The sequence below is a fragment of the Streptomyces krungchingensis genome, from assembly GCF_054729265.1.
In genome coordinates this window covers 7,193,812-7,251,482 of record NZ_JBPUKY010000001.1, presented here as the reverse complement: position 1 = coordinate 7,251,482, position 57,671 = coordinate 7,193,812, and the positions used below count along the sequence as shown (strand labels likewise).

Here is a 57,671-nt window from a genome sequence, read left to right as displayed (position 1 = left end):
TGCACGCCGGTCACGTCGTGGCCGGCTTCCGCCGCGCGGGCGGCGGCGACGGCGGAGTCCACACCGCCCGACATGGCGGCGAGTACGCGGAGGGGGCGCTGCGAGGTGTCAGTCATAACCCCTCCAGGGTACGGGGCCGCGGGAACCGGAGCCCCCGCATATGCGTTGAAGATCGCATGGGGGAGAAAAAGGCGAAGCCACGGGGCCGCGGGGCAGGGGACGCGGACCGTCGCGTCGGGCGCCGGGCGCTGCTCGTCGGCGGTGCGGCGGCCGCCCTGGGCACGGCGGCGCTGGCCCGGGAGGAGCTCGGGCACCTGTGGTGGCGGCTGCCCGGCGTGGACAAACCGCGGGTGGCGGGGGCGGTGGACTTCCGGGGCGCCCAGTGGGTGGCGGCGTCCCCGGCGAACTGGCGCCGCGCGGACCGGCCCGCCGACTACGCGATAGACCGGGTCGTCATCCATGTCACCCAGGGCAGTTTCCGGAGCGCGGTGAAGGTCTTCCAGGACCCGGGGCACGGCGCGGCGGCGCACTATGTCGTCCGCAGGGACGGGCACATCACCCAGATGATCCGCGAGCTGGACGTGGCGTTCCACGCGGGCAACCGCGAGTACAACGAACGGAGCGTCGGCATCGAGCACGAGGGCTTCGTCGAGCGCGCCTCCTCGTTCACCGACGCGATGTACGCCGCCTCCGCGCGGCTCACGGCCGGGATATGCGGGCGCTACGACATCCCCGTCGACCGGAAGCACATCATCGGGCACGTGGAGGTGCCGGGCACGGACCACACCGATCCCGGGCCGCACTGGGACTGGGACCGGTACATACGGCTCGTCCGGCAGGCCCGTACGGCCAAGGCCTGACCCCGCGCCGGTCCGCGCGGCCGGGGCGGGTCGCCGCCCGGGCCGGTCCCGACCGGGGCCAGGACCGGTCGTGGCCGGGCCAGGGGGCTTCCCCCCTAAATGAGACCCGCCGTGCGCGCGCGTTCCACCGCCGGACCGATCGCCTTCGACACCGCCTCGACGTCCGCCTCGGTGGAGGTGTGGCCGAGGGAGAAGCGCAGGGTGCCCCGGGCGAGGTCGGGGTCGGTTCCGGTGGCGAGGAGGACGTGGCTGGGCTGGGCGACGCCCGCGGTGCAGGCGGAACCCGTGGAGCACTCGATGCCCTGTGCGTCCAGCAGCAGCAGGAGCGAGTCGCCCTCGCAGCCGGGGAAGGTGAAGTGCGCGTTGGCCGGCAGGCGTCCGCCGGCCGCGGGGTCGCCGCCGAGGATCGCGTCGGGCACCGCCTTGCGCACCACCTCGACCAGTCGGTCGCGCAGGGCTCCGATCTCCCGGGCGAACCACTCGCGCTGCTCGGCCGCCAGCCGTCCGGCGACGGCGAAGGACGCGATCGCGGGCACGTCGAGGGTGCCGGAGCGGACGTGCCGTTCCTGGCCACCGCCGTGCAGCACCGGCACGGGGCTGTACTCACGGCCGAGGAGCAGCGCGCCGATGCCGTACGGTCCGCCGATCTTGTGGCCGGAGACGGTCATGGCGGCGAGCCCGGAGGTGCCGAAGTCGACGGGGACCTGACCGAAGGCCTGGACGGCGTCGGCGTGCAGCGGGACGCCGAACTCGGCGGCGACGTCGGCCAGTTCACGCACCGGCATCACGGTGCCGATCTCGTTGTTCGCCCACATGACGGTGGCGAGCGCGACGTCGTCGGGATTGCGGGCGAGCGCCTCGCGCAGCGCCTGCGGATGGACGCGACCGTGGGAGTCGACGGGCAGGTACTCGACGGTGGCGCCCTCGTGCTCGCCGAGCCAGTGCACGGCGTCGAGGACGGCGTGGTGCTCGACGGGGCTCGCCAGGACCCGGGTGCGGGCCGGGTCGGCGTCTCTGCGGGCCCAGTACAGACCCTTCACGGCGAGGTTGTCGGCCTCGGTGCCGCCGGAGGTGAAGACCACCTCGCTGGGGCGGGCGCCGAGGGACTCCGCCAGGGTCTCGCGGGCTTCCTCGACCGTGCGCCTGGCGCGGCGGCCGGCGGCGTGGAGGGAGGAGGCGTTGCCCGTGACGCTCAGCTGGGCGGTCAGTGCCTCTACCGCCTCGGGGAGCATCGGGGTGGTCGCGGCGTGGTCGAGGTAAGCCATGGTGGGCCCGATTCTACGGGCCCGCCGTACGCGGCTCGGCCCCCACCGGGGTGGCCGCCGGGCGGGCCGGCAGCCGGGGGTCGACGGGGCCTAGAAGTTCCAGGACACCGTCGAGTCGAACTGCATGAACGCCACGAGGACGAGCAGGTCGGCGACGCCGAGACCGAGGCCGAGGAAGGCGCGTCCGCGGCGGGCCGTGCTGCGCCACAGGGCGACGGAGGCCAGGGCGATGGCGATCGGGCCCAGGAAGACGTTGAGGACCAGCAGGCCGAGGAGGCCGAGGATGAAGGAGGCGACGGCCATGCCGTCGGCGTCCCGGGCGGCGCTGCTGCGGGTGGCCTGAGCGGTGAGTTCCATGAGGTGGTTCAGCTCCCAACGATCGGTTGGTCGAGGTGGTCACCAACGGTCGGTCGGCGCGGGTGGTGGGGCACCGACGGTCAGTTGGCGGAGGTGTGGCGGCGCCGGGCGTGGCGCTCGCGGACCGCGAAGACGGCCAGCCAGACGCCGATGACGGCGGCGGCGACGAGGGTGACGGGCAGCGGCGCGTGGGCCACGGAACCCATGACGACACCCAGCAGCAGGAGGGCGGCGACGAGGAACAACATGAGATGCCTCTCGTGGAAGTCTCGAAGTCCCGTCCCGGAGGCACGGGACCTCGACGGTGAGGCCCGAATGTTTCCGGGACTTGACGACTCAGTGAACGGTTGTAGTAACAGTTGTTCACTGACTCTTGAGTCTAGCGCGTCTCCCGGCTTTCCAATTACGGAGAACAGTTGTTAACTGCATGGCATGAGTCACACTCTCGGCATCCGCCAGGCCCAGAAGCAGAAGACCCGACAGGCGCTCCTCGACGCGGCGTTGGGTCTCCTGGAGGAGCAGAGTCTGAGCAGCCTGGGCCTGCGAGAGGTCACCCGCGCGGTCGGCGTCGCCCCGACCGCCTTCTACCGGCACTTCCGCTCGACGGCGGACCTCGGGGTGGCGCTCGTCGAGGAGGCACTGGGCAGTCTGCACCCGATGATCGAGGACACAGTCTCCGCGGCCGGCGACAGCGACGAACGCATCACGCGGGCCGTCGACCTGATCGCCCGTCATGTCGAGAGGTATCCGGCGCACGTCCGCTTCATCGCGCGGGAGCGGCACGGCGGCGTGCAGCCGGTGCGGGACGCGATCCGCGAGCAACTGGCCCGGTTCGCCGAGGAGGTGAAGGTCGCGCTGGCCGAACACCCCGAGTCGAAGGGGTGGAACGACGAGGACCTGCTGATGCTCGCGGGCCTGTACGTCGACCACATGCTGATGGCGGCGTCGGCCTTCCTGGAGGCGCTGGAGGCGCCCGAGGCGGAGCGGGAGCGCGTGGCCCGCACGGCGAGCCGGCAGATGCGGCTGATCAGCATCGGCCGCCACCACTGGCTGAGGTGACGCGGGACGCCGGCACTGGCTGAGGTGACGTGGGACGCCACTACTGGCTGAGGTGACGCGAGACGCCAGCACTGGCTGAGGTGACGCGTCATGCCACCACTGGCCGGCGGGACGCGGGACGCCCTCGCGGTCCGGGGGGCGACGCACAGGCGGGCGGCGCACCCGTTCACCGGGTGCGCCGCCCCTGCCGTACGACGGCCGTTCGCGCTCCCCGGGTCACGCCACCCCTCCGGAGCGGGCCGCCCAGGTCACGCCGGCCCGGCTCAGCCCTGCGCCCGCTGTCCCTGACCGCCTCCGGGGCCGCCGCAGCCACCCTGTCCGCCACCCGCGCCACCACCGGGCATCCCACTCGGCATCCCGGAGGGCGCTCCGGACGGCGCCTTGCCGGTGGGCATGGCCGACGGCGTCCCGGACGGCGTGGGCATTCCGGACGGCGCGCCGCCGGGACGTCCGGACGGACCCCCGCTCGGCATGCCGGACGGCCGCCGGCAGCTCTGCCCGCCGGAGTCGCCGTCGGACGACGACGAGGAATCGCCCGAGCCGCAGGCAGTCAGCAGCGGTGAGAGCACCAGCAGGGCGACGGCGGGGACGAGGGCACCGTGTCGTGCGCGACGGTTCATGAGGGCAACTCCCAGGCAGGTCAAGGGGACCGGTCGATGAGAACCGGATGAGCGGGGGCCAAGAGCACCAGATCCAGGTAGGCCCGCGCTGTGCCGGGGCTGTGTCTTGCTGTGGACGGGCGGCCCGCGCGCCGGCCTCAGTCCCCCTCGTACACCGCGCGGACGGCGGCGGCCGTCGCGGCGAGCTCCGCGCGGACCTCGGGCGGTGAGAGGACCTCCACCGCGTCCCCGAAGGCCAGCAGGGTGCGGGCCTCGCGGACCGCGCCACAGGACAGCCGGGCCACCACCCAGTCGCTCGTCCCGTCGTCCTCGGGCAGCTCCGCGAGCGTGGCCGCGTTCAGGCGCAGGAACAGATCGAGGCGGGAGCGCCGCACCCGGACCGTGACGTCGACACCGCCCGGACGCTCCTCCACCTGACGGCGCAACACCTCCCAGGCGTCGGCGAGTTCGACTCCCGGCCGGCGGCGCACCGGATCGGGCAGTACGGTCGCCGCGCGTACCCGGTCGGCACGGAACAATCGCGGCTTCGCGCGCCGGTCGGCGACCAGGTACCAGACACCGGCCTTGGACACGAGTCCGTACGGGTCGACGGTGTACGTGTGCGCCTCGGGGTCCCCGCTGTGCCGGTACCGCAGCCGCAGGCGCCGGTCGGAGAAGACGGCGTCCTGCAACACGTCCAGGTCCACGGCAGGTTGGGGCCCGCCCTTCCAGCGGGTCGCGTCGACCAGGACGCGCCGGCTGGTCACCTCGGCGGCGGGCCGGTGCGGTGCGGGCAGCGCCGCCATCACCTTGCGCAGCGCGGAGCCGAGCGCCGCGTCCAGACCGAGCGCGGCGTGCGCGCCCTGCGCGGCGAGGATGAACAGCGCGCGGGACTCGTCGGCGGTCAGGCCCGTGACGTCCGTACGGAATCCGGCGAGCAGCTCGATGCCGCCGTGCCGGCCGCGCTCGGCGTAGACCGGGACGCCGGAGGCCGACAGTGCCTCGACATCGCGGTAGATGGTGCGGACCGACACCTCCAGCCGGCCGGCGAGCTCGTGCGCCGGGACGCGGCCGCGGGTCTGCAGCAGCAGGAGGATCGAGAGCAGGCGGTCGGACTTCACGGGCCCCAGGATCGCGCCCGCCGGAAGCCCTTCGCAAATGTTGACGGAAACTGTCAGGTTATGGGCCGACGCTGGGGGCACACCGAGACACGGAAGAGGTCAGCGATGAACGTCGATCCCCGCCCCCTGTACACCCGCACCGCCGAGCAGATCGCCGCCCTGGTCGGGACGGTGCGGCCGGAGCAGCTCGCAGGCCCCACCCCGTGCGCGGAGTTCGACGTGCGCACGCTGCTGTCGCACATCGTCGGCGGCACCCGTCGTATCGCGGTGATCGGGGCGGGCGGCGACGGACTGGCCGTGCGGCCGTTCGTCGACGGGGTGCCGGACGACGCGTGGAGCGCCACGTACGACGGGGCCAGGACCGAGGTCGACAAGGCATGGGCGGACGACGCGCGGCTGGACGCCCTGGTCCGGGTCCCGTGGGGAGAGGCTCCCGGACGGCAGGCGCTGTCCGGCTACGTCATGGAGGCGGTCACGCACACCTGGGACCTCTCCGACGCGCTCGGCCGGCCGCTCGCACTGGACCCGGAGCTCGCCGAGTTCGCGTTCGCGGTCGCCCGGCAGGTGCTGCCCGACGCACAGCGGGAGGACCCGGAGCTGCCGTTCGGCTCGGCGGTGCCGGCCCCCGAGGGGGCCGACGCCTACGAACGGCTGGCGGCCTGGCTGGGGCGGACGCCGCTCAGCCGAGCCTGACCCGCGCGAGCTGCCGGGACTGTGCGACCAGCCGGTCCTCGCTGTCCCAGACCTCCGCGTCCTCCTCCAGGAAGCCGCCGGCCAGGTTGCGGGTGGTGATCGAGACCCGCAGCGGGCCGGGCGCGGGACGGGAGCGCACGTGCACGGTCAGCTCGACCGTCGGCACCCAGCCGGAGAGACCGATCTCGAAGGCCGTCGGCGGCAGTGCGTCGACCGCGAGGAGCAGCGAGAGCGGGTCCGCGTCGCGGCCGTCGGAGAGGCCGAACCAGGCTCGCATCTCGCCCTTCCCGGACGGCGCGCCGAGCGCCCAGCCCAGGGTCGAGGGATCGAGCTTCAGGAACAGCCGGTCGGTGATCGCGGAGCTGCCGGGGACCGGTGCGGGGGCGTCCTGCGGGCCGAAGCACTGGTCCATCGGCGGGAACGCGGGCGGTCGCGCGGTCGTACGGACGTCGTCGGGCAGGGCGTCGAGGTCGCCGTACGAGGCGAGCACGCGGATGCGCTCGACCTCGCGGCCCTCGTCGTCGTACTGGAAGAGGGACGCCTGGCCGGTCGACAGGGTCCGGCCGGTGCGGACGACGTCCGTGCGGACCACCGCCGGCCCCGGCTGGGACGCGGTCAGGTAGTGCGCGGAGATGGTGAACGGGTCGGCGTGCGGCAGGGCGTCCGCGAGCGCGCGCCCCAGGACGGCGAGCAGGTAGCCGCCGTTGACGGCGTTGATGATCGTCCATCCGGCGGAGAGGTCGATGTCGTAGACGCCGGGTTCGCGCAGGGTGACCGCGGTGTCGCGGTCGAACTCGCTGTCGCCGATCGTGGCCCGTACGGCCTGTACCGAAGCTGCTTCTGCCATGCGTGAACAGTACAACAGGTAATTACTAAGCGGTAGCTTTCCATGGTGCGCTCGTGTGACATCGTCACCTCCGGCGCCCTCGGCCCGTCCTACGGGGTCTCCTCCTCGGTCACCGTCGAACGACGGTTCCACGCGCGCGGCGCCCGCCAGTGGTACCGCATCGCCAGCAGTCGCAGGACGAAGGCCGTGACGACCGCGAGGCCGCTGGTGAACGGGGTCAGCACGTCGTAGTAGATGCACAGCACGACCATCGTGGCGCCGACCATCGCGGGCACCGCGTACAGATCGCGGTCCCAGCGCAGCAGCGAGGGCACCTCGTTGGCCAGCACGTCGCGCAGCACACCGCCGCCGACCGCGGTGGCCAGGCCGAGCGCGGCGGACTGCGGCAGACCGAGCCCGTACTCGTACGCCTTCGTGGTGCCCGCGACGCAGAACAGGCCGAGACCGGCCGCGTCGAAGACGTTGACGCCGACCTGGATGCGCTCGACATGGGGGTGGAGGAAGAAGACCAGCAGGGCGGCGAGCAGCGGGGTGCTGAAGTAGCCGAGGTCGGTGAACGCGGCCGGCGGCACGGCGCCGATCATCAGGTCCCGGAACAGCCCTCCGCCCAGCGCGGTGACCTCGGCGAGCACGGCGATGCCGAAGACGTCGAAGTTCTTGCGGACGGCCAGCAGCGCGCCGGAGATCGCGAAGACGAAGATCCCCACGAGGTCGAGCACATGCTGGACGGAGGGGCTGAACAGTTCCTGAAGCACCCGAACATTCTCACCCGCCGACGGGCCTGAACCTTACAAAGCAAGGCCCGCGACAGGTGATACGGCCTACACCACCGGCTTGCCCGTCGTGTAGATCCACGTCTGGAAGAGATCGTCGAGCTGCTGTCCCGAGATCTTCTCGGCGAGCCGGACGAAGTCGGCGGTGTTCGCGTTGCCGTAGCGGTGCAGCTTCGTCCAGGCGGGCAGCAGCTTGAAGAACGCCTGGTCGCCGATGCGCTCGCGCAGCATCTGGAGCGTCATCGCACCACGCTGGTAGACCGCCGAGGCGAACATCGTGTCGCGCTGCGGGTCGGCGACCGTGATCTGCCAGAAGGAGGAGTCCGCCGGCCGCGCGTTGTATCCGGCGAGGAACGAGTCGTGCGCCGAGCGGATGCCCTTGTGCTCGGACCACAGCCACTGGGCGTAGGTGGCGAATCCCTCGTTGAGCCAGATGTCCTTCCAGCGCTCCACCGAGACCGAGTCGCCGAACCACTGGTGGGCCAGCTCGTGGACGATGGTCGACTCGGAGCGCACGGCGGAGTACGCGGGCTTGGACTGGACCTCCAGGGAGAACCCGGCCTGCGGCATGTCGTCGACGATGGCGCCGGTCTCCTCGAAGGGGTAGGGACCGAAGACCTGCGACCAGTAGTCGGTGGCCTCGGCCGTGACGCCGTACACGTCGACGCTGTTGCTGTTGGCCAGCACCGGGTCGATGGCGACGTAGACGGGTGTCCCGGCCGGCGTCTTCCCGGTCTTCACGTCGAACTTGCCGATGGTCGCGGTCGCGAGATAGGTGGCCATGGGCCGGCTCTCGCGCCAGTGCGCGACGGTCTGGCCGCCCTTGTCGTACGTCGAGACGAGACGGCCGTTCGAGACCCCGGTCAGGCCCTGGGGAGCCTTGATCCTGATGTCGTACGTCGCCTTGTCGGAGGGATGGTCGCTGGACGGGAACCAGGTGGAGGCGGCGTTGGGTTCACAGGCGACGAAGACGCCGTCCGTGGTCTTCATCCACCCGTAGTCGGAGCCGAAGACGATGGGGCCGTTGAGGGCTTCGGGGACGCCTCCGTAGGTGACGGTCACCGTGAAGTTCTTGCCCTTGGGCAGAGTGCCGCGCGGGGTGATGTGGATCTCGTCGCCCGCGCGTGTGAAGTCGGCGCGTCTGCCGTTCACCTCGACCTTCGTGACATCCAGCTTCTGGAGGTCCAGGTCGAAGGCGGACAGGCTCTGGGTGGCGCGGGCGGTGATGGTCGTCCGGCCGTCGAGGCGGTCGGTGTCCGGGTTGTAGGCCACGTCGAGGTCGTAGTGGCGGGCGTCGAAGCCGCCGTTGCCCAGTTGCGGGAAGTACGGGTCACCGATGCCGTCGGCGCCCGGGGTCGGGGCGGAGGAGGCGGCGATGACGAGGAAGGAGGCCGCCGCGGTGGCGAGGGCCCCTAAACGTGCCGAACGGGAGAGTGCCATGAGCGTCCCTTTCGAACGTGTTCCGAACTAACGGACACGCGAGACTCTGCACTCTCCCGTTCAGGCGTGTTCATGACTTTGCCAAGTCGTCATGGCCTACTTGCCGGTTGACTCCTGACGATCGGATTCCGCGGCCTCGGGCTTCGCCTCGGCGTCGGCCTCCGACCCGGAGCCGGACGCGGACTCGGACTCGGCCTCACCGGAGGACTCGCCCTCGGTCTCGTCCCCGGCCTCGGACTCGGCCTCGGACTCGGACTCGGCGGCGTCGGCGGGAGCCTCCGCGGCCTCGTCGCCGGCGGCCTCGGCCACCGTCTCCGCCTCGGCAGAAGCCTCCGCTTCCGCGGTCTCGGCGTCGGCGTCGGCGTCGGCGTCGGCGGAAGCCTCAGCCTCGACGGGAGCCTTCTCCTCGGCGGCGGTGTCCGCGACAGCCGCGGTCTCCTCCGCGTCGGCCTCGGCCGTCGCCTCGGCAGCACCCTCGCCGCTCTCGGCCGGCGTCTCGGCGGCGGCCGGAACCACCAGCTCCACCGCCTCCTTCGCCACCGACAGCAGCACCGTGTCCTGCGGCGCCTGGTCCTCGGCGTTCTCCGGGTGGTGGCAGGCGACCCGCTGACCGGGCCTCAGCTCCAGCAGCGGCGGCTCGGTCGTCCTGCAGACCTCCGTGGCCTTCCAGCACCGGGTGTGGAAACGGCAGCCGGTCGGCGGGGAGATCGGCGAGGGAACGTCGCCGCGCAGCAGGATGCGCTCGCTCTTCGCGCCCCGGCGCTTGGGGTCCGGCACCGGCACGGCCGACATCAGGGCCTTGGTGTACGGGTGCATCGGCGCCTCGTACAGCGAGGTGCGGTCGGCGAGCTCGACGATCTTGCCGAGGTACATCACGGCGATGCGGTCCGAGACATGGCGGACGACGGACAGGTCGTGCGCGATGATCACGTACGTGAGGCCGAGCTCCGACTGGAGGTCGTCCATCAGGTTGACGACCTGCGCCTGGATCGACACGTCCAGCGCGGACACCGGCTCGTCCGCGACGACCAGCTTCGGCTTCAGGGCGAGCGCGCGGGCGATGCCGATGCGCTGCCGCTGACCGCCGGAGAACTCGTGCGGGTAGCGGTTGAAGTGCTCGGGGCTCAGACCCACCAGCTCCAGGAGCCGCTGGACCTCCTTCTTCACCCCGCCCTCGGGCTCCACGCCCTGGAGCCGGAAGGGCGCCGAGACGATCGAGCCGATGGTGTGCCGGGGGTTCAGCGACCCGTACGGGTCCTGGAAGATCATCTGGATGTCCCGGCGCAGCGGGCGCATCCCTCCCGCGCTGAGCCGGGTGATGTCCTTGCCCTCGAACTCGATGGTGCCGCCGGTCGGGTCCTGGAGGCGGGTGATGACCCGTCCCATGGTCGACTTGCCGCAGCCGGACTCGCCGACGACGCCGAGGGTCTCGCCCTTGCGGACCTCGAAGTCGATGCCGTCGACGGCCTTGACCGCGGCGACCTGGCGCTGGAGGACTCCCTTGCGGATCGGGAAGTGCTTCTGAAGCCCCCGGACCCGGAGCAGGACCTCACGGTCGTCCGAGCCCTCCGCGGACTTCGCGCGGTCCTCGGTGGCCGTTGCCTGCTGCGGGATCACCGCGTCGGCGGCGTCCGTCTTCTTCGTTTCGCTCACAGCTTCGGCGCAATCTCTTCGGTCCAGATCCGCGTCCGGTCCTCCTGCGAGAGGTGGCAGGCGGTGTAGTGACCGCTGCCGACCAGCTGGAGGTCGGGGCGCACGGTGCGGGTGACGTCACCCTTGGGCAGGTCCGCGTACGGGCAGCGCGGGTGGAAGGCACAGCCCGAGGGGACGTTGATGAGGCTCGGCGGCTGACCCTTGACCGGGATGAGCCGGTCGGACGTCTCCCGGTCGATACGCGGCATCGAGCCGAGCAGACCCCAGGTGTAGGGGTGCTGCGGGCGCTCGAAGATCGTGTCGACGGGACCGCGCTCCACGCACCGGCCGCCGTACATCACGAGGACGTCGTCGGCGATCTCGGCGACCACACCCAGGTCGTGGGTGATGATGACGACCGCGGAACCGAACTCCTTCTGCAGATCACGGATGAGGTCGAGGATCTGCGCCTGGACGGTCACGTCCAGGGCGGTCGTCGGCTCGTCCGCGATGAGCAGCTCGGGGTTGTTGACCAGCGCCATCGCGATCATCGCGCGCTGGCGCATACCGCCGGAGAACTCGTGCGGGTAGCTGTCGACCCGCTTGCCGGGCTCGGGGATGCCCACGCGGTCGAGCATCTCGACGGCACGCTTGCGCGCCGTCTTCTTGTCGACCTTGTGGTGGACCCGGTACGCCTCGACGATCTGGCTGCCGACCGTGTAGTACGGGTGCATCGCCGAGAGCGGGTCCTGGAAGATCATCGCCATCTCGCGGCCGCGGAGCTTGCGCACCTCGTCCGGGTCGGCGTTGACCAGTTCCTTGCCGTCCAGCCAGATCTCGCCGGACATCTGGACGTTCTTGCCCCGCGCGCCGAGCCGGTGCAGACCCATGATGGCCAGCGAGGTGACGGACTTGCCGGAGCCCGACTCACCCACGATGGAGAGGGTCTTGCCCTTCTCCAGCGCGAAGCTGAGCCCGTCGACGGACTTGACCAGGCCGTCGTCGGTCGGGAAGTGCACCTTGAGGTCACGCACTTCGAGGAACGCGCTCGGCGCGTCCGAGGGGGCGTTGACGGGCTCGCCCACCGCGGCGCCGGTCTTGGAGAGTTCGGTCACGAGAGCCTCACCCGCGGGTCGGCGGCCGCGTAGAGCAGGTCCACCAGAAGATTTGCGATCACGACGAAGAAGGCGGCGAGCAGGGTCACGCCCAGGATCGGGGGCAGGTCGTTGTCCTCGATGGCCTGCACCGCGTACTGGCCGACACCGTGCAGGGAGAACACGGTCTCGGTGATCAGCGCACCGCCGAGCAGCAGACCGAGGTCCATGCCGAAGACGGTGATGATCGGGGTGAGGGCAGCGCGCAGTCCGTGCCGGACCACGACGTTGCGCTCGCGCAGGCCCTTGGCGCGGGCCGTGCGGATGAAGTCCTCGTTCATCGTCTCCAGCATGCCCGAGCGGGTGAGCCGCGCGTAGATGGCGGAGTACAGGAGCGCCAGTGAACACCAGGCGGGGAAGAGGGTGTTGGCCCACTGCGCCGGGTTCTCGGTGAACGGGACGTACGTGCGGCCGAAGATCGGCCACTGGTAGGTGAAGAGGAGGATCGCCAGGTTGCCCGTGAAGAACATGGGCAGCGAGACGCCCGCGAGCGCGACACCCATGAAGGCGCGGTCGAAGAACGAGCGCGGCTTCAGCGCGGAGATCACACCGACCGCCACGCCCGAGATCAGCCACAGGACGGCGGCACCCGCTGCGAGCGAGATGGTCACCGGAAGGCGGGAGGTCAGCTGGGGCCACACCGCGACGTGGGTCTTGAACGAGTACCCGAAGCACGGCGCGTTGCAGTGCACCGTGGTGGGGCCCAGGTCATAGGTGGCGCCGGCCACGATCCCCTTGATGAAGTGCCAGTACTGGACGTACAGGGGTTGGTCCAGACCGAGGTTGTGCTTGACCGCGGCGATGTCGGCCTTCGACGGGCTCTTACCGATGTACTGCTGCGCCAGCTGGTCCGCGGACTGGCCGGCGAGCCGTGGCAGCAGGAAGAAGATGGCGAAGGTGACCGCGGAGACGACCAGCAGCAGGATCACTGCCGCTACCGTCCGACGGAGGATGTACGAGATCACGGGGATCGGCGCTGGTGCCCGCGGGCTGAGCCCGCGGGCACCAATGCCTTCACCTGCCTTCCGGGGCTGCTACTTCTTGGTGGTGCCGATGTTGAGGTAGTCGTACTGACCGCTGAAGGCCGCCGTGGACACCAGGTTGGTGTAGCCCTGCGGGCGGGCCAGCAGGACCTTGAAGTAGGTCAGCGGGACGAGAACCGCGTCGTCCATGGTCTGCTTGTCGATCTGCGTGTACAGCGTGTTGCGCGCCGCGTCGTCCTGGGTGCCGATCGCCTTCTCGAGGAGGGCGTTGACGTCCTTGTTGTCGTACTGCGACAGGTTGGTGTTACCGGAGTCGCCGATCGCGGAGCCGTTCAGGATCTGCTGCAGGAAGCCGTAGCCGGACGGCCAGTCGGCGCCCCACTGCATCATGATCAGGCCGATGTTCTGCTTCTCGGTGAACTTCGGCACACCCGCGTAGTCGGTGAAGTACTTGCCCGACGGGTACTGCTTCAGGCTGGCGTCGATGCCGACCTTCTTCAGCGAGTTGATGATCGCGGTGGCGGCGTCGATCTCCTGCGGGCGGTCGCTGCGCGCGGAGATGTTCGTCTTGATGCTCGACTTGCCGCAGGCCTTCAGCTGCTCCTTGGCCTTGGCCTCGTCGCCCTTGTTGCCGGCGGACGCGTAGACGTCCGACTTCTCGTAGCCCGGGATGTCCGGCGGGAGAACGGTGGAGGCCACGTCACCACGGATCGGGCCGCCCTCGGCGGTCTGCACCGAGACCTTGTCGATCGCGAACTGCACGGCCTTGCGGCACTCGACCTTGTCGAACGGCTTCACCTTGGTGTTGATCGCCATGTAGACGAGACGGCCACCGTAGGTGTTGTCCGTGCCGGCCTTCTTCTCGGCGGAGCTGAGCAGCTGCGCCTGGGTCGCGGCCTGGACACCCGTACCACCGAGGTCGATCGCGTCGCCCGCGAGGACGTCCTTGTCGATCGTCTCGGCGTTGACCTTCAGGTTGACGACGATCTTGTCCGGGTACTGCTTGCGCAGCGGGTCGGTCTTCGCGTCCCAGTTCTCGTTGCGCACGAGGACGGCCTGCTTGCCCTCGGAGTAGCTCTGGAACTTGTAGGAGCCCGAGGAGACGATGCTCTTGACGTAGTCGACGCCCTTGTCCTTGGCCTGGGGCACCGGAGCAGTCTGCGGGGCGGCGACCAGGTAGTCGAACTCCTGGAAGGCCGTCTTCAGGTGGAAGACGATCGTGGTGTCGTCGGGGGTCTCGATCGACGACAGGCCCTTGGCGCTCTTGTCCTTGTAGGGGCCCTTGTACTTGTCGCCGCCGGCCAGGAACTGCTGGAAGTAGTTCGGGCCGAGGGAGAGCACGTCACGCGCGAAGTTCGAGCGCTCGACGGCGTACTTGACGTCCTTCGAGGTGATCGCGGAGCCGTCCTGGTACTTCAGGCCCGAACGCAGCTTGTACGTCCAGGTCTTGCCGCCGTCGCTCGGGACGCCCTTGCTCTCGGCGAGGTCCGGGACGAGGGTGTTGCCCTTCTCGCCGGCGCCGGGCTGGAACGTCATCAGCGGGCGGGCGTACAGCCGGCTGAGGTTGTACATGTACGCGTAGTACGTGTTGCCGGGGTCGAAGGAGTCCGGGACGTCGGACAGCTCGTAGGTGACCGTCCCGCCCTTCTTCGTGGAGGCGTTGACGACATCCTTGGTCGCGGCGTTGGCCCCAGCCGATTTGTTGCCGTTGTCGTTCTTGTTGTCATCGGCCTTGCTGCAGCCTGCAACGAGCAGGCTCGCGGAGCCGATGGCCGCGATAGCGGCCAGCGCTGACCTTCGCATGATGGTCGGGTTCCCCTCCATTGTCGGAAACTTGATGGACTCTCGTTGTCGGCAGGCGTCAGCGACTGCGCGGGTCGAGAGCGTCGCGGAGACCGTCGCCCAGCAGGTTGAACGCCAGGACGGTCACGAAGATGGCGAGACCAGGCACGATCATGAACTGCGGGTCCACCTCGTAGAAGGTGACCGCCTCCCTGAGCATGCCGCCCCACGACGCCTGCGGGGGCTGGATGCCGACCCCGAGGAAGCTCAGGGACGCCTCGAAGAGGATGTTGGTCGGGATGAGCAGCGTCGAGTAGACGATGATCGGGCCGACCAGGTTGGGCAGCAGCTCCCGGAAGAGGATGTACGGGCCCTTGGCGCCCATGCCCCGGGAGGCGTCCACGAATTCCCGCTCGCGCAGGGCAAGCGTCTGACCGCGGACGATACGGCCCAGGTAGGGCCAGTTGAAGAAGCCGATGACGAAGATCAGCACGCTCAGGTGGAGCGGCAGCCCTTCGAGCCCGAACGCGCCGCCCTGGAGGGTGGCGGAGATGGCGATGGCGAAGAGCAGGAGGGGGAAGGCGAGGAAGGTGTCCATCAGGCGACTGATGATCGAGTCGACCCGCCCGCCGTAGTAGCCGGCGACGACGCCCAGGATCGCGCCGATCACGTTGGACAGGATGGTGGCGCCGAAGGCGACCACCAGCGACACCCAGGAGCCCTCCAGGATGCGGGTGGCGATGTCGCGGCCGAACTTCGGGTCCACGCCCAGCGGGTGGTCCGCGCTCATGCCGCCGAGGCCGCCCTTGGGCAGCGAGGTGTTGGGGTCGATCAGATCCTGGTGGAAGGCGTTCGGGTCCAGCCCGAACATCGCCTGGATGGGCCGCGAGAGCACGGCCAGCAGGATGAGCAGCACGACGATGACACCGCCGGCAACCGCCACCTTGTCGCGCTTGAAGCGCGTCCAGGCGATCTGTCCCAGGGAACGGCCCTCGATCTGCCCCTTTTCGACACCGGCAAGCACAGCCTCCGGCTGCGCTTCCGGTCCCGCCCCGGTGGTCTCGATCGGTGCGGTCACAGTGACCCGACCCCTCTCGCCGGTGGTGACCGGCCTACGCCCGCCGCTGTCTGCGGCTTGGTTCACTTGCGTGCCGGGAGGTCGGCCGCAGATGGTGCGGCCTGGTGACCCGGCTGATCGTTCGACTTGCACTCGCTCACAGGATCGATGACCCCATGTCTGATGGGCGAGTCTTCAGTGCCGCCACGATCACGTGCCAGGTCTGATGGAGAAAGTATGCGCAACCGTGATGCTCTTAGGGGGATTCCGTTATCCGAACAGTGGGTAACGCGAGACGGACGGGGGGCAGTTGCGCCGGAAGGGGCCATGAGGCCCTCTTTCGGCACGCGTCCTCCCCAACCCGGACAAGCAGCCCTTACGCCGGTTCCCGTGCAGGTCAGGCGTGAGACACCGCCGCGGGGGACGCCTCCGCGACCGCCCTGCCACGGACGGCGGGCCGTCGGCGTGCGCCGTCAGTATCCGCCGCGGGCCGGCGGATAACCGTAGCCGCCCGCCATCGGCGCCTGGGCCGGGGCCGCGTGGGCCTCACGGTCGTAGAACGGCCGGGCGTTGGCCCGCAGCCACATGGCCACCGGGTCGTACTCGTCGGACATCGCCACGGTCGAGACGGGCAGCCCGTCGGGGACCGCGCCGATGGACTGCTGCATCATGGCGCGCACCGAGTCGACCGCGGGCGGCGAAGTGTCGTACACGTCAAGGCCGATGGCGAGATAGGGCGCCCCGAGCGCCGGCTGCACCCAGGCGCGGCGCAGCGACCGCACGGCGGAGGTGCGGTGCGCGTTCTGCGTGAGCAGGGCGTAGAACTGCGGGATCTCGATGCCCGGTTCGGACAGTCGCAGCGGTCCGGCGGGCTGCCGCTCCAGGCCCGCGGCGATGCGCCGCAGGTCCAGCCAGGGGATGCCCAGGCCGCCGCCGGGCGCGTGCGGATTGAGCCAGAGGCCGAAATGGTCGGGGTAGAGGGTGCGGGCGACGTCGAGGCCGTCGACCACCTCGTACGAGCGGTTCCAGCCGCTGGCCGAGAGCTCCTGGGCGGAGGTGACGCACGGCGCGTACCCGAAGCCGTCCACCTCCATGTTCCCGTACTGGGCGTCCGGGGACCCGGCCTGGCCGTGCCACAGGAGCATCCAGACCTGACCGGACGACGGGGTCGCGAGCGCGCGAAGGAGCGCCTCGTAGGCGTCGTAGCGCCCGGGGGTCACCTGGCGCAGCATGTGCTCGACCTGCCCGGCCGCGGCCGTGCCCGACGCGCTCACCCTCAACCGCCCCTTCGCGAACAATTCACGACGAACTCATCCAATACGCCCGAGCCACCGGTGACGAACCTGCGTCAACACCTCGACCGAGCCATGAAACCAGCTTAAGCGGCGATCCTGACAGCGACTTGACGCACGGCGTCACGGGTCTCCGTGGTGTCACCGCTCACGCGCGTGCCGGGGTCAGTGCTCGCGCTGGTAGAAGGGCCGCACCTGGGCGCGCATCCAGTCGCCCACCGGGTCCTGGGCGACGTCCAGGAGAACCAGGTTCACGGCGTGGCCGACCGGGACCCGGCCGAGGGCACGGCCCAGCGCGTCGAGCGGGAGGGTGCGGGCGTCGCCCTCCCACTGGGAGAGCTCGACGCCGATGAACATCACCGGGTCGCCGCCCTCGATGCTGGCCAGGCAGCGGCGGGCGCTGATCACGACGCCGGTCGCGGCGAACTCGGCCGACGCGGCGGACAGGAAGTCCACCGGGTCGTCCTGCCAGTCGGGCTCGAACAGCCGCACCCGGCCGCCGCTCGCCGGCCCGTCCAGCGGGGTCCGCCCCGCCCGGCACAGCTCGGCCACCGCGAGGGGCGGCAGCGGTACGCCGACCACGCCGTCCGGGTTGACCGCGATGCCGACCTGGGGCGGCAAGCCCCGGGCGAACTCGACGGCGGGCGCGATCGTGTACGAGAGACGGCCGCCGGTGACCTGGCGGAACTGCTCCTCGGAGCTGAACACGGGGACGTACGCCTGGCCCTCGATCTCCAGCGTCGGCAGGTCGAGGGGGCCGCTGTGCGGACCGCCGCCTTTCGGCAGGGGCACCCAGACGAAGCTGCGGCCGAGGACCTCGACGATGCGGGCACCGGCCGAGGGCACGCCGAGCGAGGCGGACAGCACCTCCTCCAGCTCGTTGCCGGGCCATCCGCCGTGCGGATGGGGGTGCGCCTGTGCCGGGAAGTCCATCTGTCTACCGCCTGCTTCGAACCACTGTTCCGGCTGGAAAGATTAGTGGGCGCCGGTGACGGCCCGGCCGTCGAAGTCGATCCGGCGCAGCACGTCCGCCGCCTCACGGTCGATGAGCACCGCCGAGCCGCACCCCTCGGGCAGGTCGCCCTTCTCCACGGCGCGCAGCAGCCGGGTCACGGCTCCGCGATGCCGCGCGAAGGCGTAGCGCGAGACACCGCGGCCCCGGTCGTGCTGGCCCCGGAGCGCCGTGCCGGGCGGGACGTCGAGCAGCAGCAGGTGCAGCGAGCCGCCCCGGCGCCGGGCCTCCCGGGCCAGCCAGCGGCGCACCCAGGCCTGCGTGCCGCAGTCGTGCACGACGACGCCGGCGCCGGAGCGCAGCGCGCGACGCAGCCCCGCGTAGTGCGCGAGGCGGACGAAGGGGCGGTAGACCGCGTACGGCAGCCATCGGGCCATCCCGGCGTCCCAGCGGTCACGGGTGTCCTGGGAGTCGATGCGCGGGCCCGTGACGGCACGGCGCATCAGGGTCGACTTGCCGCTGCCGGGCAGCCCCGTGACCACCACGACGTCGGACGCCCCGAAGAGCAGGCCGTGCGGGCTGTGCCCGGCGCGGGCCCTGAGGTCGCGGACGACGGCCGCCGGGAGCGGGCCGCAGGCCTCCCGGGCCGGGGCGCCGGGTTGCTTGGGCAGGGCAATTCCCGAGGTCGTCGCGTACGCCGTGGTCCTGTTCACCGTGATCGTCCTCCCCTTGGGTGTGGAGTCCCATCCCCGTCGAGTGTAAAGAGAAGGTAATGCGTCGTCTCTCTCGTTTCCGTACTCGGACTGCCACAGGCCGGTTACAGATGCGGACTGCCCCGATCGGACGGCGCGTGCAATGATGTGCGCGCCAACTGCATACCGGCCGCTTGAATCCGCGCGGGAGAGTCCTGGGGTACGAGTCCCCGGGCGCCGAAGGAGCAAGTCCCTCCCTTGAATCTCTCAGGCCCCGTTACCGCGCGGGCGAGGCACATCTGAAAAGCGGGCCGCTGACCAGTGGCTCCACCCAAGGTGCAAGTCATGACCACCGTTTCGTGGGGTCGTGGCGAACCTCTCAGGTTCCGATGACAGATGGGGAGGAACGACCTCGCCGTCATGCCTTGGGAGCCCCACCGATGAGCAGCAACGCACCCCGTCACACCGCGCTCGATGCCCTGCATCGCTCGCTCGGCGCGACGATGACCGACTTCGCAGGCTGGGACATGCCCCTGCGGTACGGCTCCGAGCGCGACGAGCACCTCGCCGTCCGCACGAATGCCGGTCTGTTCGACCTCTCGCACATGGGCGAGATCACCGTCACCGGGCCGCAGGCCGCCGCCCTGCTGAACTACGCCCTGGTCGGCAACATCGCCTCCGTCGGCGTCGGCCGCGCGCGCTACACGATGATCTGCCAGGAGGACGGCGGCATCCTCGACGACCTGATCGTCTACCGGCTCGCCGAGACCGAGTACATGGTCGTCGCCAACGCCTCCAACGCCCAGGTGGTCCTCGACGCGCTCACCGAGCGTGCGGACGGGTTCGACGCCGAGGTCCGCGACGACCGCGACGCGTACGCCCTGATCGCCGTGCAGGGCCCCGAGTCCCCCGGCATCCTCAAGTCGCTCACCGACGCGGACCTGGACGGCCTGAAGTACTACGCGGGCCTGCCGGGCACCGTGGCCGGCGTCCCGGCGCTCATCGCCCGCACCGGCTACACCGGTGAGGACGGCTTCGAGCTGTTCGTGGCGCCCGCGGACGCCGAGCGGCTGTGGCAGGCACTGACCGAGGCGGGCGCCCCCGTCGGCCTCGTCCCCTGCGGCCTGTCCTGCCGCGACACGCTGCGCCTGGAGGCCGGCATGCCGCTGTACGGGCACGAGCTGACCACCTCGCTGACGCCCTTCGACGCCGGGCTCGGGCGGGTCGTGAAGTTCGAGAAGGAGGGCGACTTCGTGGGGCGCAAGGCCCTGGAGGCCGCCGCCGAGCGGGCCGAGAAGAACCCTCCGCGGGTGCTCGTCGGCCTGATCGCCGAGGGCCGTCGTGTGCCGCGCGCCGGGTACACCGTCGTCGCCGGCGGCACGGTGATCGGCGAGGTCACCTCGGGCGCCCCCTCCCCGACGCTGGGCAAGCCGATCGCGATCGCGTACGTCGACGCCGCGCACGCGGCGCCCGGGTCCGCCGGGGTCGGCGTGGACATCCGGGGCAGCCACGAGCCGTACGAGGTCGTGGCCCTGCCGTTCTACAAGCGCCAGAAGTAGGCACCGGGCGCGCGACGGGCGCCATGGGCACCGGAAGGAAGCGGACCGAGGGAGCGCCGCGGGGGTACCCGCGCGCGTTGGTGCGTGACCTGTGCCCCGGCGTGCCGTCTCGTATCCCATGACCACCCCTCCCCCGTTCCCGGCTTCGTCCGGGCACGGGGTACCCCCGACATCAGCAGTCCCCCGCGTACAGGAGAATTCAGGCCATGAGCAACCCCCAGCAGCTGCGCTACAGCAAGGAGCACGAGTGGCTGTCGGTCGCCGAGGACGGCGTCTCGACGGTCGGCATCACCGAGTTCGCGGCCAACGCGCTCGGCGACGTCGTCTACGCCCAGCTTCCGGAGGTCGGTGACACGGTGACCGCGGGCGAGTCCTGCGGCGAGCTGGAGTCGACCAAGTCGGTCAGCGACCTCTACGCGCCGGTCACCGGCGAGGTCGTCGAGGCCAACCAGGACGTGGTGGACGACCCGTCGCTGGTGAACTCCGCCCCCTTCGAGGGCGGCTGGCTGTTCAAGGTACGCGTCACGGACGAGCCGGAGGACCTCATGTCCGCGGACGAGTACACCGCTTTCACCGCCGGCTGAGGAGTCACCGCATGTCGCTTCTGAACACGCCCCTTCACGAACTGGACCCGGACGTCGCCGCCGCCGTCGACGCCGAGCTGCACCGCCAGCAGTCCACCCTGGAGATGATCGCGTCGGAGAACTTCGCTCCGGTCGCGGTCATGGAGGCCCAGGGTTCGGTCCTCACCAACAAGTACGCCGAGGGCTACCCCGGCCGCCGCTACTACGGCGGCTGCGAGCACGTCGACGTGGTCGAGCAGATCGCCATCGACCGCATCAAGGCGCTCTTCGGTGCCGAGCACGCGAACGTGCAGCCGCACTCGGGCGCCCAGGCCAACGCGGCCGCGATGTTCGCGCTGCTCAAGCCGGGCGACACGATCATGGGTCTGAACCTCGCGCACGGCGGGCACCTGACCCACGGCATGAAGATCAACTTCTCCGGCAAGCTGTACGACGTGGTCGCCTACCACGTGGACGACGAGACCGGCCAGGTCGACATGGCCGAGGTCGAGCGCCTGGCCAAGGAGTCCCGGCCGAAGCTGATCGTGGCGGGCTGGTCGGCCTACCCGCGTCAGCTCGACTTCGCGGAGTTCCGCCGCATCGCCGACGAGGTCGGCGCGTACCTCATGGTGGACATGGCGCACTTCGCCGGCCTGGTCGCCGCGGGTCTGCACCCCAACCCGGTGCCGCACGCCCACGTCGTCACCACGACCACCCACAAGACGCTGGGCGGCCCGCGCGGCGGTGTGATCCTCTCGACGGCCGAGCTGGCCAAGAAGATCAACTCCGCGGTCTTCCCCGGTCAGCAGGGCGGCCCGCTGGAGCACGTGATCGCGGCCAAGGCCGTCTCGTTCAAGGTCGCCGCCTCGGACGAGTTCAAGGAGCGCCAGCAGCGCACGCTGGAGGGTGCCCGCATCCTGGCCGAGCGCCTCGTCCAGGACGACGTGAAGGCCGTGGGCGTGGACGTCCTGTCCGGCGGCACGGACGTGCACCTGGTCCTGGTGGACCTGCGCAACTCCGAGCTGGACGGGCAGCAGGCCGAGGACCGCCTCCACGAGGTCGGCATCACGGTCAACCGCAACGCCATCCCCAACGACCCGCGTCCGCCCATGGTCACCTCCGGCCTGCGCATCGGCACGCCCGCCCTCGCCACCCGCGGCTTCCAGGCCGAGGACTTCACCGAGGTCGCGGACATCATCGCCGAGGCGCTCAAGCCGTCCCACGACGCCGCGTCCCTGAAGGCCCGCGTGTCCGCTCTGGCGGACAAGCACCCGCTGTACCCCGGCCTGAAGTAATTTCGTACGCTTTCTGGCGTACGTTTTGGTTCGTACGGTCCCCTTCGTACGGACGTCCGGGGCACCGCGCACACTGGATACCGAGCGCGGTGCCCCGTTCCATGCAGTCCCCGCAGTCCCTGCACCACCTCCACCGGACAACGGCGTCCGGCGCGACCACCAAGGAGTTCCCGTGGCCATCTCGGTCTTCGACCTGTTCTCGATCGGCATCGGCCCGTCCAGCTCCCACACCGTGGGCCCGATGCGCGCGGCCCGCATGTTCGCCCGCCGCCTGCGCAACGAGGGACTGCTCGACCAGGTGACCTCCATACGCGCCGAGCTCTACGGCTCCCTCGGCGCGACCGGCCACGGCCACGGCACCCCCAAGGCGGTCCTGCTCGGCCTGGAGGGCGCCTCCCCGCGCACCGTGGACGTCGAGGGCGCCGACGAACGCGTCGAGGCGATCAAGTCCTCCGGGCGGATCAACCTGCTCGGCGAGCGGGAGATCGGCTTCGCCTTCGACGACGACCTGGTCCTGCACCGCCGCAAGGCCCTGCCGTACCACGCCAACGGCATGACCGTCTTCGCGTACGACGCCTCCGGCGATCTCGTGCTGGAGAAGACGTACTACTCCGTGGGCGGCGGCTTCGTCGTCGACGAGGACGCGGTCGGCGAGGACCGCATCAAGCTCGACGACACCGTCCTGAAGTACCCCTTCCGCACCGGCGACGAGCTGCTGCGGCTGACCCGCGAGACCGGTCTGTCGATCTCCGCGCTGATGCTGGAGAACGAGCGGGCCTGGCGCACCGAGGAGGAGATCCGCGAGGGGCTCCTCGGCATCTGGCGCGTCATGCAGGCGTGCGTCTCGCGCGGCATGAGCCGCGAGGGCATCCTGCCCGGCGGCCTGAAGGTGCGCAGGAGGGCCGCCGTCTCCGCCCGCCAGCTGCGCGCCGAGGGCGACCCGCTGGCCCACGCCATGGAGTGGATCACCCTCTACGCGATGGCCGTGAACGAGGAGAACGCGGCGGGCGGCCGCGTCGTCACCGCCCCCACCAACGGCGCCGCGGGCATCATCCCGGCGGTCCTGCACTACTACATCAACTTCGTGCCGGGCGCGGACGAGGACGGCGTCGTCCGCTTCCTGCTCGCCGCCGGCGCCATCGGCATGCTCTTCAAGGAGAACGCCTCCATCTCCGGCGCCGAGGTCGGCTGCCAGGGCGAGGTCGGCTCCGCCTGCTCGATGGCGGCGGGCGCCCTCGCCGAGGTCCTCGGCGGCAGCCCGGAGCAGGTCGAGAACGCCGCCGAGATCGGCATGGAGCACAACCTGGGCCTGACCTGCGACCCGGTCGGCGGCCTCGTCCAGATCCCGTGCATCGAGCGCAACGGCATGGCGTCCGTGAAGGCCGTGACCGCCGCGAAGATGGCGATGCGCGGCGACGGCTCCCACAAGGTCTCCCTCGACAAGGTCATCAAGACGATGAAGGACACCGGCGCGGACATGAGCGTCAAGTACAAGGAGACGGCGCGCGGCGGCCTGGCGGTCAACATCATCGAGTGCTGACCCGGGCCGACGGACTCCCCGGCACCCCGCACGGGGGTGGGACGACCCGACGGAGGGAAAGCGGAGGCTAGCGCACCCGCGCATCCCCTGTCCCCCCACGACCCCAGGGAGCCCCCATGCTGCGAGGCGTCGACGTCAGCGCCTATCAGTCGTCCGCGTACGGCACCGACGGTCTCTCCTTCGTCTTCGTCAAGGCGACGGAAGGCCGTTCCTACGTCAATCCGAAGCTGACCGCGCAGGTGAAGACGGCGCGCGACGCCGGATGCGTGGTCGGGTTCTACCACTTCCTGTGGCCGGGGAACATCACCGCGCAGGCCGAGTACTTCGTGGGCAAGGCCCCGGAGAAGGCCGGCGACCTGCTCGCCGTGGACTGGGAGACGACGGGCGACGGCACGCACGCGAGCAACGCGGAGAAGGACCGGTTCATCCGCAAGGTGAAGGAGCTGCGGCCCCAGCACCGGGTGGTGCTGTACACGAACCGCAACTACTGGCTGAACGTCGACACCACCTCGTACGCCGGGGACGGACTGTGGATCGCCGACTACGTGACCGCGGGCAAGCCCCGCATCAAGGCCTCGTGGCGTTTCCACCAGTACACCGACGACCCGCTGGACAAGGACGTCGCGAACTTCGCCGACAAGGCCGCGCTGCGCGCCTGGGCCCTGAAGCAGTGATCAGGCGCCGGTGGCGCGGCCCCGGCCTGCTCCCCTGACGAAGGCCAGGATCTCGGGTGCCGCCTCGTCGAGGCTCCCGAAGTGGCGGTGCACGCCGTCCACTTCGGGCCCGTTGACGCCCCAGACCGTCATCCCGGCCCGCAGCCCGGCCGTCACTCCGGACGGCGCGTCCTCCACCACCAGGCAGTCCGCCGGACGGGCACCGAGCAGCTCCGCCCCGAGCAGATAGGGCACGGGCGACGGCTTGCCCTCGGCGACGGAGGCGGCGTCCACGACGACCCCGGGCACGGGCAGGCCGGTCCGGGCGAACCGGCCGCGCACCCGGTGCGCGTAGTTCGACGTCACCAGGCCCCACCTGCCGGGCGGCAGGGCGGCGAGCAGGCCGGCGGCGCCCGCGAAGGCGGAGTAGGTGCCGGTGCGTACGTCCTCGTCCTCCAGGGCGTGCAGGGCGGCCAGACACTCCGCCGGATCGCGGTCCGGGGCGACGGTCCCGAACGTCTCCAGGGGGCGGGTGCGCAGCGCGACCCGGTGGACCTCCTCGGGGTCCAGCCCGTACCGCTCGGCCCAGGTGTGCCAGACCCGGCGCTGGTTGTCCACCGCGTCGATCAGGGTGCCGTCGACGTCGAACAGGACGTACGGTCCGGTGGCCGTGTCCGGGGCTTGCCTCACGCTCTCGCTGTTCACGTCATGATCATGCCGGAAGGGTGCGGCCCGAGGACAGGCCGGGCCGCACCGGTGCCCGCGTTCCGTCGGGTGGGTTCTCAGGCCCGGAAGTCGGCCGAGCGCTCCGGCGACGCCTCGGCCAGCGCCTTCGTCACCGCGTCGGTGCCTTCCTGGAGGCCGTAGACCGGGGTGCCGGGCTGCTGGCGCCAGGAGTCGGCCAGGCTCCCGGCGTCGACGGTGTCGAAGCCGAGCTCGTCGATGAGGGCGCGGACGACGCGCTTGGCCGCCTCGTCGTCCCCCGCCACCGGGAGGGCCATGCGGTCGGGTGCGCCGGCCGGCCGGGGGCGGTCGAGGATGTCCTGGGCGTAGGTGCCGTTGAAGGCCTTGACGACGGTGTGGCCGATCTGCCGGGCCGTCCAGCCGCTCTCCGTGAGCCCCTCGTCCTCGATGGCGGCGATCTTGCCGTCGCGCTGCTGCGGGTAGTAGTTGCCGGTGTCGATGACGGCCACACCGTCCGCGGCCCCGTCGAAGAGCCCGGCCGGCAGGTCCGGCACCGCCTTCAGCGGGACCGTGACCACGACGAGGTCGGCGTCGCGTGCCGCGTCCCGGACCTCGACGGGTGTCGCGCCGGTCTCCTCGGCGAGCGCGGTGAGCGTGTGGGGACCGCGGGAGTTGGCGACGGAGACGTCGTGGCCGAGGGTGGTGAGCCGTCGGGTGAGGTTGCCGCCGATGTTGCCCGCGCCGATGATGCCGATCTTCATGAGTGCAACGCCCTTCCAGGGTTGATGCTCCTGATGGGGATCACCAACCCCGGTTCCGGGCACGCTATTCCGTCGTGTACGGCATTCGGGCGGGGCCTCTCCGGGATCCCCCGGTGCGTTTCCGTGGGCCTACGGCCCGGCGGTCCCCCGCGCTGACCGAGATCGGCCTGAACGGCCTCGTCCTCAATCGCCGGACGGGCTGAGCGGTGTGGCCCTCGGCTTTCACGTGGACGCGGGGTGTATGTGCGCACGCCCCCTCACACGTGCAGCCGGCCGCCGGCCGGAGGGGCCGTGCCGGTGAATCAAATGCCCGTCGCGGACGGCGACACGGACACACCGAGGATCCACCAGCTCCCTCCGCACGACGGCTGCGACGGGCGGATCACCGGCACGGACCCGCCCCACCCACCGGACCGAACCCGCACACCACGGACCCCCACCACGGCCACGGCGGGCTGATCACCAGACCGGACCCGCGGACCCCGGACCCCCACCACGGCCACGGCGGCCCGACCACCGGACCGAACCCGCGGCGGTACCACAGAGGGCGCCCACCGCACCGGCGCCCGCGCAGACCCGCGGCAGCACGGCAGAGGGCGCCCACCGGAGACCCGGTGGGCGCCCTCTGCACGCGTCGCACGGGGCGGCGTCACTTGTTCAGGTGGGCCCAGAACTCGTCGAACGAGAGGACCTTGTCCCCGTTGAGGTCGCGGGTCTTGATGATCACCTCGGCGACCGACTCGGTGACGTTCCAGTCGCCCTCCTGGGCCAGGGCGGTCTTGAACTCGGCTGCGGTGATGAAACCGTCACCATCCGTATCGATCCGCTGGAACTGCTTGCGTGCTTCCTCGATGTCCGCCACCGATCCGCCCCTTCGTCGTGCATGACTGCATGTAGTACTGCCGTGTTTACGGACGTCAGATTAACGGGCCGCCCCGGCACGGAGTGCGGCGAGTACCCAGGCGAACTCCTCCCGGTGGGCCGACAGCGGCTCCGTCCCCCGCACCAGCGCGTTCAGTTCCCGGAAACGGGCCATCTCGACATGCGCGGCGGACTCCATGCGTTCCAGGACGGCGGCCCGGTCGGCGTCGCCGAGCAGCCCCCGCAGCACCTCCTCCGCCTCCGGCGACCCGGGCTCGACGCCCCGCTCCAGCGCCTCACCGGCGAGCTGCACCAGCCGGCTCATGAACCACACGGAGGTGCCGGCCGGCACCTCGGGCCCCCGGTCCGCCGCGTTGAACTCGATCATCTTCCGCATCCGCGCCCGGAAACCCCGGTCCTGGATCATCTCGGCCAGCTCCACCCAGGCGTCCACCTGCTCGGGCGTCGGCTCCTCCGGCAGATCCGCCAGGGTGAACCGCATCCGGGTGCGGATGTCGGGGTCCGCCGTGTCCAGGCCCCCGAACGTCTCCTCCATGAAGTCGTCGACGATGCGCTTGCGTTCCGCGGCCGAGAGCCGCGCCAGCTTGTTCATCAGTGTCATCTCCTCAGCGGTCGAGCCGCGTCGCGCCACGGTCGACAGCACCGCCCGGGTCACCTGCAGCGAGCGGATCTGCGCGTCCAGCGCCGCCACGTGCGCGGCGGCCACCTCCGCGACCGTCGTCTCGCCGGCCAGCACCTTGCGCACGTCGTCCAGCCCCAGGCCGAGTTCGCGCAGCGTGCGGATCAGCTCCAGCCGGGCCACGGACGCGGCGTCGAACAGCCGGTAGCCGCCCGGGGAACGGGTCACCGGGGGCAGCGCCCCCTCGTCCGACCAGTACCGGATCGTACGGACGGACAGGCCGGTGCTCCGGGACAGCTCTCCGATGGTGAAGAGACCGGTGCCGTCGTGCGGGGGGTCATGGGGGTGGCCCCCCGGGGAAGACTGCATGTCTGCGAGTCTGGGCCTTCCAGTGGGTGGAGACTCAAGGGAGCGCCATGGCGACGGAGAACCTGCGGGACATTCTGGACGCGGTCGCGCGGGGTGACTTCCCGCCCGCGGACGGCGGTACGACCGTCGTGCCCCAGCCCAGCCACCGCGACGCCGGGGTCCTCGCCCTCACCGCGCACTCCGTCGTCTTCACCGACGAGGACCCCGGGTGGGTGCGCGAGGCGATGCGCGCCGCGCGCTGCGACGCACTCGCGGCCAGCATGAACGCACGGTTCCTGACCGCGTTCCTGGACCGCACGGGCCGTACGACCGACACGATCGACCTGCTCGCCGTCGGCTCCCCGCTGCCGGGTGCGCCGCCGCTGCGGCTCACGGAGATCGAGGACCCCGGCCATCCACGCGTGGCCGGCGCCCGGAAACGACGCGACGCCGTACGGGTGTGGGCGGCCGACGGCGGCGTCCTGGTCCTCGGGCGCGGGGTCGCGGGACGTCTGGAGGTCGCGGTCGAGGTGGACGAGCACGCCCGGCAACGCGGGCTGGGGCGGCAGTTGGTGACGGCGGCCCGGCATCTGGGCGGGGGTGAGCCGGTGTGGGCCCAGATCTCGCCGGGGAACGCCCGCAGTCTGCGGGCATTCCAGGCGGCCGGGTACCTGCCGGTGGGGTCCGAGGCGTTGCTCGTCGCCGCGTGAACCGTGGCACTCGGCCGGGGCCCGGCTGCCGCCCGGCCCGCCCGGGCGGCAGCCGAGTTCAGGTCAGTGCCAGGGCTCGTAGTACGGGTTGCTCTCGCAGTCGCTCATGATCTCGGTCTTGGTCTTCTTGTCGACCGGACAGACACCGATGATGTACTGGCGCGCGATGCCACCCGGAAAGGCGACCTCGACCTGGTCGGCCCACTTGTGCGTGTCACCGATCGTCTTGTTGACGTCCACGCCGCCGGGCGCGTCGATGTAGTAGTTGAAGCCGGACTTGTACCAGGTCTTGTACAGGTCGTGGTCGTACGTCGTCGACACGTACGGCGAGGGCTGGTTGACCAGGACGTACTGCTCGATGTCGTACTGCCCGCCGACCGTGTCCTTCGGGTAGAAGCCCTGCTCGAAGACGGTCGCCGGGCCGCGGCTGTCACTGCGGTACAGCGTGCCGCAGGTCTTGCGCCAGACCGGGGCGGGGGTGATCCGGTCGACGTCCACCCGGCGGTCGGCGGCGGCCTTGACCGGATCCGCGAACTGCGGGCACGCGGGGGCCGCGGCCCCGGCCGCCGGGGCGGCGGAGGTCCCGGCGGGGGCCGCGGCAGACGTCGCGGCGGACGTCGCGAAGACGGCCGCGAAGGAGAGGACGACGGCAGCGGCCCTGCGCCGCAGGCGAGTTGTGATCATGGCAGCACGATCCCGGGTCCGCGGTGGCGGGCCCGGGACCGTCACCCGTACGGCGGCGTGTCAGGTCCTAGCGGAAGATGCCGGTGTGGCCCAGCGAGTAGCGGCCCGGCTGCGGATACACCGCGAGGCCGTGCGGGCCGCTCCCGACCGGGATGCGGGCCAGCTGCGTGCCCGTGCGGGTGTCGATGGCGTACACCTCGGAGTCGTAACGGCCCGACAGCCACAGGACCTTGCCGTCGGCCGAGACCCCGCCCATGTCCGGGCTGCCGCCGCCCGGCAGCGGCCACTTCTCCGTGAGCCGGTTCTTCGTGAAGTCGAAGATGGAGATGGTGCCTTCGCCGCGGTTGGAGATGTACATCCGGCGGGAGTCGCGGCTGACGTACAGGCCGTGCGTGCCCTTGCCGGTGCGCAGCAGGGTCGGCTTGGAGAACTTGTCGCCGTCCAGGACCCATACGCCGCCGGCCATCATGTCGGCGATGTAGAACCTCTTGCCGTCGGGCGAGATCTTCACGTCCTGCGGCATCGAGCCCGTGAACGGGATCTTCTCCTGAGCGACCACCTTCATCTTCTCGGTGTCGACCTTCAGCACCTCGCCGCTGAACTCGCAGGACGCGATGAAGTAGCGGCCGTCCAGGGAGAAGTCCGCGTGGTTCACGCCGTAGCAGCTCACCGGCTCCGTCTTCACCCGCTTCATGGTGTGCGCGTCGCGGAAGACGAGCTCGCGGTCGAGCGAGGCCATGACGATCGCGTACTTGCCGTTCGGGGTGAAGTACAGGTTGTACGGGTCGTGCACCGGGACCGGCTTGCCCGCCTTGCCGGTCTTCGGGTCGATGGGGGTGAGGGAGTTGCCCTTGTCGTTGTTGACCCACAGCGTCTTCATGTCCCACGACGGGACGACGTGCTGGGGCTGTGTGCCGACAGGGATCGTCTTGACGACCCGGTACGTCTTCGGGTCGATGACCGAGACGGTGTTGGAGTTGGTGTTGGGCACGTAGACGCGGGACGGGAAGTCCTTGACCACCGGGGAGAGCTTGTTCGGGCGGTCCGCGGCGTAGACGTCCTTGGGGTTCAGCACCGGGGGCATACCGGGCAGGACCCGCACCTGCGGCTTCTTCGACGGGGGCGGCGGCTGGACGGCCGGCTTGCTGCCCAGGGCCTCGGTCGCGTGGTCCGTCGAGTCGCTGCCGCAGCCCGTGAGTCCGGTGAGCGCGGCGAGGGCGGCGAGCGCGGTGAACGCGGTGACGGCGACGCCGGTGGTCCGTGCGCGCCCGGCGGCGGTGGGGTGCATCTGCATCAGCTCAGCAGCTCCGTGGTGGTGACCGCGCGCAGGCCGCGGCGGTCGAGTTCGTGCAGGAGGGAGGGGAGGGCCGTCACCGTGTCCGCGTAGCCGAAGTGCAGGCTCACCACGGAACCGTTGCGGACCTCGCCGATGACCTTGCGGGTGACGGCGGGGGCGCCCGGCGAGGTGTAGTCGAGCGAGTCGACGTCGTAGGAGAGGACGTGGGGGTAGCCCGCGCGGCGGGCCAGCCGGGCGACTTCCGGGGAGGCGCGGGCGGTGCGGGAGGGTCTGAACCAGGTGCCGATCGAGCCGGTGAGCCGTTTCAGGCGGTCCGCGCAGCCGCGGATCTCCGCGTCGGCGTCCGCCTCCGGCATGGAGTTGATGTCCAGGTGGTGGAGGGTGTGGTTGCCGAGGTCGTGGCCGCCGTCGAGGATGCGGCGGGCGATGTCGGGGTGCTCGTCGAGCCAGGTGCCGACGGCGAGCACCGTGACGCGGGCGCCGGCCTTCTCCGCCTCGCCGAGCACCGATGCGGCGATGGCCGGGTCGCCCTGGCCGTGGAAGGTGAGGGCGACCTGCGGGCGGGTGCGGGGGCCGTGGGTGATCTCGGCGGGCTGGGACGGGAAGGTGCGGGGGGTGGAGGCGGTGGGGGCGGTGGGGGCGGTGGGGCTCGCGGTGCCGGGGGTGGGGGTCGGGGTGGCCGGGTGGCTGTCGGCGGGTCGGGGGGACGTGGATGTGGGCGTCGGCGGGGGTGCGGCGGCTCCGGCGGTGGAGCAGCCTGCGGTCAGCGTTCCGGCGGCCAGCGCGGCCCCGGATCGCAGCGCCGTCCGCCGGTCCGGGGCGGGGGGTGCGGGCGGTGACTGCGGGGGGTGTGCGGGCGGCGTGGTCACCCGCACCATTTAAGGGCGAAACGCCCGTGAAACTGCTGATTGGCCCTAGTGGGGGATGTACGGGTCGCGTGTGCGGTCCGCGGTACCGCGCCGGGTCCGATCCGGTCCGCCCCGGGGCCGGGGCGGTGGGCGGCCTCTGTTGCAGCGCTCCGGGTCCGGTCTGGTGATCAGCCCGCCGTGGCCGTCGTGCGGGTCCGGGGTCCGCGGGTCCGGTCTGGTGATCAGCCCGCCGTGGCCGTGGTGGGGGTCCGTGGTGTGCGGGTTCGGTCCGGTGGGTGGGGCGGGTCCGTGCCGGTGATCCGCCCGTCGCAGCCGTCGTGCGGAGGGAGCTGGTGGATCCTCGGTGTGTCCGTGTCGCCGTCCGCGACGGGCATTTGATTCACCGGCACGGCCCCTCCGGCCGGCGGCCGGCTGCACGTGTGTGGGGGCGCGCGTCCCCCAAGAAGACCGACCCCCGGTCCCACCTGAGAGCGGAGGGCGCCACCACCCCGTCCACGTGAGAGCGGAGTGTGCCGCGGGCCCGTCCACTTGAGAGTCGGGGGCACCTTTCAGCCCGTCCGGCGATTGAGGACGAGGCCGTTCAGGCCGATCTCGAGGGGTGTCGGGGAGCGCGGGAGCTGGGGGCAGCCCTGGCCCCGTCCACGTGAAAGCCGAGGGCCCGCACCTTTCAGCCCGTCCGGCGATTGAGGACGAGGTCGTTCAGGCCGATCTCGAGGGGTGCCGGGGAGCGCGGGAGCGGGGGTGCCCGGGGGTATGTGGGGGCGTCGGCGCGGGAGTTGGGCGGGAGGTGAACGTGGGGTGCACAGCGGGCGTACAGGTTCGGCGGTGCTTTTGGATCAGTCGGGCCCGTCTGCGATAGTCAGCGGTGCGACCTCCACCCATTGACCCGGGCCATGGTTGTCGCCGGCGCCGCGGATCACACCCCAATTCGTTCCGCGGCGCCCTTGGACCCCGGCTGCACGGCGGCCGGGGTCCCGCAGATCAGCGGTCGGCCACCCGCATCTCGAACCAGGTGGTCTTGCCGCGGGGCAGGAGATCGACGCCCCAGCGGTCGGAGAGCTTGTCGACGAGGAAGAGGCCACGGCCGCTCAGGTCGAGTTCCTGGACGGGCATCAGACAGGGCAGCCCGCGCGAAGGATCGCGGACCTCGATGCGGATCCAGCCACGGCGGCGGCGCATCCGGAGCCCGAAGACGCGGGCGCCGGTGTGCCGCACGGCGTTTCCGACGAGTTCCGAGACGAGTAAGACCGTGTCCTCGGTCATCTTGGGCGACAGCCCCCAGTGACGCAGGACCACGACCTGGGTGAGCCGCCGCGCGGTGGCCGCGGACTCGGGGCGGGACGGCAGCGGCACTTCCGCCTCGGTCGGATTGCCGAACAACTCCAGGGCCTTGAGCGCCCGTTCGTCCTCGACCGCAGGCGTCCAGCGCGCCGCGGTCGCACTCCCGTGCCGCCGCGGCTGTTCGATACCCTCCAGCCCCGCCATGCCCCCATCATGGCCGCCCACAGCATCCTTCGGGGGCGTTCCGGAGGAATACGCCCCCCGGAACACCTCATTCCGCAACATCCGATCGGCATATGCCAGAGGCAGTTCAGGTCTTTCGAGAGCCCGGCTGACCTGGGCGGACACACCCCGTCGGGGCAATCGCCGACGACCCCCGACAAGGTCGGCTTAAGGCTGCGTTAAGGCAGCCATAAACCGTCCCTTCGGGGGATGCCGGATAAGACACCGCGTCAACTGCAAGTGGATCAGCGGAATTTGTAAAGTGACTTTCGCTGCATTGCGCGGTGGACGCTCAGAGGAACTTGGCCTTTCCGGGGCCCTCCTCGACGAAGCTGCGCATCCCCCGCTCCCGGTCCTCCGTGGCGAACAGGCCCGCGAACCAGTTCCGCTCGATGGCGAGCCCGGTCTCCAGGTCCGTCTCCAGACCCGCGTCGACCGACTCCTTGGCCGCGCGCAGCGCGATCGCGGGACCCTGCGCGAGCTTCGACGCCCAGGCGTGCGCGGCGGTGTACACCTCGTCGGCGGGGACGACCCGGTCCACCAGGCCGAGGGAGAGCGCCTCGTCGGCCTTGACCATCCGGCCGGTGAAGATGAGGTCCTTGGCCTTGGACGGGCCGATCAGACGGGACAGCCGCTGGGTGCCGCCGGCACCGGGGATCAGGCCGAGCAAGATCTCGGGCTGGCCCAGCTTGGCGTTCTCCGCGGCGATGCGGTAGTCGGCGCAGAGGGCCAGTTCGCAGCCGCCACCGAGCGCGTATCCGGTGACGGCGGCGACGACCGGCTTGGGGATGCGGGCGACGGCGGTGAAGGAGTCCTGCAGGGCCCGGGACCGCACGACCATCGCCGCATGGTCCATGGCCTGCATCTCCTTGATGTCCGCGCCCGCCGCGAACACCTTCTCCCCGCCGTACAGGACGACCGCGCGGACGTCCGCCCGGCGCGTGGCCTCCTCGGCGAGCTCCTTGAGCCGGTCCTGCGTGGCGACGTCCAGCGCGTTCATGGGCGGGCGGTCCAGGCGGATGGTGCCCACGCCTTCGGCTACTTCGAGATGCACAGTCATGGGAGCAGGTTAGTGGGCGTTAACGGCGACGGGCCGGGTGTGCTGAGTCACAGCACACCCGGCCCGTACCGGTGGAGCTTCTACTTGGTCCAGTCGGACCAGGACATGTTCCAGCCGTTGAGGCCGTTGTCCGGGGCGACCGTCTTGTCGTGGGAGTTCTTCACGACCACCACGTCGCCGATGATGGAGTTGTCGTAGAACCAGGCCGCCGCAACCTTGCTGTCGTAGCCTCCGCGCACGTCGCGCACGCCGATGCAGCCGTGGCTGGCGTTGTAGTTGCCGAAGGCGCCGCCGCCCCAGTAGTTGCCGTGGATGAACGTGCCGGAGTTGGTCAGGCGCTGGGCGTGCGGCACGTCCTTGATGTCGTACTCGCCGCCGTAACCGACCGTCTCGCCGTTCATGCGGGTCACCTTGAGGCGCTCGCTGATGACCATCTGGCCGTTCCAGGTGTCGTAGCCCGGCTTGCCCGTGGTGATGGGGATGGTCTTGAGGACCTTGCCGTCGCGCTTGACGACCATCTTGTGGGTCTTGGCGTCGACCGTGGTCACCTGGCTGCGGCCGATCGTGAACTTCACGGTCTTGGTCTGCTCGCCGTAGACGCCCGGACGGCCTTCGACACCGTCGAGGTCGAGGCTCACGGTCACCTCGGTGCCGGCCTTCCAGTACTCCTCGGGACGGAAGTCGAGGCGGTCGTTGCCGAACCAGTGGCCCTCGACGTCGACCGCGGGCTCGGTCTTGATCCGGATGGCCTTCTCGACGGCGTCCGGGTGCGTGATGCCCCGCGTGAAGTGGACGGAGAACGGCATCCCGACGCCGACCTTCGAGCCGTCCTCGGGCGTGTAGATGCCGACGAAGGTGTTCTTCGGGGTGAGGGTGGTGAAGGCGGACTCCTCGGCCGCCTCACGGCCCTCCGAGTCCTTGGCCACCGCGTGGACCTTGTACTTGGTGGCGGAGGCGAGGTGGGTGGAGGGCGTCCAGCTGGCGCCCCCGTCCGTGATGGTCCCCTCGACCGCCTTGCCCTTGGTGTCCTCGACCTTGACCTCGGTCAGCTTGCCCTTGGCCGCGGTCACCTTGAGGGCGCCGCTGGTCTTCACGTCGTCGGCGCCGTCCTTGGGGGCGATGGTCACGACGGCCTGCGAGGCCTTGGTGTCCGCCGAACTGGAGGCCTTGCCCTTGCCGTCACTCTTCTCGGACCCGGAGTCCGAGTCCCCTCCGCCGCCGCAGGCGCTCACCGCGAGCAGGAGGGACGCGAGCAGCAGCGCCGACACCCCCCGCTTCCGGTGTGTGCGCGCGCCAACCGACGCCCCCGATATCGGTCGCCCGTTCAAAGTCGTTCTCCCCTCGCACGGCCTGATCAGGCCCGCACTCCAGCGCGTCCCACGCGCGTATCGCGCTAATTAATCACACGGCCAGGAGGGATGGCTCCCCGGGAATGTCACTGTTCAGTCCCAACTTCGGCCGTACGGGGCGCTGCTGGAGTGCGTCGTGCGCGTACCCCTTTGTCGGGCTACCTCACCGCCCCACCCGCTTTCCACTGCTTCCAGCCCATGTTCCAGCCACTGAGCCCGTTGTCGGGAGCGACCGTTTTGTCTTCGCTGTTGACGACCTCGACGACGTCGCCGATGAGACTGCGGTCGAAGAACCAGCCGGCGGGGGTGTCCGAGCCGCCGCCCTTCACGTCCCGCAGGCCCACGCAGCCGTGGCTGGTGTTGCTGTTGCCGAAGACGTCCGTGGCCCAGTAGTTGCCGTGCAGGAAGGTGCCGGAGTCGGTGAGCCGCATCGCGTGGGGGACGTCGGGGATGTCGTACTCGCCGCCGAATCCGACCGTCTGGCTGTTCATCCGTGTCACCTCCAGCATCTCGGTGACGACCATCTTCCCGTTGTAGGTGGGGTTCTTGGGGGCGCCGGCGCTGATCGGCACGGTGGCGAAGAGGTCGCCGTCGCGCCGTACCTCCATGGTGTGCGCGGCGGCGTCGACGAGCGAGACCTGGCTGCGCCCGACGGTGAACGAGAAGGTCTTGTACTGGAGTCCGTACACGCCGTGGGCGCCCTCGACGTCCCGCAGCCGCAGGCCGACCGTGACCTTGGTGCCGGGCTTCCAGTACTCCCGCGGCCGGAAGTCGAGGCGTTCCTTGCCGAACCAGTGCGGGCGCACCTCGACGGCGGGCCGGGTGTCGATGTGGACGGCGCGTTCGACGGCGGCCCGGTCGGTGATCTCCCGGTTGAACTTCAGCGAGATGATCATTCCGGTGCCCACGGTGGACCGGTTCTCCGGAGTGACGTAGGCGATGAACCGTTCGTCGGGGACGGCGGTCGTGAACGTCGTGTGGCGCGCCGAGCGCCGGCCGTGCCCGTCCAGGGCGACCGCGTCGACGGTGTACTTGGCGGCCAGCGCGAGCTGTGCGTCGTCGGGCTTCCAGACCAGGCCGTCGTTCGTCAGGTGCCCGGGCACCTGGGACTCCTGCGCGTCCTGGTACTTGACCACCCGTACGGACTCCAGGCGCCCGTCGGGCACCCGCACCTCCAGCGTCCTGTCCGGTCGTACGTCCTTGCTGTCGTCGGCCGGGGAGACGCGGATGACGTCCCTGGACGACGGTGCCTTGCCCAGCACCTCGTCGATTCCCCCCGAGGTGCAGCCGGCGGCTCCGGCCAGCAGGCCGGCCCAGATCAGTACGGCGGCCAGTGCGGTGCCGGCGCGCCGCGGGCCCCATGTCATGTGTCCCACTCGAACCTCTGTCTTTCCGGCCGGGGGTCCGGGGTCGTCCCCGGGAACTGCGGTACACGGGTCCCAACGACCGCGCCCCTCCGGGGAAACGTGAGTGCGAGCCATGCTCTGGGCAGAACAGTGGGGAGGACGACGCGACGGGGAGCTGCGGCCGGGACTCCGTACGCCCCTTTTCGCGTCGTTCCATCGAGCCGCGGGAGGCTGACCGGTGTCGAGCGCACCCGAGCAGGAGGCCGTCCAGGAGGGACGTGCCGCGGGCGGCGGACTGCCCACGCAGTCGGCCCCCGTGTCGAACGGCGCCCGGACGCGGCAGGTCGTGCCGCCTCCCGGGGACGCCGCCGAGGCCCCGTCCGCGGCAGCACCCGCCGTGGCCGTGTGGCCGGGCGCCCCGACCCCGCTGGGCGCGCGCTTCCGCGTCGGGCCGGACGGCGTCGCCGGCACCAACTTCGCCCTGTGGGCGGGCGGTGCGGAGGCCGTGGAGCTGTGCCTTTTCGACGAGCGGGGCGCGGAGACCCGCGTCCCGCTGACCGAACTCACCCATGAGATCTGGCACGGTTTCGTGCCCGACGTGCTCCCCGGCCGCCGCTACGGCTACCGCGTGCACGGCCGCTGGGATCCGTGGACGGGCGCCCGCTGGAACCCGGCGAAACTGCTCCTCGACCCGTACGCGCGTGCGGTGGACGGCGACTTCAGCCTGCCGCCCGAGGTGTACGGGCATGTGCGGGACTGGCCGCAGCAGCAGGTCGCCGACACCGTGCGGGACGACCGCGACTCGGCCCCGTACGTGCCCAAGGGCGTCGTGGTGCATGACGACGACGACTGGTCGGACGACCACCGCCCGAAGACCCCGTGGGCCGACTCGGTGATCTACGAGGTGCACGTCCGCGGATTCACCCGTCTGCACCCGGGGGTGCCGGAGGAACTGCGGGGCACCTACGCGGGCCTCGCGCACCCGGCCGCGGTCGAGCACCTGGTGAAGCTCGGGGTGACGGCGGTGGAGCTGCTGCCGGTGCACCAGTTCGCGCACGAGGACCATCTGCTGCGGAAGGGCCTGAAGAACTACTGGGGTTACAACTCGATCGGCTACTTCGCGCCGCACGCGGGGTACGCCGCCTCCGGGACGACCGGCCAGCAGGTCGGCGAGTTCAAGCGGATGGTGCGCGCGCTGCACGCGGCCGGCATCGAGGTCATCCTCGACGTGGTCTACAACCACACCGCGGAGGCGGGCGAGCTGGGCCCGATGCTGTCGCTGCGCGGCATCGACAACCGGGGGTACTACCGGCTCCAGTCGGACGCCCGCCGCTACGCCGACTACACGGGGTGCGGGAACACACTGCACGTGGTGCAGCCCCATGTGCTGCGGCTCATCACCGACTCCCTGCGCTACTGGGTGACGGAGATGGGCGTGGACGGCTTCCGGTTCGACCTGGCGGCGGCCCTGGCGCGCTCGATGCACGACGTCGACATGCTGTCGCCGTTCCTGGCCGTGATCGCCCAGGACCCGGTGCTCCGGCGCGTGAAGCTGATCGCGGAGCCCTGGGACGTGGGATCCGGGGGGTATCAGGTGGGGGCCTTCCCGCCCCTGTGGACGGAGTGGAACGACCGGTACCGCAACGCGGTGCGGGACTTCTGGCGGGGTGCGCTGCCCGATGTGCGCGACCTGGGCTACCGGCTGTCTGGGTCCAGCGACCTGTACGCGTGGGGCGGGCGGCGGCCGTACGCGTCGGTGAACTTCGTGACCGCGCACGACGGGTTCACGCTGCGGGACCTCGTCTCCTACGAGCGCAAGCACAACGAGGCGAACGGCGAGGCCAACCGCGACGGCTCCGACGACAACCGCGCCTGGAACTGCGGTGCCGAGGGCGAGACCGGCGACGACCGTGTCGGGGCGTTGCGGCGGCGGCAGCTGAGGAACCTGCTCACCACTCTGCTGCTGTCGACCGGGGTGCCGATGCTGGTCGCGGGCGACGAGTTCGGGCGGACCCAGCGCGGCAACAACAACGCGTACTGCCAGGACAACGAGATCAGCTGGGTCGACTGGTCGCACCTCGACGACCCGGGATGGCGGGCGCTGTTCGACCTCACGTCGCGGCTGATCGCCCTGCGGCACGAGCATCCGGTGCTGCGGCGGCGCGCGTTCTTCTCCGGCCGGGCGCACTCGGCGGACGGGCTGCGGGACCTGGCGTGGTTCACCGCCAGGGGGACGGAGATGACGGAGCGGGACTGGTACGCACCCGCCGCGACGCTGGGCATGTATCTGTCCGGGCGGGACATCCCGGGCCGGGACGCCCGGGGAGTGCCCGTCGTGGACGACAGCTTTCTCGCCGTGCTCCACGCCGGCGACCGGCCGGTGGGTTTCGTGCTGCCGGGGACACCCTGGGCCGCGCGGTACGAGGTGGTCGTGGACACCTCGCGGGAGGAGCAGGGGGAGGCGCCCGGCGTCGAGCACCCGGCAGGGGCCTCGATCACGGTGCCGGCGCGGTCCGTCCTGCTGCTCAGGGTCGTCTGAGGGGCGGGGCGCGCCGGTTTCCGAACGCTGCGGTCGCCGCCCGCCGGCCGCGTGCGGTCCGGCCAAAACTCGGTGGGCGCTGTCGGTGCCGAACCGTAGGCTCGCCGTTGATGCCCACAACAGATGCAGTGACCAAGGATCCTGTCCCGGCCGGGGACGGCGCCGGGACCGGGGACCGCGCCGCGGACGCGCGCGGTGCCGGCGCTTCGACCGTGCGCAGTCTGCTGCGCCTGTGGCCGTACGTGCGGCCGGTGCGCGCGCGGCTGTTCGGCGCCGCGGGCATCGCGGTGGTCGCCTCCTGTACGGGGCTGGTGTTCCCGCTCGTCCTGAAGTGGATGGTGGACGGTCCCGTCGCCGACCGCGATCCGGCGGGCGTCTGGCTCGGCGCGCTCTGGCTGCTGCTGCTCGGCTTCGCCGAGGCGGGTCTGTTCGGACTGCGGCGGTGGCTGGTGGCCCGGCCCCTGGCGGGAGTCGAGGCGGACATGCGGGCGGACCTGTACCGGCACCTGCAGCGCCTGCCCGTCGCCTTCCACGACCGGTGGGCCTCGGGGCAGTTGCTGTCCCGGGGCACCACGGACCTGATGCTGCTGCGCATGTTCCTGGCGTTCCCGCTGACCTTCCTGCTGGTCAACGCGGTGACGATCCTGGCGGGTGTGGGCATCATGCTCGCCCAGGACTGGACGCTCGGGCTGGTGCTGCTCGCTCCCGCGGTCCCGGTGATGATCGTCTGCTGGGTCTTCGAGCGGCGCTACGCGGAGGTGGCGCGGCGGGCCCAGGACCAGGTCGGCGACCTGACGACGGTCGTCGAGGAGAGCGTGCTCGGCATCCGCATCATCAAGGGGTTCGGCCGTCATCGCAGCCAGGCCCGTGCCTTCCACGAGCTGTCCCGCACGCTGCGCGGCACGGAACTCGCCAAGGCCCGTCTGCTCGCCTCCATCTGGGCCGTCATCGTCACCCTTCCGGAGCTCGCGATCGGTGCCGCGCTCGTCCTCGGCACCGTTCAGGTCGCCGACGGCGACCTCTCCGCCGGGACGCTGGTCGCCTTCCTGTCGACGGCCCTCGCGCTGCGCTGGCCGATCGACTCCATCGGCTTCCTCCTCGCGATGAGCCAGGAGGCGGCCACCGCGACACAGCGCTATTTCGAGGTCATGGACGCCCGGCCGGAATCCGCGGACGTCGCCGCCGTGGCGGCCGGGGACGGCGGCGGTCTCCGGTTCCGCTCGGTGCGGTTCCGCTACCCGGACGCCGCCGTGGACTCCGCCCCGGTGCTGGACGACATCGACCTGCACGTCCGCCCGGGTGAGTCGATGGCCCTGGTGGGTGCGACCGGCTCCGGCAAGACGACGCTCACCGCGCTCGTCCCCCGGCTGCACGAGGTGACCTCCGGCCGGATCACCCTGGACGGCCGGGACATCACGGCGATGCCCCGCGAGGAGCTCCGCGAACTCGTCGCGGTCGCCTTCGAGGAGCCCACCCTCTTCTCCGCGAGTGTCGGGGAGAACGTGCTCATGGGGGCGGCCGACGGTGCCGGGGAGACGGAGCTGGACCGCGCGCTGGCCGTCGCGCAGGCCGACTTCGCGCACGGGTTGCCCAACGGCACGGCGACCCAGGTGGGCGAGCAGGGGCTGAGCCTCTCGGGCGGGCAGCGGCAACGCCTCGCCCTGGCCAGGGCAGTGGTGGGCCGCCCGCGCTTCCTGGTGCTCGACGACCCCTTGTCGGCGCTGGACGTCCACACGGAGGCCGCGGTCGAGGCGGCACTGCGCCGGGTGCTGGCCGAGACGACGGCACTCATCGTGGCGCACCGCCCGTCCACGGTGCTGCTCGCCGACCGGGTGGCCCTCCTCTCCGGCGGCCGCATCGCCGCGGTCGGCACCCATCACGAACTGCTGCGTACGAACGCCGAGTACGCCTGGCTGATGTCGGGTGCCGACACCGGCGGGGCATCCGGGGCGGACGGGGACACCGGCATCGGCGGGGAACGCGGGGCGGACGGGGACACCGGCGCCGAGGCAGCGGACGTCACCGACCGCACGAAGGAGGACCAGCGATGACGGCGCCCACCACCACCGCGCCGGACCAGGACCGGCCGGCTCCGGACCAGGACCGGCACGAGGACCCCTTCGACCGCGACACGCTGCCCGCTCCTCCGGGCGCGACCGCCGCGCTGCTGCGCTCCCTGCTCGCACCGCTCCGCGCGCGGGTGGTCGTCACGACCGTCCTCCTGCTGCTCCAGCAGGCCGCGGTGCAGGCGGGCCCGCTGCTGGTGGCGTACGCCATCGACCGGGCGGTGCCCGCGTTCCGGCACGACGACCACGGCCCGCTGATCGCCGTCGGCGTCGCGTACCTGCTGTGCTCGCTGGCCTCCGGAGGGCTTCAGTACGGGTTCATCATCGCCTCCGCCCGGGTCAACCAGGACGTGCTGCTGGATCTGCGCGGCCGGATCTTCCGCCACGCGCAGGCGCTCAGCGTCGACTTCCACGAGCGCTACACCTCGGGCCGGCTGATCTCGCGTTCCACGACGGACGTCGAGTCGCTGCGCGAGCTGCTCAGCGAAGGTCTCCAGGAACTCGTCACCGTCATCCTGTCCTTCGTCTACATCTCGGCGATGCTGCTCTGGCTGGATCTCGGCCTCGGCGCGGTCGCGGTGGTCTCGTTCGTGCCGCTGTACCTCCTGATCCGTCTCTACCAGCGCCGTGCGGGCCGTATCTTCGCGCTGCGTTCGACGGCGATCGCCGCCGTGATCGTGAAGTTCGCGGAGACGATGAACGGCATCCGCCCGGTGCGCGCCTTCCGCCGGGAGGCCGCGAACGACGCCGACTTCAAGGTCCTCAACCAGCGCCACGAGCGGACGAACGGCGACACGCTGCTGGAGATGGCGCGCTATGTGGTCGGCTCCCGTCTGGTCGCGAACACGGCGGTCGCGGGGATCGTGCTGTGGGGCGCCCAGCGGGTGGCGTCGGGTTCGCTGGAGCTCGGGGTGCTGGCCGCTGCGGTGCTCTATCTGCGCCGCCTGTACGACCCGATCGACCGGCTGGGGATGTTCCTCAACTCGTACCAGTCCGCGGCGGCCTCGCTGGAGAAGATCTCCGGTCTGCTGGCCCAGACGCCGTCCGTGCCGGAGCCGTCCGGGCCCCGGCCGCTGCCCGCTCCCCGGCGGGAACTCCCGGGCAGGGAGGTCGTCTTCGACGGGGTCCGATTCGCGTACCGCACCGGCGGCGAGGTCCTGCCCACGTTCTCGCTGACGCTGCCGGCCGGGCAGACGGTCGCCGTCGTCGGATCGACCGGGGCGGGCAAGTCGACGCTCGCCAAGCTGCTGGCCCGCTTCTACGACCCCTCGGACGGCCGTGTCCTGCTGGACGGCGTGGATCTGCGCGAGCTGTCCCTGCCCGAGCTCCGGCGCGGTGTGGTGATGGTGACCCAGGAGGCGTTCCTGTTCTCGGGCACGGTCGCCGAGAACATCGCGATCGGCCGTCCCGACGCGAGTCGGGAGGACATCGAACGGGCCGCGAAGGCGATCGGCGCCCACGACTTCATCACCGCGCTGCCCGACGGCTACGACACGGACGTCCGCAAGAGGGGTGGCCGGATCTCGGCAGGCCAGCGGCAACTGGTGGCGTTCGCCCGGGCGTTGCTCGCGGATCCGGCCGTCCTGATCCTCGACGAGGCGACCAGTTCCCTGGACATCCCCGGTGAACGGGCGGTGCAGCGCGCCATGGCGACGGTGCTGAGGGGCCGTACCGCGGTGGTCATCGCGCACCGCCTGTCGACGGTGGAGATCGCGGACCGCGTCCTGGTGATGGAGCACGGGCGGATCGTCGAGGACGGTACGCCCGCCGAACTCGTCGCGGGCACGGGCAGGTTCGCGGACCTGCACCGGGCGTGGCGCGACAGTCTCGTCTAGCGGCGGGCGGGCCGTGGGGCGGGCGTGTGCCGGGAGGAGCGGCTGCCAGGGCGGGCGGCGCGGCAGGCGGACGGCGGAGGGGGACGGATGATCGACGCGTACGAGGACCCCGGGACACCGGATCGTCGTGGCGGTTGGCACTACCTGTGGTGGCTGGTCACCCGGCAGGCGGGCCGTTCGGCGGCCGGCACGCTGGTGGCCGGGGTCTGGATGGGGCTCCTGGCGCTGACGCCGTATCTGCTGTCCCGGGCCGTCGACGACGGCCTGGAGCCGGGTGATCGGACCGCGCTGTTCGGCTGGACCGCCGCGGTGCTGGGCGCCGGGGTGTTCAACGCCTGGCTGGGCGTCGTGCGGCACCGCATCATGACGAAGGTCCGGATGGACGCCAACTTCCGCACGGTCAAGGTCGTGGTCGGCCAGTCGGTCCGGCTGGGTGCCGCTCTGCCGCGCCAGGTCGGGACCGGGGAGGTCGTGACGATCGGCGTCGGTGACGTCCAGACGATCAGCCAGTCCCTGACGGTCGTCGGGCCCGGCGTCGCGGCGCTGCTCACCTACGGTGTGGTGGCCGCGGTGCTGCTGTCGGTCTCGCTCCAGCTCTCGGTGGTGATCCTGCTCGGGGTGCCGCTGATCGCCGTACTGGTCGGACCGCTGATGGGACGGCTCCAGGGCACGGAGACGGCGTACCGTGAGCGGCAGGGCGTGCTGACCGCCCGGATCGGGGACCTCGCGGGCGGTCTGCGCGTGCTCAACGGCCTCGGCGGCAAGGGGCTGTTCGCCGACACCTTCCGCCGCGACTCGCGGGAGCTGCGGGAACAGGGGTACCGGGTCGGGGCGGTGACCAGCTGGATCCAGGCGCTGGGCATGGGGCTGCCGACGCTGTTCCTGGCCGTGGTGACCTGGCTCGCGGCCCGGCTGGCAGCCCAGGGGGACATCACCGTCGGCGAGCTGGTGTCCGTGTACGGCTATGTCGCGGTCCTGGTGATGCCGGTGTCCTTCTTCATCGAGTGCGGCTACCAGCTCGGCAGGGGGGTGGTCGCCGCCCGGCGCGTCGTACGGTTCCTGGCGCTGGAGCCCGCCGATGTCCGCTCCGACGCGCGGGAGGCGCCCGGGTCGCCCGCGGCGCTGTACGACCCGGAGTCCGGCGTCCGGGTGGTGCCGGGGCGGCTGACCGCGCTGGCGGGGGCCCGCCCCGCGGAGTCCGAGGCCGTCGTCGACCGGCTCGGCCGGTACGCGGAGTCGGCGGTGACCTGGGGCGACATACGACTCGACGAGATCGCCCTGCCGCGGGTGCGCGACCGGGTCCTGGTCGCCGACAACGAGGCCGATCTGTTCGCGGGCACCCTGCGCGAACTGGTCCGCGGGCGCCACGACCACGATGACGAGGCCGTCGCCCGTGCCGTGCACGCGGCCGTGGCGGACGACATCGTCCTCGGTCTGCCGGACGGTCTCGATTCGGCCGTCGAGGCGCAGGGCCGCAGTCTCTCGGGGGGCCAGCGGCAGCGGGTCCGCCTGGCGAGGGCGCTGCTGGCAGATCCGGAGGTGCTGCTCGCGGTCGAGCCCACGTCGGCGCTCGACGCGCACACCGAGGCCGCGGTCGCCGCCCGGCTGCGCGCCGCCCGCGCGGACCGCACGACCGTCGTCACCTCCACGTCTCCCCTGCTGCTCGACCAGGCGGACACCGTGCTGTACCTGGTCGACGGGAAGGTGGCGGCGAGCGGCAGCCATCGCGACCTCCTGGACGGCGAGCCGGGGTACCGGGCGCTGGTGGCACGGGACGCGGACCTGGTGCCGCCGGGCACGGACACGAGCACCGGTACCGGTACCGGTACCGGCAGCGACCCGGGCGCCACGACCGGCACGAGCACCGGCGCCGACTCGGACAGCGACTCGGGCAGCAACGACAACAGCAACTGCGGCAGCGACAGCGACAGCGACAGCGACAGCGACAGCGATACAGGCACGGATTCGGCCAAGGGAGCCGTCGTGGACGGCGAGGGGACCGTGGTGGACACCGAGGGGGCCGTGCGATGAGCGCGCAGCTGCCCATCGCCGAGCCCGGCGACGTCCGCCGGGCGTCGGTGCGGCTGATCCGGGCGGACGGCCGGGCCTTCGCCGCCGTCCTCGGCCTCAACGCGCTGGCGGCGGCCGCCGGTCTGGTCGGCCCCTGGCTGCTCGGGCGGATCATCGACGAGGTGCGGGCCGGGCACGGCGTGGGAGTCGTGGACCGGCTCGCGTGCGTCATCCTGCTGTGCTCGCTGGCCCAGCTGCTGCTGGCCAGGTGGGCCCGGTTCGTGGGGCACCGCTTCGGGGAGCGGACGCTGGCCAGGGTGCGGGAGGAGTTCGTGGAGCGGGCGTTGTCGCTGCCCGCCTCGGTCGTGGAGCGCGCGGGCACCGGCGATCTGACCGCGCGTGGCACCGCCGACGTCACCGTGGTGGGCAACACCCTGCGCGACGCGGGGCCCGAACTGCTGATCTCCTCGGCGCAGGCCGCGTTCATCCTCGGCGCGGTCTTCGTCATCGACCCGCTGCTCGGCGGCTGCGGGGTGTTCGGTCTGGCCGGCATCTGGTTCGCCCTGCGCTGGTATCTGCGCCGGGCGCGGACCGCCTATCTCGCCGAGGGCGCGGCCACGTCGGAGGTCGCCGAGATCCTCGCGGCCACCGCGTCCGGTGCCCGCACGGTGGAGGCCTTCGGTCTGGAGCGGCGCCGGATCGACGCGAGCCGGCAGGCGCTGGAGACGTCCCGCCGCAGGCGGATGCGGACGCTGTTCCTGCGCAGCGTGTTCTTCCCGGCCGTCGAGGTGTCGTACGTCGTTCCCGTGGTCGCGGTGCTGCTGGTGGGCGGTGCGCTGCTCGCGCGGGGCGCGACGAGCCTCGGCGCGGTCGTCGCCGCCACGCTGTATCTGCGCCAGCTCGCCGAACCGCTCGACCAGATCCTGATGCGGGTCGAGCAACTCCAGGCCAGCAGTGCCTCGTTCGCCCGGGTGGAGGGGCTCGGCACGGCCCCGCGGGCGGTGCCGGCCGGATCGCCGTCGCCGGTGGACGACCGGATCGACGTCACCGGGGTGCACTACGCGTACGACCGCGGGGGCGAGGTGCTGCGCGGGGTCGACCTGACCGTGCGCCCCGGGGAGCGGCTGGCCGTGGTCGGGCCCTCGGGCGCCGGCAAGACCACGCTGAGCAGGCTGCTGGCGGGTGTCGACGCGCCGGGCAGCGGCACGGTGACCGTCGGGCGCGTGCCGGTCGTGGGCCTCGACCCCGAGCAGCTGCGCCGGCAGGTCGTGCTCGTCACCCAGGAGCACCACGTGTTCCTCGGCACGGTGCGCGACAACCTGCTGATCGCCGAACCCGGGGCCACGGACGCCGAGTTGTGGGCCGCCCTGGCCGCGGTGGGCGCGGACGACTGGGCGGCGGAGCTGGCGGACGGGCTGGACACCGAGCTGGGTCCGGAGGCCCACCGGGTGGACGGCTCCCGTGCCCAGCAGCTCGCCCTGGCCCGTGTGGTGCTGGCCGACCCGCACACACTGATCCTCGACGAGGCCACGGCGCTGCTGGACCCGGCGACCGCCCGTCACACGGAGCGCGCGCTGGCCGCCGTGCTCAAGGGCCGCACGGTCATCGCCATCGCGCACCGGCTGCACACCGCGCACGACGCCGACCGGGTGGCGGTGATGGAGGCCGGCCGGCTCACCGAACTCGGCACGCACGACGAGCTGGTCGCGGCCGAGGGGACGTATGCGGCGCTGTGGCACTCATGGCACGGGGAGCGGCGCCGGTCCGGCCTTGTGCGTCCACCCGGCGACGAGTCCGTATACCGAACATGACATCCCGGACAACGAACCATTTCTGGCCAAGTTCCTGACGCGCTCCTGACAGAAGGTGCGATCTCCTGCCACTCTTCCCACGACCGCTTCACAGCAACCCCACAGTTCGCTCGCCGTGAAGCGCTCGCACGACCCCATGCACCTGGTTCCGCGTACAGCCCTGTTCTGCCCGGACGGGTCACCCATCGTCCGGTCTCCCCTGGCCGCGCGACCCGCGGCCACGCAGAAGGAGTCAGTGTTGAGTAGCAGTTCCTCCCACAGACGCACCTCCCACATCACCAAGCGCCGTGTCGCCGGCGTCGCCCTCGTGGGCGTCTCCGCCCTGCTGGCCGCGGCCGTCCAGTCCGGCGCCGCGAGCGCCGCACCGGCCAAGGCGCCCTCGGGCAAAATCAACCCGGGTGCCGTCGCCATGAAGCTCACGCCCTCGCAGCGCGCCGAGCTGATACGCGACGCCGACTCGGCCAAGGCGGACACGGCCAAGGACCTCGGCCTCGGCGCCAAGGAGCGCCTCGTCGCCCGTGACGTCATCAAGGACCACGACGGCACCGTCCACACCCGCTACGAGCGGACGTACGACGGGCTTCCGGTCCTCGGCGGCGACCTGGTCGTCGACACCGCCAAGTCCGGGAAGACCGGGCACGTGTACAAGGCGACCAAGGCCGCCATCAAGGTCGCCACGGTCGAGCCGGCCGTCGCCGCGGCCGCGGCGGAGAAGCAGGCGCTGTCCGCCGCCAAGGCCGCCGGGTCGAAGAAGACCGACGCCGACCGGGCACCCCGCAAGGTGATCTGGGCCGCCACCGGCAAGCCCGTCCTCGCCTACGAGACCGTCGTCGGCGGCCTCCAGGACGACGGCACCCCCAACGAACTGCACGTCATCACCGATGCCGCCACCGGCAAGAAGCTCTACGAGTACCAGGGCATCAAGAACGGCATCGGCAACACCCAGTACAGCGGCCAGGTGACCCTGACGACCACCCAGTCGGGTTCCACCTTCACGCTGAACGACGGCGCGCGCGGCAACCACAAGACGTACAACCTCAACCGCGGCACCTCCGGCACCGGCACGCTGTTCTCGCAGACGAACGACACCTGGGGCAACGGCACCACGTCGAACGCCGCGACGGCCGGCGCCGACGCGCACTACGGTGCCGCGGAGACCTGGGACTTCTACAAGAACACCTTCGGCCGTTCCGGCATCAAGAACAACGGCGTGGGAGCGTACTCGCGCGTCCACTACGGCAACGCGTACGTCAACGCGTTCTGGGACGACGGCTGCTTCTGCATGACGTACGGCGACGGCTCCGGCAACGCGGACCCGCTGACCTCGCTGGACGTGGCCGGCCACGAGATGAGCCACGGTGTCACCTCCAACACCGCCGGCCTCAACTACAGCGGCGAGTCCGGCGGCCTGAACGAGGCGACCTCCGACATCTTCGGCACGGGCGTCGAGTTCTACGCCAACAACAGCAGCGACGTCGGTGACTACCTCATCGGCGAGAAGATCGACATCAACGGCGACGGCACCCCGCTGCGCTACATGGACAAGCCGAGCAAGGACGGCGCCTCCAAGGACTCCTGGTACTCCGGTGTCGGCAACGTCGACGTGCACTACTCGTCCGGAGTCGCCAACCACTTCTTCTACCTGCTGAGCGAGGGCAGCGGCGCCAAGGTCATCAACGGCGTCAGCTACAACTCGCCGACGTCGGACGGCCTTCCGGTCACCGGCATCGGCCGCGACAAGGCGCTGCAGATCTGGTACCGGGCGCTCACCACGAAGTTCACCTCGACCACCAACTACGCGGCGGCCCGCACCGGCACGCTCGCGGCGGCGGGCGAGCTGTACGGCACCACGAGCGCCGAGTACACGGCCGTGCAGAACGCCTGGGCGGCCGTGAACGTGGGCTCGCGTCCCGGCGGTGGCGGCGGTACGTCGTTCGAGAACACCGCCGACGTATCAATTCCGGACAACGGCGCGGCGGTCACGTCGTCGATCACGGTCACCGGCCGTACCGGCAACGCGCCGTCGAACCTCGCGGTGAGCGTCGACATCGTGCACACCTGGCGCGGTGACCTCGTCATCGACCTGGTGGCCCCGGACGGGTCGACGTACCGCCTGAAGAACTTCAGCTCGTCCGACTCGGCGGACAACGTGAACGCGACCTACACGGTCAACGCGTCCTCCGAAGTCGCCAACGGCACCTGGAAGTTGAAGGTCCAGGACCAGGCGGCGCAGGACGTCGGCTACATCAACAGCTGGAAGCTGACGTTCCCGTAGACCGCACCGCGCTCCCCCGGAGCGCGTCGCGGTGACGCACAGGACAGGGCGCCGTCCCGGAGGTTCAACTCCCCGGGGCGGCGCCCTCTTTGCCCGTCCAGGGGTTTGGTTTGACTCCTCTTTGAAGGAGATCGACTCCACTCGGGAGCACCTCGGTGTTCACCCAATGGTCGACTTTCGGCCAAGGTCTTTAGGGCCTCCTGACATGTACGCGCCCCAGATGGCACGCTTCCACCGCACGGCTCACCCGCACCGCAACTTCACATCGCCCGTCCGGCCACCCCAAAGCCGCCCGGGCGCCCCCACAGAAGGAGCTTGCGTGACCCCCCTCTACGCGCGTCACAAGCGCACCACTCTGGCCATCGCCACCGCCGTCGCGGCCGGAGCACTGCTCGCCACCGGTATGACCACCGGTGCCGCCGCCCAGAACGCGGCGACCCCTGCCGGCGCGACCACCCTCGCCGGCGCCCCCGTCCAGCTCTCCGCCCCCGCGCGGACCGCCCTGATCCAGAAGGCCGACGCCGCCAAGGCGGAGACGGCCCAGGAGATAGGCCTCGGCGCCAAGGAGAAGCTGGTCGTCAGAGACGTCGTCAAGGACGCCGACGGCACCGTCCACACCCGCTACGAGCGCACCTACGACGGACTTCCGGTCCTCGGCGGAGACCTGGTCGTCCACCAGTCGAAGTCCGGCAAGGCCGAGGGCGTGACCAAGGCCACCAAGGCGGCCATCAAGGTCGCCTCGCTGAAGCCGGCGGTCACCACCGCGAAGGCCGAGAAGCAGGCGCTCACCGCCGCCAAGGCCGCGGGCTCGGAGAAGACCGCGGCCGACCGGGCGCCCCGCAAGGTGATCTGGGCCGCCACCGGCAAGCCCGTCCTCGCCTACGAGACCGTCGTCGGCGGCCTCCAGGACGACGGCACCCCCAACGAGCTGCACGTCATCACCGACGCCGCAACCGGCAAGAAGCTCTACGAGTACCAGGGCATCGAGACCGGCACCGGCAAGAGCCTCTACTCGGGCACCGTCACGCTCAACACCACGAAGTCGGGCTCGACGTACCAGCTGACCGACGGCACCCGCGGCGGCCACAAGACCTACAACAAGGCGCACGGCACCAGCTCCTCGGCCGGCACCCTGTTCACCGACGCGGACGACACCTGGGGCACCGGCTCGGCCTCCAGCTCCACCGCCGACCAGACCGCGGCCGTCGACGCCGCGTACGGCGCGCAGGTGACGTGGGACTTCTACAAGAACACCTTCGGCCGCAGCGGCATCAAGAACAACGGCGTGGCCGCGTACTCCCGCGTCCACTACGGGAACCAGTACGTCAACGCGTTCTGGGACGACAGCTGCTTCTGCATGACGTACGGCGACGGCTCCGGGAACACCCACCCGCTGACCTCGCTGGACGTGGCGGGCCACGAGATGAGCCACGGTGTCACCTCCAACACCGCGGGCCTCAACTACAGCGGTGAGTCCGGCGGCCTGAACGAGGCGACCTCCGACATCTTCGGCACCGGCGTCGAGTTCTACGCGGCGAACTCCTCCGACGTGGGCGACTACCTCATCGGCGAGAAGATCAACATCAACGGCGACGGCACCCCGCTGCGCTACATGGACAAGCCCAGCAAGGACGGCGGCTCCGCCGACTCGTGGTCCTCGGGTGTCGGCAACCTGGACGTGCACTACTCGTCGGGTGTCGCCAACCACTTCTTCTACCTCCTCTCGGAGGGCAGCGGCGCCAAGACGATCAACGGGGTCAGCTACAACTCCCCGACGTCCAACGGCACCACGGTCACCGGCATCGGCCGGGCCAAGGCGCTGCAGATCTGGTACAAGGCGCTGACGACCTACATGACGTCGACGACCAAGTACTCGGGCGCCCGCACCGCCACGCTCTCCGCGGCATCGGCCCTGTACGGCTCCACCAGCACGGAGTACAAGGCGGTCGCCGCGGCCTGGTCCGCGGTCAACGTGAACTAGTCCACGGCGTGCGGCGCGAGCCGCGCGGCCCGCTGGACGAGGCGGCACCCGGAGCGAGGGCTGCTCCGGGTGCCGCCTTACTCTGTCCCCCATGCCCTACACGTACGAGGACGTGGGCGCGACCCGCGAGGACCGCTGCCCGCCGGGCTTCCACCGACTGCACGTGCGCGCCCGGATAGGTGAGGGCGAGGCCGTCTTCCGCCGCGCCTCCGAAGCCCTGATGACCTGGGAGATGCACCGCGCCCTCGGCGTCGGCATCACCTCCGACGCGGACAAGGCGGCTCCCGGCGTCGACGTGACCGTCGGCCTCGGCCCCATCAAGGCCCCCTGCCGTGTGGTCTGGACGGCCGAGGAGCACCGGCGCACCGCCTGGGCCTACGGCACGCTGTCCGGCCATCCCGAGTGCGGTGAGGAGGCGTTCGCCGTCGACCGTACCGGCGACGGGACCGTCTGGCTGACGATCACCGCCTTCAGCCGTCCGGCCAAGTGGTACGCCCGCGCGGGCGGACCGGCGACGCGGGGGCTCCAGCACGCCTACGCCCAGAGGTGCGGCAAGGTGCTGCGCCGCCTGTGCGCGGGCCTGGACGAGTGAAGCCCCCGGTGCTCACCGCATGAGCAGACCTGCTCCCTCCCCGGTCTCCTCGGAGGGCACCGTCACCAGGCCCAGTTCCGCACTGGACGCGAGCAACCGGTGCGCGGGCAGGATGCGGACCGTGTAGCCGAAGGGACCCGTGCGGTCCGGGGACAGCGGCCCCTCGTAGACCCAGCGCCCGTCCAGGTCGGGTCCGCCCGCGGGTTTCAGCGGCACGCACATCGCGTCCGCGATGCGGTCCTCCGTGTCGACGCGGCCGGCCACGGCCTGGACCTCGACGTCGTCGGGGACGAGATCGCCGAGTCCGACGCGGACGCGCAGCGAGAGCGTGGTGCCCAGTTCGGCGGTCGTGGTGGCGGCCGAGGCCTCCACGTGGTCGACGGTGACCTGCGGCCAGGCGGACCGGACGCGGGACTTCCAGTCCGCCAGCTCACGGGCGGTGTCCGGGGTGAGCGCGCGGTGCGCGCGCGCCGCCGGCGTGTACAGCCGCTCCACGTACTCGCGCACCATCCGGCCGGCGAGCACCTTCGGCCCGAGGTGGGTCAGCGTCCTGCGGACCATCTCGATCCAGCGGTCGGGCAGCCCGTCCCGGCCACGCTCGTAGAAGCGGGGTGCCACGCGCTGTTCGAGGAGGTCGTAGAGGGCCGCGGCCTCCAGGTCGTCCCGGCGGTCGTCGTCGGTCGCCGTGCCGTCCGCGGTCGGGATCGCCCAGCCGAAGTCGGGCTGGAACCACTCGTCCCACCAGCCGTCCAGGACGGACAGGTTGAGACAGCCGTTGAGAGCCGCCTTCATGCCGCTCGTGCCGCACGCCTCCAGCGGACGCAGCGGGTTGTTCAGCCAGATGTCGCAGCCCGGGTACAGCTTCTGCGCCATCGCCATGCCGTAGTCCGGGAGGAAGACGATCCGGTGGCGCACCCGCGGGTCGTCGGCGAACCGGACCAGCTCCTGGACCAGGCGCTTGCCGCCGTCGTCCGCGGGGTGGGCCTTGCCCGCGACGACGATCTGCACCGGACGTTCGGCGTGCAGGAGGAGGTCCATGAGACGGTCGCGGTCGCGCAGCATGAGGGTCAGCCGCTTGTACGACGGGACACGGCGCGCGAAGCCGATCGTCAGGACGTCCGGGTCCAGTACGCCGTCGATCCAGCCGAGTTCGGCCGTGCCCGCGCCGCGCTGGCGCCAGGACGCGTAGAGGCGCTCGCGCACCTCCACGACCAGCTGCTCGCGCAGGACCCGCCGCAGGTCCCAGATCTCCTGGTCCTCGATCTCGGCCACCGCGTCCCAGCGGTCCGAGCCGCCGACGGTCAGCGCGTCCTCGGTGCGCCTGCCGCCGATCTGCCGGGTGCCCAGCCGGAACACCTCGGGCGCCACCCATGTCGGTGCGTGCACGCCGTTGGTGACGGAGGTGATCGGGACCTCCTCGGGGTCGAAGCCCGGCCACAGGCCCGCGAACATCTCCCGGCTGACCTGGCCGTGCAGCAGGGAGACGCCGTTCGCGCGCTGGCCGAGCCGCAGCCCCATCACGGCCATGTTGAAGAGGTTCGGCTCGCCTCCCGGGTAGGTCTCCATGCCGAGGGCCAGGACGCGTTCGACGTCGATGCGCGGGAGTTCCGCGTCGGGGCCGAAGTGGTGGGCCACCAGCTCGCGGTCGAAGCGGTCGATCCCCGCCGGGACGGGGGTGTGCGTGGTGAAGACGGTGCCCGCCCTGACCGCTTCCAGGGCGGCCTCGAAGTCGAGGCCCCCGTCGGTGAGTTCGGCGATCCGCTCCAGGCCGAGGAAGCCCGCGTGGCCCTCGTTCGTGTGGAACACCTCGGGCGGGGCGTGACCGGTGAGCCGGCAGTACGTCCGTACCGCGCGCACACCTCCTATGCCGAGGAGCATCTCCTGGAGCAGACGGTGTTCGCTGCCGCCGCCGTACAGCCGGTCGGTCACGCCGCGCTCGCCGACGTCGTTCTCCTCGACGTCGGAGTCGAGCATCAGCAGGGGGACGCGGCCCACCTGTGCCAGCCAGATACGGGCCCGCAGCGCCCGGCCGCCGGGCAGGGCCAGGGAGACCTGGGCGAGGGTGCCGTCGGGTTCGCGCAGCGGCACCAGGGGAAGTTCGTTCGGGTCGAGGACCGGATAGTGCTCCTGCTGCCAGCCGTCGCGGGACAGGGACTGGCGGAAGTAGCCGTGCCGGTAGAGCAGCCCGACGCCGATCAGCGGGACGCCCAGGTCGCTGGCCGCCTTGAGGTGGTCGCCGGCGAGGATGCCGAGGCCGCCGGAGTACTGCGGCAGCGCGGCGGTGATGCCGAACTCGGGCGAGAAATAGGCGATGGCGGAGGGGAGTTCGGAGACCTGCTGCTGGTACCAGCGGTCGCCGGTCACGTACTCGCGCAGGTCGTCGGCGACCGTCGCGAGCCGGTTCAGGAAGCCCTCGTCCTGGGTGAGCTGCGCCAGCCGGGCCGGCGGCACGCTGCCGAGCAGGCGTACGGGGTCGCCGTCGGAGGCCGCCCAGCGCTCCGGGTCGACGGACTGGAACAGGTCACGGGTCTCGGCATGCCAGGACCAGCGGAGATTGCGCGCCAGGTCACTGAGCGGGTGAAGGGCTTCGGGAAGTACGGGACGTACGGTGAATCTGCGGATCGCCTTCACAGGCTGCACCTCTTTGCGCCTGGACCGGCGCCGCTGGCGCGGGCCGGTCGATCGCGGTCGGGGTACCTCAATTACGGGTGGTGCCGAGTGGTCCCTCGGAAGACCACTCCCGACGGTACCGGCCACGGCGCCGCCACCTCTACGGCGCCTCGAAGGCCGCCCCCGAACGGGCGTACTGCGTGACATCGGCGGAAACTCGCCGCAACCTTCACGTGCACTCCACGGCCGATATGGCCGATTCCGCCCGCCTGGGCGGCCTTGTGGCGCTTCACACCGCACGAGAGGCTCGCCACGTGGCGTACGGCCGGGCCTGGCCCACACCGGCCGGTCCGGCCTCCGTACGCCGAGTTGAGGAGGGGAACTCAAGCCATGGCACGGACGAGAAAGAGGCGTCTGCGCTGGGCGGCGGGTCTCACCGCGGTCACGACGGCCGCGGTGCTTTCGGCCATCGCCCCACCCGCGCACGCCGCCCCGCAGGGCCGGATACTCGGGGCCGGCGCACCCGGCTCCGTCAGCGGCAGCTACATCGTGACGCTCAAGGGGGGAACGAAGGCTCCGTCGTCGGCGGGAAAGGACATCGCCGCGAAGTACGGAGCGAGAATCAGCCAGACCTACGGCACGGCCCTCAACGGTTTCGCCGTGCGGGTCGGCGAGGAGCAGGCCCGGCGGCTCGCGGCGGACTCCCGCGTCGCCTCGGTCGCGCAGGACACCCGGGTGGCGCTCGACCACGTCCAGAAGAACCCGCCCTCGTGGGGCCTGGACCGGATCGACCAGCGCAACCTGCCGCTCGACAAGAGCTACACCTGGCCCGAGTCGGCGGGTGCCGGCGCGACGGCGTACGTCATCGACACGGGCATCCGGATCACGCACAAGGACTTCGGCGGCCGGGCAAGCTACGGCTGGGACTTCGTGGACGACGACCGCACGGCGAAGGACGGCAACGGCCACGGCACGCACGTCGCCGGAACCGTCGTGGGCACCAGGTACGGCGTCGCCAAGAAGGCGAAGGTCGTCGCGGTCCGCGTCCTCGACAACAACGGGGCGGGCACCACCGCGCAGGTGATCGCCGGCATCGACTGGGTGACCCGGCACGCGAAGAAGCCGGCCGTCGCCAACCTCAGTCTGGGCGGCTACGCGAACGCCCAACTGGACGCCGCCGTACGCAACTCCATCGCCTCCGGCGTCACCTACGCGGTCGCGGCGGGCAACGACGGACTCCCGGCCGGTCTGTACTCCCCGGCCCGGGTCGGCCAGGCCCTCACGGTCGGCGCGAGCGACCGCAACGACGCACGGGCCGGTTTCTCGAACACCGGTTCTGCGCTGGACCTGTTCGCCCCGGGCGTGGCGATCACCTCGGCCTCGTACGCGAGCGACACGGGCACGGCGACCTTCTCCGGCACGTCCATGGCGAGCCCGCACGTAGCGGGCGCGGCGGCCCTGTACCTGGCCGGCCACAAGAAGGCCACCCCGGCGCAAGTATCCAAAGCACTGGTGAAACAGGCCGTTCCGGGAAGGATTTCGGGCGCCGGTCTCGGTTCACCGAACAAACTCCTGCACGTCGATCGAGCCTGGTAGGACCGTGACAGGACCCCGGTGACACGGCCGCACGGGACCGGCCTCGCCCGCACGGGACGAGGCCGGTCTTGTGCGTAGACATACGCGTGAGTAGTTAACAAAGTGCCGGAATGCGCACCCGCATAGGGTGGGAAGGCTCCTCCGGTACACCCCGCAGGCCCCACCTCCCCACACCCTCATCCGCCCACCCACGTTGACGCGGACAGGAGCGGTCATGCCCGCAACGCACCAGACGTCGCCACCCCCGACGAGCACTCCCGGCGCATCCGGACCAGGCAGGCCCGGCGCCGGTTCCCGCACCACGGAGAAACCCGCCACCGCGGCCGAGGACGGTTCGCCCGTCGCGGAGAACCCCGCCGCCCCCGCCGAGGGCATGTCCCGCACCGCGGAGAAACCCCCCGCCCCTGCCGAGGGCACTTCCCGCACCGCGGAGAAACCCCCCGCCCGCAGCGCCGCCCTCGCGGCAGAACCCGCCGTCGCCGACGACGGGACGGCCGACACGTCCCGACCGACCGTCGGGCGCATCCCCGTCCTCGACGTCCGGCCGCTCGTCCACCAGGGACGACGGCCCGCGAAGGCGGTCGTCGGCGAGGCGTTCGAGATCTCGGCCACGGTCTTCCGCGAGGGCCACGACGCGGTCGCCGCCAACGTCGTCCTGCGCGATCCGGACGGACACGCCGGCCCCTGGGCCCCGATGCGCGAACTGGCCCCCGGCACCGACCGCTGGGGCGCCACCGTGACCGCCGGGCAGGAGGGCCGCTGGACGTACACGGTGGAGGCGTGGAGCGACCCCGTCACCACCTGGCGCCACCACGCGGGCATCAAGATCCCGGCCGGGATGGACACGGAACTGGTCCTGGAGGAGGGCGCGCGCCTGTACGAGCGGGCCGCCGCACAGGTGCCGAAGAGCAAGGGCCGCCGGGACACGCTGCTGCGCGCCGTCGACGCGTTGCGCGACGTGGACCGCCCCGCCGCGGCCCGCCTCGCCGCCGCGCTCACCCCGGAGGTGGACGCGGTCCTGGCCCGCCGCCCGCTGCGCGAACTCGTGTCGTCGTCCGAGCCGTTGCCGCTGCTGGTGGAGCGTGAGCGCGCCCTGTACGGGTCGTGGTACGAGTTCTTCCCGCGGTCGGAGAGCGGCCGGTCGGGGAGCGACCCGTCGGCCCCGGCCGTGCACGGCACCTTCCGTACGGCCGCCGAGCGGCTGCCCGCGATCGCCGCGATGGGTTTCGACGTCGTCTACCTCCCGCCGATCCACCCGATCGGCAGCACCTTCCGCAAGGGCCCGAACAACACCCTGTCCGCGGGCCCCGGCGACGTGGGGGTGCCCTGGGCGATCGGCTCGCCGGAGGGCGGGCACGACGCCGTGCACCCGGACCTGGGCACCATCGACGACTTCGACGCCTTCGTGCGCCGCGCCGGCCGGGAGGGTCTGGAGGTCGCGCTCGACTTCGCACTGCAGTGCTCGCCCGACCATCCGTGGGTGCACAAGCACCCGGAGTGGTTCCACCACCGCCCCGACGGCACGATCGCGTACGCCGAGAACCCGCCGAAGAAGTACCAGGACATCTACCCGATCGCCTTCGACAAGGACATGCCGGGGCTGGTCGCCGAGACCGTGCGCGTCCTGCGGTACTGGATGGACCACGGCGTCCGGATCTTCCGCGTCGACAACCCGCACACCAAGCCGGTGGTGTTCTGGGAACAGGTCATCGCCGACATCAACCGCACGGACCCCGACGTGATCTTCCTGGCCGAGGCGTTCACCCGGCCCGCCATGATGCGTACGCTCGCGGCCGTCGGCTTCCAGCAGTCGTACACGTACTTCACCTGGCGCAACACCAAGCAGGAGCTGACCGAGTACCTGACCGAGCTGTCGGGCGAGGCGGCGTCCTACATGCGGCCCAACTTCTTCGTGAACACCCCGGACATCCTGCACGAGTTCCTCCAGCGCGGCGGCCGTCCGGCCTTCGAGCTGCGGGCCGTGCTCGCCGCCACCCTCTCCCCCACCTGGGGCATCTACAGCGGGTTCGAACTGTGCGAGAACACCCCGCTGCGGGCCGGCAGCGAGGAGTACAT

The 57,671-nt window shown here is 71.2% G+C and carries 47 protein-coding genes and 2 riboswitches (2 of these 49 only partly in view); of the genes, 19 read left to right on the top strand and 28 right to left on the bottom strand.

Annotation, left to right across the window (positions count from 1 at the left end):
- Positions 1-116, bottom strand: the beginning of a protein-coding gene (gene mnmA / locus ACSYGO_RS31885; RefSeq protein WP_426677889.1) for a tRNA 2-thiouridine(34) synthase MnmA. Its footprint begins 1,006 nt before the window's first position; only the first 116 of its 1,122 coding nucleotides appear in the window; it begins with the start codon at positions 114-116; its stop codon lies beyond the left edge, outside the window.
- Between the two features lie 60 nt (positions 117-176).
- Here mnmA and ACSYGO_RS31880 point away from each other — a divergent pair, with 60 nt between their 5' ends.
- Positions 177-860, top strand: a complete 684-nt coding sequence (locus tag ACSYGO_RS31880) for an N-acetylmuramoyl-L-alanine amidase (RefSeq protein WP_426677888.1) — start codon at positions 177-179, stop codon at positions 858-860.
- Between the two features lie 95 nt (positions 861-955).
- Here ACSYGO_RS31880 and ACSYGO_RS31875 read toward each other — a convergent pair whose 3' ends face one another.
- From ACSYGO_RS31875 to ACSYGO_RS31865, 3 genes are all read right to left on the bottom strand, one after another.
- Positions 956-2,125 carry a cysteine desulfurase family protein gene (locus ACSYGO_RS31875; RefSeq protein WP_426677887.1) on the bottom strand — a complete coding sequence of 390 codons (1,170 nt, stop codon included), beginning with the start codon at positions 2,123-2,125 and terminating at the stop codon, positions 956-958.
- 90 nt (positions 2,126-2,215) lie between these two features.
- Entirely contained in the window at positions 2,216-2,482 is a 267-nt protein-coding gene (locus ACSYGO_RS31870) for a DUF4190 domain-containing protein (RefSeq protein ID WP_460388550.1), read from the bottom strand.
- Positions 2,483-2,562: 80 nt separating this feature from the next.
- Positions 2,563-2,730, bottom strand: a complete 168-nt coding sequence (locus ACSYGO_RS31865; protein WP_095936801.1) for a hypothetical protein — start codon at positions 2,728-2,730, stop codon at positions 2,563-2,565.
- Positions 2,731-2,914: 184 nt separating this feature from the next.
- On the opposite strand from ACSYGO_RS31865, the gene ACSYGO_RS31860 reads away from it, so the two are divergent.
- Complete coding sequence (locus ACSYGO_RS31860; protein WP_426677885.1) at positions 2,915-3,541, top strand: TetR family transcriptional regulator; 627 nt, start codon at positions 2,915-2,917, stop codon at positions 3,539-3,541.
- Positions 3,542-4,298: 757 nt separating this feature from the next.
- On the opposite strand, the gene ACSYGO_RS31855 is transcribed toward ACSYGO_RS31860, so the two are convergent.
- Entirely contained in the window at positions 4,299-5,261 is a 963-nt protein-coding gene (locus ACSYGO_RS31855; protein WP_435220678.1) for a helix-turn-helix transcriptional regulator, read from the bottom strand.
- A 105-nt stretch (positions 5,262-5,366) separates the two neighbouring features.
- Here ACSYGO_RS31855 and ACSYGO_RS31850 point away from each other — a divergent pair, with 105 nt between their 5' ends.
- The gene (locus tag ACSYGO_RS31850) at positions 5,367-5,954 is read left to right on the top strand and encodes a TIGR03086 family metal-binding protein (protein ID WP_426677883.1); all 588 of its coding nucleotides are present in this window, start codon (positions 5,367-5,369) and stop codon (positions 5,952-5,954) included.
- Here ACSYGO_RS31850 and ACSYGO_RS31845 read toward each other — a convergent pair.
- The 11 genes from ACSYGO_RS31845 to ACSYGO_RS31795 all read right to left on the bottom strand — a co-directional run bounded on the left by ACSYGO_RS31845 (position 5,941) and on the right by ACSYGO_RS31795 (position 18,585).
- Positions 5,941-6,801 carry a thioesterase family protein gene (locus ACSYGO_RS31845; protein WP_432172502.1) on the bottom strand — a complete coding sequence of 287 codons (861 nt, stop codon included), beginning with the start codon at positions 6,799-6,801 and terminating at the stop codon, positions 5,941-5,943. The two genes, ACSYGO_RS31850 and ACSYGO_RS31845, sit on opposite strands and share 14 nt — an antisense overlap.
- Positions 6,802-6,890: 89 nt before the next feature.
- The gene (locus ACSYGO_RS31840; protein WP_028805301.1) at positions 6,891-7,556 is read right to left on the bottom strand and encodes a trimeric intracellular cation channel family protein; all 666 of its coding nucleotides are present in this window, start codon (positions 7,554-7,556) and stop codon (positions 6,891-6,893) included.
- A gap of 66 nt (positions 7,557-7,622) precedes the next feature.
- Positions 7,623-9,014: a M1 family metallopeptidase gene (locus ACSYGO_RS31835; RefSeq protein ID WP_460388546.1), complete on the bottom strand. Its 1,392-nt coding sequence runs from the start codon at positions 9,012-9,014 to the stop codon at positions 7,623-7,625.
- 96 nt (positions 9,015-9,110) lie between these two features.
- Positions 9,111-10,667 carry an ABC transporter ATP-binding protein gene (locus tag ACSYGO_RS31830; RefSeq protein ID WP_460388545.1) on the bottom strand — a complete coding sequence of 519 codons (1,557 nt, stop codon included), beginning with the start codon at positions 10,665-10,667 and terminating at the stop codon, positions 9,111-9,113.
- Positions 10,664-11,761, bottom strand: a complete 1,098-nt coding sequence (locus ACSYGO_RS31825; RefSeq protein WP_426677879.1) for an ABC transporter ATP-binding protein — start codon at positions 11,759-11,761, stop codon at positions 10,664-10,666. Before ACSYGO_RS31825 ends, ACSYGO_RS31830 begins: the two co-directional genes overlap by 4 nt.
- Positions 11,758-12,765 carry an ABC transporter permease gene (locus ACSYGO_RS31820; RefSeq protein ID WP_345656998.1) on the bottom strand — a complete coding sequence of 336 codons (1,008 nt, stop codon included), beginning with the start codon at positions 12,763-12,765 and terminating at the stop codon, positions 11,758-11,760. Before ACSYGO_RS31820 ends, ACSYGO_RS31825 begins: the two co-directional genes overlap by 4 nt.
- Positions 12,766-12,834: 69 nt before the next feature.
- Positions 12,835-14,586, bottom strand: a complete 1,752-nt coding sequence (locus ACSYGO_RS31815; protein ID WP_460388543.1) for an ABC transporter substrate-binding protein — start codon at positions 14,584-14,586, stop codon at positions 12,835-12,837.
- Positions 14,587-14,644: 58 nt separating this feature from the next.
- Positions 14,645-15,643 (bottom strand): ABC transporter permease, encoded by a 999-nt coding sequence (locus ACSYGO_RS31810; RefSeq protein ID WP_426677877.1) that lies wholly within the window; start codon positions 15,641-15,643, stop codon positions 14,645-14,647.
- A 452-nt stretch (positions 15,644-16,095) separates the two neighbouring features.
- Positions 16,096-16,896 carry an enhanced serine sensitivity protein SseB C-terminal domain-containing protein gene (locus ACSYGO_RS31805; RefSeq protein ID WP_426677876.1) on the bottom strand — a complete coding sequence of 267 codons (801 nt, stop codon included), beginning with the start codon at positions 16,894-16,896 and terminating at the stop codon, positions 16,096-16,098.
- A 183-nt stretch (positions 16,897-17,079) separates the two neighbouring features.
- A complete protein-coding gene (locus ACSYGO_RS31800) occupies positions 17,080-17,847 on the bottom strand; it encodes an enhanced serine sensitivity protein SseB (protein WP_426677875.1) in 768 nt (255 codons plus the stop codon).
- 42 nt (positions 17,848-17,889) lie between these two features.
- The gene (locus ACSYGO_RS31795) at positions 17,890-18,585 is read right to left on the bottom strand and encodes an AAA family ATPase (RefSeq protein WP_426678039.1); all 696 of its coding nucleotides are present in this window, start codon (positions 18,583-18,585) and stop codon (positions 17,890-17,892) included.
- A 168-nt stretch (positions 18,586-18,753) separates the two neighbouring features.
- Positions 18,754-18,851: riboswitch (glycine riboswitch) on the top strand.
- Positions 18,852-18,964, top strand: a riboswitch (glycine riboswitch).
- A gap of 34 nt (positions 18,965-18,998) precedes the next feature.
- Here ACSYGO_RS31795 and gcvT point away from each other — a divergent pair.
- The 5 genes from gcvT (at position 18,999) to ACSYGO_RS31770 (ending at position 24,189) form a co-directional block, all read left to right on the top strand.
- A complete protein-coding gene (gene gcvT, locus ACSYGO_RS31790; RefSeq protein ID WP_460388540.1) occupies positions 18,999-20,117 on the top strand; it encodes a glycine cleavage system aminomethyltransferase GcvT in 1,119 nt (372 codons plus the stop codon).
- Between the two features lie 206 nt (positions 20,118-20,323).
- The gene (gene gcvH / locus ACSYGO_RS31785; RefSeq protein ID WP_028805312.1) at positions 20,324-20,701 is read left to right on the top strand and encodes a glycine cleavage system protein GcvH; all 378 of its coding nucleotides are present in this window, start codon (positions 20,324-20,326) and stop codon (positions 20,699-20,701) included.
- An 11-nt stretch (positions 20,702-20,712) separates the two neighbouring features.
- Complete coding sequence (gene glyA / locus ACSYGO_RS31780; RefSeq protein WP_426677873.1) at positions 20,713-21,975, top strand: serine hydroxymethyltransferase; 1,263 nt, start codon at positions 20,713-20,715, stop codon at positions 21,973-21,975.
- A gap of 172 nt (positions 21,976-22,147) precedes the next feature.
- Positions 22,148-23,515, top strand: a complete 1,368-nt coding sequence (locus tag ACSYGO_RS31775; RefSeq protein ID WP_426677872.1) for an L-serine ammonia-lyase — start codon at positions 22,148-22,150, stop codon at positions 23,513-23,515.
- 116 nt (positions 23,516-23,631) lie between these two features.
- Positions 23,632-24,189, top strand: a complete 558-nt coding sequence (locus ACSYGO_RS31770) for a glycoside hydrolase family 25 protein (protein WP_426677871.1) — start codon at positions 23,632-23,634, stop codon at positions 24,187-24,189.
- Here ACSYGO_RS31770 and ACSYGO_RS31765 read toward each other — a convergent pair whose 3' ends face one another.
- The 4 genes from ACSYGO_RS31765 to ACSYGO_RS31750 all read right to left on the bottom strand — a co-directional run bounded on the left by ACSYGO_RS31765 (position 24,190) and on the right by ACSYGO_RS31750 (position 27,483).
- Complete coding sequence (locus ACSYGO_RS31765) at positions 24,190-24,873, bottom strand: HAD family hydrolase (protein ID WP_426677870.1); 684 nt, start codon at positions 24,871-24,873, stop codon at positions 24,190-24,192.
- 77 nt (positions 24,874-24,950) lie between these two features.
- Positions 24,951-25,676, bottom strand: coding sequence for an NADPH-dependent F420 reductase (locus ACSYGO_RS31760; protein ID WP_432172510.1), 726 nt, complete (start codon positions 25,674-25,676; stop codon positions 24,951-24,953).
- Between the two features lie 586 nt (positions 25,677-26,262).
- Complete coding sequence (locus tag ACSYGO_RS31755) at positions 26,263-26,475, bottom strand: EF-hand domain-containing protein (RefSeq protein ID WP_095936784.1); 213 nt, start codon at positions 26,473-26,475, stop codon at positions 26,263-26,265.
- A gap of 60 nt (positions 26,476-26,535) precedes the next feature.
- Positions 26,536-27,483, bottom strand: a complete 948-nt coding sequence (locus tag ACSYGO_RS31750) for a MerR family transcriptional regulator (protein WP_426677868.1) — start codon at positions 27,481-27,483, stop codon at positions 26,536-26,538.
- Between the two features lie 47 nt (positions 27,484-27,530).
- On the opposite strand from ACSYGO_RS31750, the gene ACSYGO_RS31745 reads away from it, so the two are divergent.
- Positions 27,531-28,172, top strand: coding sequence for a GNAT family N-acetyltransferase (locus ACSYGO_RS31745; protein WP_432172512.1), 642 nt, complete (start codon positions 27,531-27,533; stop codon positions 28,170-28,172).
- 63 nt (positions 28,173-28,235) lie between these two features.
- Here ACSYGO_RS31745 and ACSYGO_RS31740 read toward each other — a convergent pair whose 3' ends face one another.
- The 7 genes from ACSYGO_RS31740 to ACSYGO_RS31710 all read right to left on the bottom strand — a co-directional run bounded on the left by ACSYGO_RS31740 (position 28,236) and on the right by ACSYGO_RS31710 (position 36,301).
- Entirely contained in the window at positions 28,236-28,856 is a 621-nt protein-coding gene (locus ACSYGO_RS31740) for an ADP-ribosyltransferase (protein ID WP_426677866.1), read from the bottom strand.
- A gap of 67 nt (positions 28,857-28,923) precedes the next feature.
- Complete coding sequence (locus tag ACSYGO_RS31735) at positions 28,924-30,144, bottom strand: YncE family protein (protein ID WP_426678038.1); 1,221 nt, start codon at positions 30,142-30,144, stop codon at positions 28,924-28,926.
- Between the two features lie 5 nt (positions 30,145-30,149).
- Positions 30,150-31,031 (bottom strand): polysaccharide deacetylase family protein, encoded by an 882-nt coding sequence (locus ACSYGO_RS31730; RefSeq protein WP_460388536.1) that lies wholly within the window; start codon positions 31,029-31,031, stop codon positions 30,150-30,152.
- A 972-nt stretch (positions 31,032-32,003) separates the two neighbouring features.
- Positions 32,004-32,612, bottom strand: coding sequence for an ATP-binding protein (locus tag ACSYGO_RS31725; RefSeq protein ID WP_426678037.1), 609 nt, complete (start codon positions 32,610-32,612; stop codon positions 32,004-32,006).
- Between the two features lie 205 nt (positions 32,613-32,817).
- Positions 32,818-33,585: an enoyl-CoA hydratase/isomerase family protein gene (locus ACSYGO_RS31720; RefSeq protein ID WP_426677864.1), complete on the bottom strand. Its 768-nt coding sequence runs from the start codon at positions 33,583-33,585 to the stop codon at positions 32,818-32,820.
- Positions 33,586-33,665: 80 nt separating this feature from the next.
- A complete protein-coding gene (locus ACSYGO_RS31715; protein WP_426677863.1) occupies positions 33,666-34,913 on the bottom strand; it encodes a L,D-transpeptidase in 1,248 nt (415 codons plus the stop codon).
- Positions 34,914-35,092: 179 nt separating this feature from the next.
- Positions 35,093-36,301, bottom strand: a complete 1,209-nt coding sequence (locus tag ACSYGO_RS31710) for a L,D-transpeptidase (protein ID WP_426677862.1) — start codon at positions 36,299-36,301, stop codon at positions 35,093-35,095.
- Between the two features lie 217 nt (positions 36,302-36,518).
- Between ACSYGO_RS31710 and glgX the strand changes: the two genes are divergently transcribed.
- From glgX to ACSYGO_RS31670, 8 genes are all read left to right on the top strand, one after another.
- Positions 36,519-38,819: a glycogen debranching protein GlgX gene (gene glgX, locus ACSYGO_RS31705; RefSeq protein ID WP_426677861.1), complete on the top strand. Its 2,301-nt coding sequence runs from the start codon at positions 36,519-36,521 to the stop codon at positions 38,817-38,819.
- A 110-nt stretch (positions 38,820-38,929) separates the two neighbouring features.
- Complete coding sequence (locus ACSYGO_RS31700; RefSeq protein ID WP_426677860.1) at positions 38,930-40,870, top strand: ABC transporter ATP-binding protein; 1,941 nt, start codon at positions 38,930-38,932, stop codon at positions 40,868-40,870.
- On the top strand, positions 40,867-42,720 hold the full coding sequence (locus tag ACSYGO_RS31695) for an ABC transporter ATP-binding protein (protein ID WP_426677859.1): 1,854 nt from the start codon (positions 40,867-40,869) through the stop codon (positions 42,718-42,720). Before ACSYGO_RS31700 ends, ACSYGO_RS31695 begins: the two co-directional genes overlap by 4 nt.
- An 87-nt stretch (positions 42,721-42,807) precedes the next feature.
- Positions 42,808-44,751, top strand: a complete 1,944-nt coding sequence (locus ACSYGO_RS31690) for an ABC transporter transmembrane domain-containing protein (protein ID WP_460388532.1) — start codon at positions 42,808-42,810, stop codon at positions 44,749-44,751.
- Positions 44,748-46,541 (top strand): ABC transporter ATP-binding protein, encoded by a 1,794-nt coding sequence (locus ACSYGO_RS31685; RefSeq protein ID WP_460388530.1) that lies wholly within the window; start codon positions 44,748-44,750, stop codon positions 46,539-46,541. The genes ACSYGO_RS31690 and ACSYGO_RS31685 overlap by 4 nt, the downstream gene beginning before the upstream one ends.
- Before the next feature lie 238 nt (positions 46,542-46,779).
- Positions 46,780-48,816 carry a M4 family metallopeptidase gene (locus ACSYGO_RS31680; protein ID WP_426677856.1) on the top strand — a complete coding sequence of 679 codons (2,037 nt, stop codon included), beginning with the start codon at positions 46,780-46,782 and terminating at the stop codon, positions 48,814-48,816.
- 319 nt (positions 48,817-49,135) lie between these two features.
- Positions 49,136-50,797 (top strand): M4 family metallopeptidase, encoded by a 1,662-nt coding sequence (locus tag ACSYGO_RS31675; RefSeq protein ID WP_460388528.1) that lies wholly within the window; start codon positions 49,136-49,138, stop codon positions 50,795-50,797.
- A 91-nt stretch (positions 50,798-50,888) separates the two neighbouring features.
- Positions 50,889-51,389: a DUF1990 family protein gene (locus tag ACSYGO_RS31670; protein WP_432172522.1), complete on the top strand. Its 501-nt coding sequence runs from the start codon at positions 50,889-50,891 to the stop codon at positions 51,387-51,389.
- 12 nt (positions 51,390-51,401) lie between these two features.
- On the opposite strand, the gene ACSYGO_RS31665 is transcribed toward ACSYGO_RS31670, so the two are convergent.
- Positions 51,402-54,020 carry a glycosyltransferase family 1 protein gene (locus ACSYGO_RS31665; RefSeq protein ID WP_426682790.1) on the bottom strand — a complete coding sequence of 873 codons (2,619 nt, stop codon included), beginning with the start codon at positions 54,018-54,020 and terminating at the stop codon, positions 51,402-51,404.
- Positions 54,021-54,389: 369 nt separating this feature from the next.
- Between ACSYGO_RS31665 and ACSYGO_RS31660 the strand changes: the two genes are divergently transcribed.
- Complete coding sequence (locus ACSYGO_RS31660) at positions 54,390-55,595, top strand: S8 family peptidase (RefSeq protein ID WP_460388527.1); 1,206 nt, start codon at positions 54,390-54,392, stop codon at positions 55,593-55,595.
- 214 nt (positions 55,596-55,809) lie between these two features.
- On the top strand, positions 55,810-57,671 hold the 5' portion of the coding sequence (locus ACSYGO_RS31655) for an alpha-1,4-glucan--maltose-1-phosphate maltosyltransferase (protein ID WP_460388525.1). It continues 451 nt past the right edge of the window; only the first 1,862 of its 2,313 coding nucleotides appear in the window; it begins with the start codon at positions 55,810-55,812; the stop codon falls past the right edge of the window.

What these genes read in the sequence shown, in the direction of transcription:
- ACSYGO_RS31880 (WP_426677888.1), top strand. Translation starts at nt 177, where the DNA reads ATGGGGGAGAAAAAGGCGAAGCCACGGGGCCGCGGGGCAGGGGACGCG.
- ACSYGO_RS31875 (WP_426677887.1), bottom strand. Translation starts at nt 2,125, where the DNA reads ATGGCTTACCTCGACCACGCCGCGACCACCCCGATGCTCCCCGAGGCG.
- ACSYGO_RS31870 (WP_460388550.1), bottom strand. Translation starts at nt 2,482, where the DNA reads ATGGAACTCACCGCTCAGGCCACCCGCAGCAGCGCCGCCCGGGACGCC.
- ACSYGO_RS31865 (WP_095936801.1), bottom strand. Translation starts at nt 2,730, where the DNA reads ATGTTGTTCCTCGTCGCCGCCCTCCTGCTGCTGGGTGTCGTCATGGGT.
- ACSYGO_RS31860 (WP_426677885.1), top strand. Translation starts at nt 2,915, where the DNA reads ATGAGTCACACTCTCGGCATCCGCCAGGCCCAGAAGCAGAAGACCCGA.
- ACSYGO_RS31850 (WP_426677883.1), top strand. Translation starts at nt 5,367, where the DNA reads ATGAACGTCGATCCCCGCCCCCTGTACACCCGCACCGCCGAGCAGATC.
- ACSYGO_RS31845 (WP_432172502.1), bottom strand. Translation starts at nt 6,801, where the DNA reads ATGGCAGAAGCAGCTTCGGTACAGGCCGTACGGGCCACGATCGGCGAC.
- ACSYGO_RS31835 (WP_460388546.1), bottom strand. Translation starts at nt 9,014, where the DNA reads ATGGCACTCTCCCGTTCGGCACGTTTAGGGGCCCTCGCCACCGCGGCG.
- ACSYGO_RS31815 (WP_460388543.1), bottom strand. Translation starts at nt 14,586, where the DNA reads ATGCGAAGGTCAGCGCTGGCCGCTATCGCGGCCATCGGCTCCGCGAGC.
- ACSYGO_RS31800 (WP_426677875.1), bottom strand. Translation starts at nt 17,847, where the DNA reads ATGGACTTCCCGGCACAGGCGCACCCCCATCCGCACGGCGGATGGCCC.
- gcvT (WP_460388540.1), top strand. Translation starts at nt 18,999, where the DNA reads ATGAGCAGCAACGCACCCCGTCACACCGCGCTCGATGCCCTGCATCGC.
- gcvH (WP_028805312.1), top strand. Translation starts at nt 20,324, where the DNA reads ATGAGCAACCCCCAGCAGCTGCGCTACAGCAAGGAGCACGAGTGGCTG.
- glyA (WP_426677873.1), top strand. Translation starts at nt 20,713, where the DNA reads ATGTCGCTTCTGAACACGCCCCTTCACGAACTGGACCCGGACGTCGCC.
- ACSYGO_RS31770 (WP_426677871.1), top strand. Translation starts at nt 23,632, where the DNA reads ATGCTGCGAGGCGTCGACGTCAGCGCCTATCAGTCGTCCGCGTACGGC.
- ACSYGO_RS31750 (WP_426677868.1), bottom strand. Translation starts at nt 27,483, where the DNA reads ATGCAGTCTTCCCCGGGGGGCCACCCCCATGACCCCCCGCACGACGGC.
- ACSYGO_RS31745 (WP_432172512.1), top strand. Translation starts at nt 27,531, where the DNA reads ATGGCGACGGAGAACCTGCGGGACATTCTGGACGCGGTCGCGCGGGGT.
- ACSYGO_RS31740 (WP_426677866.1), bottom strand. Translation starts at nt 28,856, where the DNA reads ATGATCACAACTCGCCTGCGGCGCAGGGCCGCTGCCGTCGTCCTCTCC.
- ACSYGO_RS31735 (WP_426678038.1), bottom strand. Translation starts at nt 30,144, where the DNA reads ATGCACCCCACCGCCGCCGGGCGCGCACGGACCACCGGCGTCGCCGTC.
- ACSYGO_RS31730 (WP_460388536.1), bottom strand. Translation starts at nt 31,031, where the DNA reads ATGGTGCGGGTGACCACGCCGCCCGCACACCCCCCGCAGTCACCGCCC.
- ACSYGO_RS31720 (WP_426677864.1), bottom strand. Translation starts at nt 33,585, where the DNA reads ATGACTGTGCATCTCGAAGTAGCCGAAGGCGTGGGCACCATCCGCCTG.
- ACSYGO_RS31710 (WP_426677862.1), bottom strand. Translation starts at nt 36,301, where the DNA reads ATGACATGGGGCCCGCGGCGCGCCGGCACCGCACTGGCCGCCGTACTG.
- ACSYGO_RS31700 (WP_426677860.1), top strand. Translation starts at nt 38,930, where the DNA reads ATGCCCACAACAGATGCAGTGACCAAGGATCCTGTCCCGGCCGGGGAC.
- ACSYGO_RS31695 (WP_426677859.1), top strand. Translation starts at nt 40,867, where the DNA reads ATGACGGCGCCCACCACCACCGCGCCGGACCAGGACCGGCCGGCTCCG.
- ACSYGO_RS31690 (WP_460388532.1), top strand. Translation starts at nt 42,808, where the DNA reads ATGATCGACGCGTACGAGGACCCCGGGACACCGGATCGTCGTGGCGGT.
- ACSYGO_RS31685 (WP_460388530.1), top strand. Translation starts at nt 44,748, where the DNA reads ATGAGCGCGCAGCTGCCCATCGCCGAGCCCGGCGACGTCCGCCGGGCG.
- ACSYGO_RS31670 (WP_432172522.1), top strand. Translation starts at nt 50,889, where the DNA reads ATGCCCTACACGTACGAGGACGTGGGCGCGACCCGCGAGGACCGCTGC.
- ACSYGO_RS31660 (WP_460388527.1), top strand. Translation starts at nt 54,390, where the DNA reads ATGGCACGGACGAGAAAGAGGCGTCTGCGCTGGGCGGCGGGTCTCACC.